Origin of the sequence: Paracoccus ferrooxidans, from assembly GCF_029909815.1 — a bacterium.
GTDB lineage: Bacteria > Pseudomonadota > Alphaproteobacteria > Rhodobacterales > Rhodobacteraceae > Paracoccus > Paracoccus versutus.
The window spans coordinates 1,444,907-1,502,577 of the sequence record NZ_CP038198.1 but is presented as its reverse complement, the minus strand read 5'-3'; the positions used below and the strand labels follow the sequence as shown (position 1 = coordinate 1,502,577).

Here is a 57,671-nt window from a genome sequence, read left to right as displayed (position 1 = left end):
GAGCCGTAGCGCTTGAACTCCTCGGGCTTCGCATCGGCGCCGGCGCGTTCCAGCAGGTCGCGCAGGATCTCGACATGCTCGGGGCGCATCTCTTTCTCGATGCAGTCCGAACCCAGCGACTTGACGGCGCCGCGCACGAACAGCCGCGCCTCATAGAGGCTGTCGCCAAGCGCGTCGCCCGCATCGCCCAGCACCACCAGATTGCCCGACTGCGCCATGAAGGCCGACATATGGCCGATATTGCCGAAGACCACGATGTCGATGCCCTTCATCGAGATGCCGCAGCGCGAACTGGCATTGCCCTTGATGACCAGAAGCCCGCCATGGCCGGTGGCACCCGCGTATTGGCTGGCGTCGCCCTCGATGACGACAGTGCCCGACATCATGTTCTCGGCCACGCCCGGCCCGGCCGAGCCGGTGACCTTGACGGTCGCCTGCTTGTTCATCCCGGCGCAGTAATAGCCGGTCGAGCCCTTGACGGTGACTTCGATGGGCGCATCCAGGCCCACGGCGATGGCATGGGCACCCTTGGGGTTCTCGATCACCCATTCGGTCTGGTTGGTCCGGGAAGCCTGCGCCTGAAGCGCCGCATTGACGTCGCGCAGCGGCGTGGTGGCAAGGTCTATGGTCTGCATCTCAGCGCTCCCAGAAATAGACGGTGGCGGGCTCGGGTTCCCAGACGCGGGCGCTCTCGATGCCGGGCAGGTTTGCAAGGGCGCGGTATTCGCTGCCGAAGGCGACGTAATCCTCGGTCTCGGCCATGACGGCGGGCTTGCAGGCGACGGGGTCGCGCACCACGCCGAAGCCATTGCGGGTGCCGACGACGAAGGTGAAGAAACCGTCCAGATCCTGCAACGTGCCTTCCAGCGCCTCGCTGAGGCTGGCGCCTTCGGCCAGACGCGACGAGATATAGCAGGCGGCGACCTCGGTATCGTTCTGTGTTTCCGGGGCGAAACCCTTCTGGGTCAGTTCACGGCGCATCTGGTTGTGATTGGACAGCGAGCCGTTATGCACCAGGCACTGGTCGGCGCCGGTCGAGAAGGGATGCGCGCCCAGCGTCGTCACCGCGCTTTCCGTCGCCATGCGGGTATGGCCGATGCCGTGGCTGCCGGCCATCTGGCGCAGGTGAAAACGGGCGGCGACCTGTTCGGGCAGGCCGACCTCCTTGAAGATTTCCATCGCGTGGCCCGAACCCATGACGCGGATGCCTTTCCCGGCCAGAAAGACGCGGGCCTCGGGCTCTGTGCCCTCGGGCAGGGTCAGCACCGCATGAGTGTCGATGACCCGCATCCCGACCGTATCCCCCAGCGCATCGGACAGCGCCGCGTCGAGGCCACGGAATGCCGTTTCCGGGTCGTCCGACTGGACGGTGATCTTCGGCTTGCCGCCATCATTGCCGTAGATGGCGATTCCCGCGCTGTCCGGCCCGCGATCCGTCATCGTGATCAGCATGTCCGTCAGCAGGTCGCCTAGCTTCGGCTGCAATTCCTGGTTCTTCAGGAACAGACCAACGATACCACACATCCCTTGCCGTCCTCGTAATCAGCTTCGCTTACCTGATGATTACCTATGAGAAATAAAATTTCCTCAAGAGAAATATGTGGGATTCGTGCCATTGCGCATGCCGCGGAAGTCTCCTGCCGCTTCGGCGTTCAGGAAGCTGAACCATGATCGGGCAACTGCCCGGCACATGAGCAATTCGAAAACGCAGAGCTGGTGAGCCGGCTAATTCCCCATCCCTGGGCACTGGGAACGGTCAGGCGCTGGCCAAGCCAGCCCAACCTCGGCCATGCAAGCGCTTGGATTTTTCGGTCCACATCAAGGACGTTTGCCGCGATATTGGCCTTTCGCGCAGTTCCCTTCCATCCACCTCTCCCCGCTGGCCGGGATCAGCGCGATGGGCCGGGGCTGCGTGCTGGAGCCGTGCGGCGTGCGCAGGATCGCCGTGCTTGCCCCGCCGGTCGAGGGCGATCACGCCGGGCTGCTGGCCCTGCTTTCCGATGGCGAGGCCTGGTCGAGTTCGAGGAGGGGCTGACCGACCGCGACTACGGCAGCCGCGAATTCATCTGTCGCGATCCCGAGGGCAATTTGTGGTGCTTCGGCACCTGGTGGCCAAAGGTCACCGACAAGACCTGAGCATCATGGCCCCGCGGATATCGAACCGGATCGCGTGTTTCGTGGACGCCCTGCCGCTGGTGCCGGGCCATCGGGTGCTGGAGATCGGCTGTGGCCCCGGCGTAGCGGCCCGCGAGATCTGCCGCCGCATCGGCAACGGCTTCGTCCTGGCCATCGACCGCTCGGCCAGGGCGATCGACAGCGCGGTGGCCGGATCGAAACCCGAGATCGCCTCGGGCCGGCTGCGGTTTCGCCAGGTGGCAATCGAGGATTTCGAACTGCTGGCCGGCGAGGAGCGCTTCGACATCGCTGTCAATCGGCACGCAACTTTGACCCCCTTTCGGCGCCCAATAATGACCCCGCTTGGTCAGCACGGGTAGCTGGCCCGATGCGGTGTAGCCTCCATACAGCGCAACCGGATCGGGCCAGCGGCGTCTCGGTCATTCCCGCTGACCTGCCCCCCGGAAGTTCCCTCGCTGTGATGTAGAGTCTGCCCAACCTGAGAAGGAGCAGACGACATGAGGAAAAGCCGGTTCACCGAGGCGCAGATTATCGGGATGATCAAGGAGCAGGAGGCGGGTTTGCCGACTTCCGAGCTTTGCCGGAAGCACGGGTTGAGCCCCGCGACGTTCTACAAGCTCAAGGCGAAGTATGGCGGGATGGACCTGTCGGACGCCAAGCGGCTGAAGCAGCTCGAGGACGAGAACGCGAAGCTGAAGCGCCTTCTGGCCGATGCCATGCTGGACAACGTGGTTCTGAAGGATCTCTTGGGAAAGCCCTGACGACACCGGTGCAACGGCGGGACGCGGTGCTGCGGGCGATGAAGGATCATCCGATCTCTCAGCGTCGGGCCTGTGTCCTGATCGGTGTCGATCCGAAGACGGTGCGGCGTGACAGGCCACCCGACAACCCGGAAATCCGTGAGGAGATGCACAAGATTGCCGAGAAGCGCCGGCGGTTCGGCTACCGGCGCGTGGGCATCCTGCTGGAGCGCAAGGGCATGATCATGAACGAGAAGAAGCTCTATCGCATCTACCGGGAAGAGGGCCTGTCGGTGCGCCGCAGGCGTGGCCGCAAGAGGGCACGAGGTAGCCGGACGCCAATACCAGCGCCGTTGAGGCCAAACCAGCGGTGGTCGTTAGACTTCCTGTCCGACACGTTCGGGGCCTGCCGCAAGTTCCGCATTCTGGCTGTGAACGACGATTGCTGCCGCGAGAACCTGGCGTTGATCGCTGACACGAGCATCTCTGGGGCTCGGGTGGCACGGGAACTGGATGCGCTGGTCAGGATTTACGGCAAGCCCGCTTGCATCGTCAGCGACAACGGAACCGAGTTCACCAGCAAGGCCATCCTGAAATGGGCCAACGCGAACGGCGTCGAATGGCACTACATCGACCCGGGCAAGCCGCAGCAGAATGGCTACATCGAAAGCTTCAACGGCAGCCTGCGCGACGAATGCCTGAACGAGGAAATCTTCGACAGCCTGGCTGATGCCCGCCGCAAACTGGCCCTCTGGCGCTACGACTACAACAACGTCAGGCCCCATTCCTCGCTGGGCAACAAGACCCCGTCCGACGCGCGCCGAGCGCTTGAGCAATCTGAGGGCTCCGCGCCCGGCGCGCTTGCCACACCCGAAACCAACCAATATCAACCCCAAGGACTCTCGTTATGAACGAGGGACGACCGGGGGGCAGGTCAGAACAACATCTCCTCGATCGGCGCCTATATCAGCTTCGCGTCCTTCCTGTTCTTCATCGGCATCGTGTTCTACACGCTCTTCGCCGGCAAGCGCGTGAACGTGCCGAACTACTGGAACGAGCATGCCGACACGCTGGAATGGACCCTGCCCTCGCCGCCGCCGGAGCATACCTTCGAGACCCTGCCCAAGCGCGAGGACTGGGATCGCGCCCAGGCGCATCGGTAGGCAAGGCGGCCCACGGGTCCATAAGGAGGTCGGAGGCAGCCCGGCCTCCTCGCGATGCGCAAAGCGGACCATCGGCCCAGGGCAAGAGAATTGCGTTAGAAATTCTAATGCTTCCCGAGAGGATATTCTCGTTTGCCCCAATGAGGCTATCGGGGAATAAACCGCCTGTCCGGGTCGCGGGGTGCCTTGGCGGAGATGAACGGTCATCAGCCCCGGCCAATTGAATTCACATGCCGGACCCTGCTTTCGTCCGCCGGAGCCTCCGGTGGCGCGGGTTCCGGTTGCCTGGTCGGAAAAAGCGCCCAGGTCGAATGTTGGGGGGAGGATGCAGGCCGCGTCCCGGCATCCGCGGCCCAAGACAGGCTGGCGCGGCCCAGGGGTTTTCCGGGGCTTCACGACCAGCGACTTCATGGGCCTGCGGAGGAGCCACGTCGGTGGAAGGGCCATGAAAACCGCGATGCGTATCGGGCCGCTTCCGCCAGCCTTCAGCGGAACGCCCAGTTCTGAGCCCAGGAAGGTATTCTATGGCCATATCCATTTTACCCGGCGGACCCGCGATGCGCGACGCCTCGGGACGGCTGCCGATCGACGAGGCGCCGCTCAAGACCATTCATGTCGTGGCGGCCGCGGCCGTCCTGGGCGGCGCGGTGCTGGACGGCTACGTCCTGGGCATCGTGGGGCCGGCGCTGTCCATCGCCAGGCAGGAAATGCAGCTTTCGGCGATCAGCCAGGGCCTGATCGCATCCAGCGCGCTGATCGGGGTGTTCATCGGCGGGCTGTTCTTTGGCAATCTGGCGGATCGTTTCGGCCGCCGTCCGGTCTTCGGCTGGAACCTGGCGGCCTTTATCGTGCTGTCGCTGCTGCAACTCTTCGTGCAGGATGTCTGGCAGCTGGTCGCGATCCGGCTGGCGCTGGGGCTGGCGATCGGCGTCGAATATGCCGTGGGCTCGTCGGTGCTGGCGGAATTCTCGCGCCGCAAGGGCAGGGGCGTGCTGCTGGGCTGCTTCTCGATCGGCTGGCAGGTGGGCTTTACCGTCGCCTTCGTCGTCGGCTCGTTCTATGACGGCGACAACTGGCGGATGCTGCTGGCCTCGAGCGTGATCCCGGCGCTGATCACCTTCGCCTTGCGGATAACCCTGCCCGAGACGCCCATGTGGCTGAAGGGGCAGGGCCGCGATGCCGAGGCGTAGGCGATCGTCGACCGGCATTTCGGCGCGGAATATGCCATCCCCGACGTCGACCCGAACCCTCGGCACGCCTCGCCGCGCGAGCTTTTCACGGCCGAGACCTGGCGGCAGACGCTTTATTCCGGCTTGTTCTGGTTCTGCCAGGTCGGCCCGTTCTTCGGCATCTTCACCTTCATGATGCCGGTGCTGGAATCGCTGGGCCTGCAGGACGCGACCGCGGTGGACATGTCGCTGAACGCCATTCAGATCGCCGGGGCCGTCGTCGGCGTCTTCATGCTGCACTGGATGAGCCGGCGCGGCTTCGTGATCTGGACCTTCGTGATCGTGCTGCTGACCTTCCTGGCGCTGGGCCTGTTCCCGCAGGCGCCGACCTGGTTCATCGTCGCGCTGTTCGCGATCTACATGTTCGTCGCCCCGGCCGCGAACAACATCCAGTTCGTCTATCCGCCCGAGATCTTTGACACCCATGTGCGGGCGACGGGGGTCGGCTTTTCGGCCGCCTTCTCGCGCATATCGGCAGCGGGCGTGACCTATCTTCTGCCCTACCTGCTGCAAAGGTTCGGCTTTTCCGCGACCGTGATCATGATGGCCGCCTTCCCCTTGCTGGGGCTGGTCCTGTCGATCCTCTGGGCCCCGGAAACCAAGGGCAAGCACTTGCGCTGAACGCCGGGCGGGGGCCCAAGCCCCCGCCAGCCCGAGCCCCCGCCCTTGCGTTTCAGAAGGTCATGCGGGTGGTCAGGAAGAAGCTGCGCCCCGGCTCGGGGAAGCCCTCGACCAGCTGATAGTCCCGGTCGAAAAGGTTGCGGATGCCGAACACCACGCTCGCCTGTTCGGTCGCCTGCCATTCCGCATCAAGGTTGGCCAACGCAAAGCCGCTCATGCGGGTATAGGCGATCTGCCCCGGATCCGAGGGCTGGATCGCGCTTTCCGACAGGCGGGAGCTGGAAAGCTCGACCGAGGGCGAGACGGTCAGGGCGTCCATTGCCCGCCAGTCGAGCCGCAGATAGGCGTTGTGGCGCGGCGTGTCGGTCGGGCGGTAGTCGGCGCGGACCGGGTCGGTGATGCCGCGATGCAGCCAGGTGTAGTTCGCGACCAGCCCCAGCCGGTCGCTGACCTGCCAGTTCGCCGCGATCTCGAAGCCCTTGTAGGTGCCGTCGCCGACGTTCTGGCTTTGCACGATGGGCCGGTCGCGCTCATCCTCCCATTGGTCGGTCGGCATCGATTGGATCATGTCCTTGACCTTGCTGTAGAACAGCGCCGCCTGGACCGTCGCCGGGCCGATCTGGCCGCCATAGCCGATCTCGATATTGGTGGCGCGTTCCGATTCCAGGGCGGGGTTCGGCAGGGCCGTGCCAAAGCGGGTGCTGTAGCGGTCGAACCGCGTCGGAAAGCGGGTGCGGGACGACAGGCTGGCGTGATATTCGCCGCTGTCGTGGCTGTAGATCGCCGCCAGCTGCCAGTTCACCGCATCGGTCGAGCCGGTTGGATAGCTGCCGGGCACGGCCGGGCCGGGGAAGCCGCTGGTGTCGTTGTTGTCGGCCCGCAGCATCCTTGCCTTGTCGTAGCTGATGCCCGAGACGAGCCTCAGCGCCTGCGAATACTGCCAGCCATGTTCGAGCGCGACCGAGATCGTCTCTTCCTCGGACCGTTCCGGCAGGTCGGGTTCCCGGCCGGTGCCGGGGGCGACGGACTGGATGGAATCGTGCCGGTCGCGGCGGTAATGCAGCGCCGCCTTGACCTCGTGATCCGGGCCGAACTCGGTTCCGGCTTCGGCGCTCAGCCCCCAGGCCGCGTCCTTGTAGCGACTGTCGAAAATGCGCGGCGCCAGGGTTTCCTGCGTGGTCTGCGTGGAATCGTCCCAGGACGACAGTAGGTTGTCGAAGCGGTTGTAATAGGCGCGGGTCTTCAGATAGCCGCCGGCCAGTTCGGTATGCGAATAAAAGGCAAGGCTGTCGATGTCCCACTCCGGCCATGTCCAGTCCCGCTGGTATCCGCCCGAGCCGGTGTCCGGCCGGCCCCGCATCGGCAGGTCGATGTTGTAGGGCGCGCGCTTCGCCCCGGTCTGCCGGGTATAGCTGAGGACATATTCATCGGTCGCGTTCGGCGTCCAGCCGGCCTTGAGGTTCAGGCGGCTGTCGTCGGTATCGGCATATTCGCGCAGGCCCGCGCCCTGCTGCGGCCGCGGCACGAAGTCGCGCGACAGGTAGAAGCCGTCGCTGTCGCGCCGCATGTAGCTGCCTTGCAGCCAGAAATCCGCCTGCCGCGTGCCCAGCGACAGAAAGCCGCTGCGGGCGGCGATGTCGCCGCGATTGCCGGCCTCGATGCCCAGGCGCGCCTCGCCCTCGAAGGGCGCGGAGGGCTGGCGGGTGACAAGGTTGATCGCCCCGCCCATGCCCCCCGGCCCGTTCAGGACCGAGACATGGCCCTTTTGCAGCTGGATCTCGGCCAGGTCCGGGGTCAGGAAACGGCCATAGTCCAGTCGGTTGTCGGCAGGCAGGTAGACGCGGATGCCGTCGATCGACAGCGGCACCTGGAAGCGGTCGAAGCCGCGGACATAGACCAGCCGCTCGTTCCGGCTGCCGCCGGTATTGCCGACCTGCACCCCCGGCGCGACCCGCAGCGCATCGTCCAGCGAGGTGCGGTTGCTGCGCAGGACATCCTTGGCGGTCACGGTGGTCGTGGTGCCGCCCCGGCCTTCGTCGTCCTCCGCCGTCAGGGTGATCGTGCCCAGCACGAAGACCTGCGACGGCTCGGCCACCTGCGCCGATGCCGGCGCGGCCGCCCAGCCCAGAATGGTGGCGCAAAGCAATCCCGCCCTTGTCGTGACCCGCATCCATGTCCCTCCCGAACAGCTCTCCACCAGCGGAGAGAATCGTTATGCTTGAGCAAACATAATGAAATCGCGACGGATGAACATAGGGCATTGGCGCGGAAGTCTTTCTTTCCGGGCGGTGGCGGTTTGAAGCGGCAGGGCCTTGCCAGCGCCCTCCGATATGTTTCAGTATCTATAACGGCGCGGAGATGATGGGAGGCGCGAATGGAAATCCGCTATGTCTGTTCCGACGAGGAACGAAGGACGGATGCCGTGCTGAGCGCGGTCGCGCAAAGGGCGGCCGCCCTGGGAATCGCGCTGGCGGGAACCGTGCAGCCGGTGGACCCCGACGCCCCGCCCGAGAAATGCAATATCGTCCTGGCCCTGCTGCCCGACGGCGAGCGGCGGAACGTCAGTTTCGACCTCGCCCCCGGCATGACCGGCTGCCGGCTGGACCCCGATGCGCTGGAGGCGGCGGTGATGGCCGTCCATGACCGGCTGCCCGGTGCGCAGGGGCTGGTGGTGAACAAGTTCGGCAAGCAAGAGGCCGTGGGCCGCGGCCTGGTCGGTGCCATCGGCGAGGCCTGCGCGCGCGGGCTTCCGGTGCTGGTCGGCGTGTCGCCGCAATGGCGCGAGGCATTCCTGGCCTTTGCCGGCGGCGCGGCCGAACCGCTGCCGGCCGACGAGGATCAGGTTCTGGCCTGGCTGCAGGCGGCCTGCCTGCGCCGGGTCGCATAAACCCAGTCGATGGAAAGGGAGATTTCCAGATGAAGCTCAGCGCAAGAAACGTCCTGCCCGGCACGGTGGTCGAGATCGTCACCGGCGCCGTCACCAGCCATGTCCGCATCGACCTGGGCGGCAGCGTGGTGACAGCCTCGATCACCAATGACGCGGTGAAGGAGCTTGGCCTGGTGGTCGGCAGCCGCGCCTCGGCCGTCATCAAGGCGTCCGACGTGATGGTGGGCGTGGATGAATGAGGTCGGCACCGACGACCTGCGACCGCATGAGCAGGCCGTCGTCCCGCCGCAGGGCTTCGACGCGCAGCTTTGGTTCATCGGCCGTATCCGCACGCCCTGGACCCGACGCGGCGACTGCCCGCATCGCGGCGATGCCGCCGACGGGCCGGACTGCCGGATCGAGCTGTTCGAGCCCTGGGTTCCGGGACTGACCGGGATCGAGGCGCATGCCAACCTGCAGATCCTTTACTGGATGGACCGGGCGCGGCGCGATCTGGTCCTGCAGAACCCCAAGTTCGGCGAGCGCGCGACCGGCACCTTTGCCCTGCGCTCGCCGGTGCGTCCCAACCCGATCGCCTCGTCGGTGGTGCGGCTGCTGGCGGTCGAGGGGCCGGTGCTGATCGTGCGCGGGCTGGATTGCCTGGACGGCACGCCGCTTCTTGACATCAAGGCCGCGTTCGGAGCGATGGCATGATGCGGCTGACCCGCCGCGCCCTGGCCGGCGTGCTTTCGATCCTGGTCGCGGCCGGCCCCGCCCTTGCCCAGGAGGGCAAGACCGTGACCGATGCCGGCGGACGGCAGGTCCGGGTTCCGGTCGATCCCGCCAGGGTCTTTGCCGCCGGCCCCCCTGCCGCCACGCTGCTTTATACGCTGAAGCCCCAGGCGATGATCGGCTGGGTCCGCGCGCCCAAGCCGGCCGATCTGGCCTGGCTGCGGCCCGAGGTTGCGGACCTGCCCGAACTGGGGCGGCTGACCGGCCGGGGCGACACGCTGAACCTCGAGGTGCTGCTTGCGGCGGGGCCCGACCTGATCGTGGATTACGGCACGGTGAACGCGACCTATGTCGATCTGGCCGGCCGCGTCCAGGAACAGGCGGGCGTGCCCTATGTGCTGATCGACGGCAGCTTTGCGCAGATGCCGCGGTCGATCCGGCAGATGGCCGACTTGCTCGGCGTCCCCGCGCGCGGCGAGGCCCTGGCGGCATATGTCGAAACCACGCTGGCGGATCTGGACGCGCTTCTGGCCGAGGTGCCGCAGGCCGCGCGGCCCAGGGTCTATCTTGCGCGCGGCCCGGAAGGCGTGGAGACCGCCGGCCGCGGCTCGATCAATGCCGAGATCATCGAGCGCGTGGGCGCAAGGAATGTCGTTGAGACGGAAGGCGACGGGCTTGCCACCGTCTCGCCCGAGCAGGTGCAAGCCTGGGCGCCGGACGTGATCGTCACCATCGACCGGGATTTCGCCGCCAAGGTGGCGCAGATGCCGGAATGGCAGGGCATTCCCGCGGTGGCGAACGGGCGCGTCCATCTGGCGCCCGCGGTCCCCTTCGGCTTCATCGACGCGCCGCCTTCGGTCAATCGCCTGGCCGGGCTGATCTGGCTTTCGCACAAGCTTTATCCCCAGGCCGCGATCGGCGACCTGCACGCCAAGATCGCCGAGTTCTACGCGCTGTTCTATGGCCGGCGCCCGGACGATGCCGCGCTGGCGGCCTTGCTGGGTGACTGAGCGGCGGCTGAACGGCTGGCTCGCATTGGGGCTGATCGCCACGCTGGCGATCGGCGCGGCGGTCGGCCCCTATGCGATCGCGCCGCAGCAGCTGGTGGCCGTCCTGTCGGGGGACCGCTCGGACCCGCAGGCGGTGACGGTGCTGTGGAACATCCGCCTGCCGCGGGTGCTGGCGGCGGCCATGGTCGGCGCGGCCCTGGCGGCGGCGGGGGCGGCCTACCAGACCACCTTCCGCAATCCGCTGGTCTCGCCGGACATCCTGGGCGTGTCGGCCGGGGCGGGGTTCGGCGCCGTGCTGGGCATCCTGCTGGGCTGGCCGGTCATGGCGATCCAGATGCTGGGTTTCGGCACGGGGCTTGCCACCGTGGCGATGGTCCTGGGCCTGACCATGGTGCTGCGCGGTGCGGGACAGGTGCTGGTCATGGTGCTGTGCGGCATCGCCATCGGCGCGCTGGCGGGGGCCGGGATCTCGCTGGTCAAGCTGCTGGCCGACCCCGAGCAGCAATTGCCCGCCATCACCTTCTGGCTGATGGGCAGCCTGGCCGGGGTCAAGCGCCCGGACATCGCGGCGGCGCTGCCTGCGCTGCTGGTCGGGCTTGCGCCGCTGCTGGCGCTGCGCTGGCGGATCGGGCTTTTGGCCATGGGCGACGACGAGGCGCGGTCGATGGGCATCGACGCCACCCGCCTGCGGCTGCTGGTCATCGCCTGCGCCACGCTGATGACGGCCGCGGCGGTGGCGCTGGCGGGGGTGATCGGCTGGATTGGGCTGATGGTGCCGCATATGGCGCGGTTGCTGACCGGCCCCCGCTTCGACCGGCTGCTGCCGGCGGCCATCCTGATCGGCGCGGGCTTCATGGTGCTGGTCGATACCAGCGCGCGCAGCATCGCCACGGTCGAGGTGCCGCTGGGCATCCTGACCGCGGTCCTCGGCGCGCCGCTTTTCGTCTGGCTGCTGGCGCGGGGGGCGAAGGCATGGAGCGAATGACCCCGCTGCTGACCGCCACGGACCTTGCCATCGGCCATGGCGGCAAGGTGCTGATCCGGGGCATCGATCTGAGCCTGGATCGGGGAAGCGTGCTTTGCCTGCTTGGACCGAACGGCGCCGGCAAGACCACGCTGTTTCGCACCCTGCTGGGGCTGATCCCGCCCGTCCATGGCCGGATTGCGCTGGGCGGCGAGCCGCTGTCCCGCCTGTCGCGGCTCCAGGTCGCCGCCCGGCTGGCCCATGTGCCGCAGGCGCTGGCGACGCCCTTTGCCTTTACCGCCCTCGACATCGTGCTGATGGGGGCGGCGGCCCGGCTTGGTCCCTTTGCCCGTCCGGGCCGGGCCGAGGCGGAACGGGCGATGGCGGCGCTGGACAGGCTTGGCATCGCCGACCTGGCCGGGGCCGAAGTCACCCGGCTTTCGGGCGGCCAGCGCCAGCTGGTGCTGATCGCGCGGGCGCTGGCGCAGGAGGCGGCGGCAATGGTGATGGACGAGCCCACCGCCAGCCTGGATTTCGCCAACCGCCGGCAGGTCGGCCATGCGATCCGTCGCCTCGCGGATGCGGGAACCGGGATCATCCTGTCCAGCCACGATCCCGACCACGCCGCCGCCATCGCCGACCGGGCGCTGCTCCTGAACCGTTCGGGCCTGCTCGCCTCGGGGACGGTCGCAGAGACGATGACGGCCGGGAACCTGTCCCGCCTCTATGGCATCCCGGTTCACAGGGAACAGGGGGACGACGGCCGCCTGCGCTTTTATTGACGGCGCCGATGCGGCAACCGGGGCGTCGCAAACAAAATGGCTGCCATTGCCCGCCAGTTTGCCGCGCGGGCGATTGACCGGCCTTCCAGACACTGCATTTCGGTCCGAATAGGCGCGCCATAGGCTGATTCAAAGGAAGGGGATTTCAGCGGCGTCCCCAATTTCACCGCGCGAAAATGGGCGCTTTGCTTTTGCGGATTGCCCCCATTCTCGTTGCGCGTTTCGAAAAACCCCGGTAATCTCAATATGCTGCAAAGGCTGCATGAGGTGGACTTCATGACCGCTGAAGAGACCCCCGGCAATATGGATCCGAACAGCATCCTGCTTCATAGCTGCGTGTCGCGGGATCTCTACGAGGCAATGACGCAAGGAAAACCGCCCGGCTCGGCCAGGGACGCATTTTCCGTCATGATCGAGATGAACAATAATTTCCCAGGTGGCGCGCGCATGGCTCGGGCGGCGCTCGTCGCGAGCTATCGGGAAAAGGCCGATGTCGCGAACGAACGAAAGCTGGGATTCGTTGCCGAAATCCTGGCCTTGGCCGAGATTCAGGGTCCGTGGAAAAAGATCGGCTTCAACGCGTCTGACGAACTCAACCTTGTTACCTCGTCCTTTACCGAAGGCTATCTTTTCGGGCGGCTGTCGCGCGGCACCATCCGGCGCATCGCGCAGAACTGCCAGGAAGAGCGGGACGGGCCGATCTACAAGCTGTGGCTGGACCAGCCTTTCCAGGCGAGCGTCTATAAATCCTACAAGACCATCAAATGCGATGCCGCGCGGGTCGCCTTCGGCGCGCAGGGCGAGGATATCGTCTGGGCGGTGGCCGATACCGGCATCGACGGCACGCATCCGCATTTCCGGCCCTACGACACGCTGGAGCCGCCGGCGGGCCTGAACCACTACGACTTCACCCGGACGCATGAAAGCGACAGCGCCGCGGCCAAGGCGGCGCTGTGCGACCAGGACGGGCACGGCACCCATGTCGCCGGCATCATCGCCGGCGAAACCAACGTCAGGATGCAGACCCCCGAGGGCAAGCCGCTGATCGACGGCATGGACATCAGCATCGACACCCGCCCCGACGGCATCAGGGTCGAGGAAAGCTCGCTTGCCCGGCCGCCCGAGGTGATCCTGGGCGTGGCGCCGCGAACGCGGCTGATCAGCCTCAAGGTGTTGTCGCGCGCCCGCGACGACAGCGGCATCAGCAATGTCATCGCCGCCATCGGCTATGTGCAGCGGCTGAACGAATACGGTCGCAACCTGCGCATCCACGGATTGAACCTGAGCCTTGGCTACAGCTTCGACCCGACCTGGTTCGCAGCGGGGCAAAGCTCGATCTGCAAGGAGGTCAACCGGCTGGTGCGCTCGGGCGTGGTGGTGGTGGTTGCGGCGGGAAATGCGGGCTTCGGCTATGTCGACGACCAGAACAGCAGGCTGCATTCCAGCGCCAACGCCTCGACCATCGCCGACCCCGGCAATGCCGAGCTGGCCATCACCGTCGGCTCGACCCATCGCGACCGGCCGCATGAATACGGGGTCTCGTTCTTTTCCGCCAAGGGGCCGACCGTCGATGGCCGGATGAAGCCGGATCTTCTGGCGCCGGGCGAGCGGATCGTTTCGTGCCATCCGGGCGACAAGGACCGCATCGCCAGCTTCAAGGAGCGCTCGGGCACAAGCATGGCCGCGCCCCATGTCTCGGGCCTTGTCGCGGCGCTGCTTTCCGTGCGGCGCGAGTTCATCGGCCAGCCCGAGCGCGTCAAGCAGATCCTCATGGACAGCGCGACCGACCTGGGCCGCGTTCCCAGCTTCCAGGGCGCCGGGCTGGCCGACCTGATGCGTGCGCTGCAATCCATCTGACCGCAGGAGCGAACCATGCCCGATATCGACGGAACCCCTCTGGTCTGGCTGAGCTTCGACAGCGAGGGCCGCCTGGACGACAACCCCAAGCCCCTGCACGCGCTGCACGAGGCCATGCAGAGGGTGCAGGCGACCGATGTGCTGGTCCTTTCCCACGGCTGGAAGAACACCCAGGCGCAGGCGGCGCGGCTTTACCAGGCGATCTGGCGCAATGCCCGGCCGCATATCCCGTCCTCGCGCCGCTTCGTGCTGGCCGGGATCGCCTGGCCTTCGGTCGCCTTTCCCACGGATTTCGACGACCGGGCCGGGCGCGAGACCGCAGGCGGGGCGCTGGCCGCGCCCTTGGCGGGCGGTCCGTCCGACCTCGACCCCCGGACCTTTGAACGCATCCTGCGCCAGTCCTTGCCGGGCAAGGAGAACGCCAGGCTGCGCAGCTTGGCCCGCGCCGCCGCGAGCGATCCCAGCGCCGAGACGAAAGCCGCCCTGGCTGCGGAACTGGCCAGGCGGATGCAGGCCTTGGCCGCCGGGGACGATGCCGAGCTTTCGGACGAGGCGGAGCTGATCGCCCGCCGGGCCAATAGCAACCCCGAGCTGCTGTTCCAGATCAGCGCGAAACCCTTCGTGCCGCGGGATGGCGAAGACGGTGGCGCGGCCGGCGGGGAAGGCGCCGGGCAGGTCGTCCGCGGTCCCCTGGCCAGCATCGCCCGGCTGGCGAACCAGTTCACCTATTACCCGATGAAGCGCCGGGCAGGAAAGGTCGGCCGCATGCTGGGCGGCTACCTGGACCCCCAGCCCTTCCTGGCGAATACCCGGCTTCACCTGGCGGGCCACAGTTTCGGCGGCAGGCTGGTCACGGCCTGCGCGTCCCAGATGACATCGCTGCGCCCGCAAAGCCTGACCCTGCTGCAAGCCGCCTTCTCGCATAACGGGCTGGCGGCCAGTTCGCCGGCGGGGCCGGGATATTTTGCCGATGTGCTGGCCGAACAGCGGGTCCGCGGTCCGATCGCGATCACCCATACGCATAACGACCGGGCCTGCACCTTCTACTATGCGCTTGCCTCGCGCCTGGCGGGCGATGGGACGATGGCGATCGGGGACGCCAACGACCGCTATGGCGCGATGGGCGCCAATGGCGCGCAGCATGTGGATGCCCTGCGCCATGGCGGCTTTCCCGCCTCGTCCGGCCATCGGCCCGTCGCGGGCAGGGTGAACAACTATCTGGCCGACAAGGTGGTCGTGGCGGTTCCGGGCGGAACGGATGCGCATAACAATATCGGCAATGCCGGGATCGGGGCATTGCTGGGAAGCGTCGTTTCGCTCTGACTGCCGGGTCGCCCGGACCTGCATTGACCCTTCCGTGCCAGGCGAAAACGGCCTGATTTCCTGACGGTTTCCGGCCTGGGCCGGGGCGCGCCGGACAACCTGTCCTGGCGGCTGGACAGATTGTCCATTGAAATCAACCCCATGCATTCCGCACCTTGTGCCAAAACCCGAGGGGAGCGGGACGGGGGATAAGCGTCCATGCTCGCAAGAAAAAGGGCAGGCGGCGGCCGGTTCCGACGGGTCGCGCGCGCATATTCGTTTCAGGGAGGGGAATGATGACGGCCATAGAAGATTTTCCAGGATTCCGGGCACCCTTGTTGTCCCGCGAGCGCACGATAGCGCGGCCGGGCTTCAACCGCTGGCTGGTGCCGCCCGCCGCGCTGGCGATCCACCTGTGCATCGGCATGGCCTATGGCTTTTCGGTGTTCTGGCTGCCGCTGTCGCGCGCCATCGGCATCAGCGACCCGGTCGTCTGCGAGGGGATGGGCCTGGTTTCGGCCCTGTTCACGACCAGCTGCGACTGGCGCGTCGCCGATCTGGGCTGGATCTATACGCTGTTCTTCGTGCTGCTGGGTTCCTCGGCCGCGATCTGGGGCGGCTGGCTGGAAACCGCCGGTCCGCGCAGGGCGGGCGTCGTCGCGGCCCTGTGCTGGTCGGGCGGCATGGTCGTTTCGGGCTTCGGGGTGATGACGCATCAACTGTGGCTGATGTGGCTCGGTTCGGGCCTGATCGGCGGCATCGGCCTGGGCCTGGGCTATATCTCGCCGGTCTCGACGCTGATCAAGTGGTTTCCCGACCGGCGCGGCCTGGCGACCGGCATGGCGATCATGGGCTTTGGCGGCGGCGCGATGATCGGGGCGCCGCTGGCGGACCGGCTGATGAACCATTTCCAATCCGTGACCGGCGTCGGCGTGTGGCAGACCTTCTTCGTCATGGCGGCGGTCTATTTCGTCTTCATGCTGGCCGGCGCCTTCGGCTATCGGGTGCCGCCCGCCGGCTGGAAGCCCGAAGGCTGGCAGCCCAAGGTCTCGGCCCGGAAGGCGGGGATGATCACCCGGCATCACGTCCACCTGAGGGACGCGCACAAGACCCGGCAGTTCTGGCTGATCTGGCTGGTGCTGTGCCTGAACGTCTCGGCCGGGATCGGGGTGATCGGCATGGCCTCGCCCATGCTGCAGGAAATCTTCGCCGGATCGCTGGTCGGCAGGCCGGACCTGGGCTTTACCCAGCTGGACGCCGGCCAGAAAGCGGCCATCGCGGCCATCGCCGCGGGTTTCGCGGGGCTCTTGTCGCTGTTCAACATCGCCGGGCGGCTGTGCTGGGCCTCGGCCTCGGACCGGCTGGGGCGCAAGACCACCTATTTCATCTTCTTCGGCCTGGGGATCGTGCTTTACCTGCTGGCGCCAAGTGCCGCGCACTCGGGCAACCAGGTGCTGTTCGTGGCGATGATCTGCGTCATCATCTCGATGTATGGCGGCGGGTTCTCGACCGTGCCGGCCTACCTAGCGGATGTCTTCGGCACGCAATTCGTGGGCGCGATCCATGGCCGGCTGCTGACCGCCTGGGCGACGGCGGGGATCGTCGGCCCGGTCGTCGTGAACTACCTGCGCGAGGCGCAGATCGCGGCGGGCGTGCCGCGGGCGCAGGCCTACGACTACACGATGTATATCCTTGCCGGGTTCCTGGCCGTCGGGCTGGTCTGCAACGCGCTGGTGCGGCCGCTGGACGAGAAGTGGTTCATGAAGCCCGAAGAGGTCGCGGCCCTGCAGGCCGGCGAGGCAACCGCCGGCCAGGTCCAGAGCGGATCGTTCGGGATCGACCGGGGCCGGTTCGACCTGCCGGCGATGCTGGCCTGGGCGGCGGTCGGCATCCCGCTGGCCTGGGGGGTGTGGACGACGATCATGAAGACCGCGGCCCTGTTCGGCTGATGGCTGCGCCCGCCGCCCATGGCCCGCAAGGCTGGACGGCGGGATCACGCGGCGGGCAGCCAGATGCGGAAGGTGCTGCCGCCCGCATCGCTGCTGGCGGCGATGCTGCCGCCTTGCCGTTCGACCAGCCTGCGGCAGATCGACAGGCCCAGCCCGGTGCCGCCGCTGCGCCCGCGGCTGGTGATGAAGGGCTCGAACAGGCGCTTCAGCACTTCGGGCGGGATGCCCTCGCCCTGGTCCGAGACCTGCAGCATCACCCCTGCCGCGCCGTCGCGGTCCTGGTCCTGCACCAGGATGCGGATCTCGCCGCCCCGCGGCATGGCATGGACCGCGTTGACGATCAGGTTGACCAGCACCTGCTGCAGGGCGATGCGGCTGATGCGGACCGGCCGATCCGAGCGGATGTCCCGGCGCAGCGAGACCGAGGACCGGGCAAGCATATGCGCCACCAGCGGCACGCAATCGGCCACGGCCCGGCCCGGATCGGAAAGGGGATGCTCTTCCGCGGTCTGGTCCGTCCGGGCGAAGTCCAGCAATTGCGCGACGATCCGCGAGATGCGCTGCACCTGCTCGTCGATCAGCCGCAATTCGGTCTCGGCCGGGGCGGCGGCCTTGCCCAGCACCTCGCGCAGCACGTCCAGGTTGCCCTGGATCACCGCCAGCGGGTTGTTCACCTCATGCGCGATCCCGGCCGAGATTTCGCCAAGGGCGGCCAGCTTTTCGGATTGGACCAGCTGGTATGTCGCGGTCTCAAGCTGTTGCGCGGCCCGCCGCAGCGCCGCCGTGCGCTCGTCCACGCGCCGGTTCAGCTCGTCGTTCCAGGCCCGCATCCGCCGGTCGTGGTCCTGCAATTGCGCCAGCACCCCGTCCAGGGCCAGGGCCAGTTCGGCGATCTCGTCGTCGCCGCGGCTGATGCCGGTGCGGGCGGCCAGGTTGCCCGACCGCACCCGCTCGAAGGTGGCGCCGATACGCTCCAGCGGGCGAAAGATGCCGCGCGCCCATCGCAAGAACAGCGGCACCGTCACCAGCGCCACGCACAGGAAGCCGACCAGCACCCAGCCCACCGTGCGGCGCCGGGCTTCGGCGAAGGGGCGTTCCAGGATGCCGACATAGATCATGCCGATGGTGCGGCCCGCGCCGTCGGCCAGCGGGGCATAGGCCGAGACATACCAGTCGTCCAGCACCTGCGCCCGGTCCAGCCAGACCTGCCCCTGGCCGATCACCCGCTCGCGCACCGCGGCCGAGGCGCGGGTTCCCAGCGCCCGGACGCCGCCGGGGACCGTGACGTTGGTGGCGATGCGCATGTCGCCCAGGAACAGCGAGGTGGTGCCGTGGCTGCCCTCGGGCAGGCTTTCGGGGCGATAGATCAGGGCGTTGATGCTGTCGATCACCGACAGGTTGCGGTTCAGCAGGATCCCCCCGACCAGGACCGCCTCGGCCTCGCTGCCGGGCAGCCTGGCCAGGACGAGCGATTGTGCCACCATGCCCCGCGTCTCGACCGGGGCCCGGCCTGCCGCCGGGTTGCCGGGCCGTTCCATTTCGGCGCGCGCGGCCAGCGCCGGGGAAAGGGCGCGCAGCTGGTCCCGGTCGAAAACCTCCAGCGTGTTTCGCGCGGATGCGGCGTCGCGCGGGGGTGCGGGGCGGATGCCTTGCGGGCTGGACGCCACCACGCGGCCATCCGGGCGGGCCAGATACAGGTAGTCCAGCCCCAGCCTGTGGCGATGGCTGTCCAGCAGCGCGGCCGGATCGGCCGTGCGCGCGAATTCCTCGGAGCGGGCCAGCATCTCGATCCGCTCGCCGGTGGTTTCCAGGATGCGGCCCAGGTATTGCTGCGCCACGGTCAGGTCGCTGTTGACCTTGACCAGCAGCAGCCGGTCGAGCTTGAGTGACCATTGATGCATGGTCGCCCCCAGAAAGACCGGCAGGATCACCAGCACCGGCAGCAGGGCGATGGCCAGAAGCTTGTGACGCACCGAGCGGCTGAGCGGACGCGCCGGCTCAGCCATTCCAGTCCGCCAGCCTGCGGTCGATGGTCTTGCGCGAAATGCCCAGCTGCGCCGCCGCCGCCTCGCGGTCGCCGTCGAAGGCGGCCACCGTGCCCAGGATCGCCCGCCGCTCGATCTCGGCCAGCGTCTGGCCGTCGCGCCTGCCCAGCGATGCGACCAGCGGCGTGAAGCGGCCCAGGATCAGCGCGCGCTCGACGGCGTTGCGCAATTCGCGGACATTGCCCGGCCAGTCATAGGTCGCCATGCCGGCCCGCACCTCGGGGGTGATCGGCACCTTGGGCGCTGCCAGCGTCCGGGACAGGGTATCCATGAACAGTTCCGCCAGGTCGAACATGTCGCCGCCGCGTTCGGCCAGGGTCGGCATGTGGATATGCAGCACGTTGATGCGGTAAAGCAGGTCCGCGCGCAGCCGCCCCTCGGCCACGGCGCGGTCCAGGTCGGCGTTCGCGGCAAAGATCAGGCGCAGGTCCACCGCCGTCTCGCGCTCGGACCCCAGCGGCCGGATCCGGCGATCGTCGATCGCGCGCAACAGCTTGGCCTGCAAGGCGACCGGCAGTTCCGCGATCTCGTCCAGAAACAGCGTCCCGCCGCGGGCCGAGCTGAACAGCCCCTCGCGGTTCCGGTCGGCGGCGGGAAAGGCGCCGCGCACATGGCCGAAAAGCTCGTCCTCCAGCATGTCGCGGGGGATGGCGGCGCAGTTCACCGCAACGAAGGGCATCCGCGTCCGGTCGGACAGGGCGTGGATCATCCGCGCCGCGACCTCCTTGCCCGTGCCCGAGGCGCCGGTGATCAGCACCGAGGACGGGGTCGGCGCCACGCGGGCGATGACCTGGCGCACGCGCTCGATGGCGGGCGAGCTGCCGATCAACTCGCTGCGCAGGCGGCCCAGGTCGATATTGTTGCGCAATTCCTGCTGCAGGATCAGGTTCTCGCGCCGCAACCTTTCGCCTTCCAGGCAGCGGGCGATGGTGTTCAGCAGCTGGTTGGTGCGAAACGGCTTGAGCAGGAAATCCGAGGCCCCGGCCTGCAGCGCCTGGATGGCCGTATCCAGGTCGGCATGGGCGGTCATCAGGATCGCGGGCGGGAAAAAGCCCAGCGGCCGCTGTTCCCGCAGCCAGTCGACCCCGCGCTGGCCCTCCATCAGGTTGTCGAGGATCACCAGGTCGAAATCGGTCCGGGCGACCAGCGCGCTGGCTTCGGCCGTGTTCGCGGCCAGCCGGATGGCGCGGCATTTCGACGACAGGATGCGTTCCAGGAAATTGCGCATCCCCGGCTCGTCCTCGACCCCCAGGATCGTGGCCTGCGCCAGCGCGTCGCCCTGGGCGGCATGCGCTTCCTGGCGGGGGTCGTTCTGGGTTCCCATCATCCTCTCCCTCGGCGGGACAGTGGCACCGGCCCGCCTTGCTTGGCAAGCATCGGATGCAGGGGGCGGGGGCAAGATCAACGGACAGATTGTCCAGGACGGGCCGACAGGCTGTCCGTTGAAATCGCGGCGCCGGTCTGTTGCCATCGGGGGCAGGGGCCTGCACGGCCCGACAGGAGAACCGCGCCGATGTCCGACCGCAAGCCCGTCTACAAGGCCTATCACCATCCCGCAGGCGGCTGGGGCGCGGCCGCGGCGACGGCCAGGGTGCTGATGGAGCAGAGCGTGCTGACCAAGGGCTCGCGCGCGCTGCTGTCGATGAACCAGCCCGGCGGGTTCAAATGCCCCAGCTGCGCCTTTCCCGATGCCGATTGCCGCAAGAAGCTGGAGTTCTGCGAAAACGGCGCCAAGGCGCTGGCGCATGAGGCGACGAAATCCCGTGTCACCCGCGACTTCTTCGCCCGCCACGGCGTCACCGAACTGATGGAGCGGTCGGATTACTGGCTGGAGATGCAGGGCCGGCTGACCGAGCCGATGCGCTACGACCCCGCGACCGACCATTACGTCCCGGTCGGCTGGGACGATGCCTTCGCGCTGATCGGGCGGCACCTGCGCGGCCTCGACAGCCCGCACCGGGCCGAGTTCTACACCTCGGGCCGGACGCCGAACGAGGCGGCCTTTCTTTATGCGGTCTTCGTGCGCGAGTTCGGCACCAACAATTTCCCCGACTGCTCGAACATGTGCCACGAGCCGACCAGCCGCGGCCTGCAGCCCGCCATCGGCATCGGCAAGGGCACCGTGGTCATGGCCGATTTCGAACATGCCGAGGCGATCTTCGTCATCGGCCAGAACACCGGCACCAACAGCCCGCGCATGATGACCAACCTGGTCGAGGCCCGCAAACGCGGCGTGCCCATCGTCACCATCAACCCCATGCCCGAACGCGCCCTGATCCGCTTTGCCGAGCCGCAGGACGTGGTCCAGATGGCGACCTTCGGCTCGACCAGGATCTCCAGCGAATTCGTGCATGTGAAGATCGGCGGCGACCTGGCGATCCTGAAGGGGATGATGAAGGTGATCTTCGAACGCGACGCGGCGGGCGAGGACGTCATCGACTGGCCCTTCGTCAACGCCCATACCGCGGGGCTGGACAAGGTCCGGGCCGAGATCGAGGCGCTGGACTGGGCCGCGCTGGAGCGCCATTCGGGCATCGACCAGGCACAGATCCGGCGGCTGGCCGAGATCTATATCCGCTCGAAGGCGACGATGATCTGCTATGGCATGGGGGTGACGCAGCACCAGCAGGGGTCGCGGCTGGTGCAGCAGGTCGCGAACCTGCTGCTGTTGCGCGGCAATTTCGGCAAGCCGGGGGCCGGGATCGCGCCGATCCGCGGGCATTCCAACGTGCAGGGCGACCGCACCGTCGGCATCGACGAAAAGCCGTCGCAGGACTACCTGGACCGGCTTGCCGCCGTCTTCGGCTTCGAGCCGCCGCGCGAACACGGCCATCACGCCGTCGAGTCGGTCGAGGCCATGCTGCGCGGCGAGGCCAGGGTCTTCATCGGCATGGGCGGGAATTTCGCCCGCGCCATGCCCGACACCCAGCGGACCTATGCGGCGATGCGCAAGCTGGACCTGACCGTCGGCATCGCGACCAAGCTGAACCGGGGCCACCTGGTCCATGGCCGGGACGCGCTGATCCTGCCCGTGGTGGCGCGTTCCGAGATCATCCGCACCGCCAGGGGCGAGCAGTTCGTCACCATCGAGGATGCCATGGCCAACGTCACCGCCTCGCGCGGGGTGCTGGAGCCGCCCGGCCCCGACTGCCTGCCCGAGGTCGAGATCGTCTGCCGCATGGCCCTGGCCACCCTGCCCGGCAGCCGCACGCCATGGGGCGAATACATCCACGATTACAGCGCGATCCGCGACCGGATCGCGGATGTCTATCCGGCGATCTATGCCGATTTCAACAGCCGCATCAAGGCGCCGCGCGGCTTTCACCTTGATGTGCCGCCGCGCCGGCGCGTCTGGGCCACGCCGAACGGCAAGGCGAATTTCCTGCCGCTGCCGGGGCTGGAGGTCAACGACCCGGTGGACGACCCGCAGATGCTGCGGCTGTCCACGATCCGCTCGCACGACCAGTTCAACACCACGATCTACAGCTACAACGACCGTTACCGGGGCATCCACGGCGACCGCATGGTGCTGTTCATGAATGCGGGCGACATCGCCGCGCGCGGGCTTGCCGACGGCCAGGCGGTGGCGCTGGAGACGATCAGCCGCGACGGCCGGCCCCGGCGGGTCGAGGGGCTGACGGTCGTCGCCTATCCGATGCCGAGCGGCTCGGTCGCGGGATATTACCCGGAGCTGAACCCGCTCATGCCGCTCGACTACCACGACCACATCACCGGAACGCCCGCCGCGAAATCCGTCCCCGTGCGCATCGCCACCTGATCGGGACTCCCGGCCGCGACCCATTTCCCGCGGCGGGAAAAGCCCGTTCAATCCGTCGAAGCGGTACTGCCGGCAGCCGCCATCTGGAGCAGGAGTTTGCCAATCGGATCCGTGGCTTGCGGGTTACGGCCGCCCCGCGGAATGCTGGCTGATGCTGACGAGTCGGTCTGTGAACCAGTCAGCGGGGCCGGGCGGGAATGGCGATGGCAAACTATTGTGCGCATACGGGTAGCCGCAAGGATCGCGCCGACTGGCAATTGCCGGCCGATCAGCTTCGGAACACGGCCGCGCTGGCTGCGGCGCGCTGCGCGCCCCTGGGTTGCAGGCCGCAGCGCATATAGCGGGTCTTTTTCATGACTTCGGCAAGTATGACCCTGCCTTCGGCCGCCTTCTCGACGGTCAGAATGTCCGGGTGGATCATTCGACGGCCGGCGCCGCCCTGCTTTACGCCCAGTCACCCGCCGGCCTGCGCCCCTGCGCCGAGGTGATCGGCCATGCCATCCTGGGCCAACATGCGGGCCTGCCCGACCGCTATGGCGCGGACAGCAGCATGGAGCGCCGGCTCGACGCTTTCCGCGATCCTGTTGCGCCGGAAATCTCGGCGGCGGCCGGTTCGGATTTCGGTCCCTTCGCCAGGGAACTGGCGGCGCTAGATGCGGCCGGGCTCCTGCGGTTTCGATCTGTCGGGCGCCGCGCGCATGGCGTTTTCCGCGATACCGAGTCCTTCTATGCCGGACTCGAGGGCAGGCAGCCCGACCGCACCTGGCCGGCCCTGGCCGATCTGTTGCCGGACTGGAGACGCGCCTTAGACACGCATATGGCGCAATTCGACCGCGATGGCCCGATCAACCGCCTGCGCGCCGATATCCTGGCCCATGTCCGGCGCGGCGCGGCCATGGCGCCGGGACTGTTCACCCTGACCGTGCCCACCGGCGGCGGCAAGACGCTGGCCTCGCTGGGGTTTGCGCTGGACCATGCCGCAGGCCATGGGCATCGCCGGATCATCTCCGCAATTCCACGCGCGGAGGCGCGGATCGAAACTCCTTGGGGATTCAGGCCTACACCATGCAGGCCGGTCGCCTCCTTCGCGGAGGCGTGGATCGAAACACCCAGACCTATGGCCAGCCGTTCCGCCTGGGCAAACCTCCTTCACGAAAGCGCGGATCAGCAGGCACCCATTGCTCGGGAAAGGCTGAAGGGCTGCAAGGGGCCTGGCCTTTCCGGTATTCGCCGACGGCGATCATGCCAGTGCGAGGGCCCGATAGACATAGGCGCGGTGCCGATGGCACGAAGCCGGGGCGGCTCGCCCCCTAGCCGTCCTGCGCCCGCAGCACCTGGGCCGGGCGCGCGGACAGCGGGCGCAGCGCAAAACCGATGCCGGCCAGCATGACCGCAACCACGCCGCCCAGGATGATCGCCACCGCCGAGACCGGCTCGAACACGTAGCGCGTCTCCATCACGAAGGTGATCACCGCCCAGCCAGCGACCCCACCGGCAAGGATGGCGACGAGCCCTGCCGCGGCCCCCATCAGCGCCGAGCGCAGCGCGAAGGACGCAAGGATGCGGCCCCGCGTCGCGCCCAGCGTGCGCAGGACCGCCGCCTCGAAGAGCCGCGCCCGCTCGCCCGCCGCGGCGCCGCCGATCAGCACCATGAACCCGGTCACGAGCGTCGCCCCCGCCGCCCATGCGGCAGCCGAGGCGATGGCGCCGAGCGCCTCGGTCACCCGATCCGCCGCATCGCGAACCCGGATCGCGGTCACGTTCGGAAAGGCGCGCGCCAGATCGCGCAGGATGCGGCCCTCGGCCTCGGTCCCGGCATAGACCGTGGCGATATGGGTATGGGGCGCGCCGCTCAGCGCGTTCGGGCTCATCGACATGACGAAGCCGAGGCCGCCGGTCGAGAAATCGACCGCGCGGAAGCTGGTGATCCGGGCCTCGATGTCGCGGCCCAGGATGTTCACCGTGATCCGGTCGCCAAGCGTCAGCCCCAGTTCCGCGGCCTCCTCGGCCCCGAACGAGACCTGTGGCGGGCCTTCGTAGCCCTGGGGCCACCAGGTGCCGGCAGTCACCGTGGTGCCTTCGGGCGGGGCTTCGGAATAGGTGACGCCGCGATCCCCGCGCAGCACCCAGTGGTCGCCCGCGACCTCGGCGGCGGGTCGGCCGTTGATGCGGGTCAGGATGCCGCGCAGCATCGGCGCGCTTTCCACCCGCTCCACGCCGGGGTCCGCATCCAGCCGGGCGCTGAACGCCGCCATCTGGTCGTTCTGGATGTCGAGGAAGAAATAGGCCGGCGCGCGGGCCGGCAGGTCGCGGTCGATGGCGGCGCGCAGGTTGGCCTCGATCTGTCCCACGCTGGCCAGGACAGCAAGGCCCAGCCCCAGCGAGAGGATGACCGAGGTGGTTTCCTGCCCCGGCCCGCCGATGGCCGACAGCGCCAGCCGTAATGTCGGCCGCCCGCGCAGGGCGGGCCTGCGCGCCAGGAACCGCGCCGCGCGGCGCACCAGCACGGCCGACAGGACCAGCACCCCCAGCGCCGCCACGATGCCGAAGGCCGCCCCCAGCGCCAGTTGCGGCACGCCGGAAAACAGCGCCGCCCCGCCGATCAGCACGGCCGACAGCGCCGCGGACACCGCCCACCACACCGGCCGGGGCCAGCCGGGCGCCGCGCCCGCCGCCTCGCGGTAAAGCGCCGCCGCCCGGATGCGGGCGGTGCGCGCCAGCGGCCAGAGCGTGAAGAGCAGCGCGGTGGCGATGCCGTAGAACGCCGCCTCGGCCAGCGGTGCGGGCCAGGGCGCAAAGACCGCCGGCACGGGCAGAAGGTGCTCGATCATAGGCCCCAGTGCCAGGGGAATGGCCGCGCCAAGGATCAGCCCAGCCCCGACCCCCAGGGCGGTCAGCGCCGCGATCTGGAACAGATAGGTCAGGAACACCACCCGCTGATCGGCCCCAAGGGTGCGCAGCGTGGCGATGGTCGCCGTCTTGCCCGCCAGATAGGCGCGCACCGCCGCCGAGACGCCGACCCCGCCCACCGCCAGGCCAGCCAGCCCGACGATCACCAGAAAGGCCCCGATCCGGTCCACGAAGCGTTCGATCCCCGGCGCGGCGCGGCGGCTGTCCCGCCAGCGCAGGCCGGTATCGGGGAAGGCGGCCATCGCCTCTTGCCGCAGGGCGTCAAGGTCCGTCCCAGGCGGCAGGAGCAGGCGGTATTGCGTGTCGAACAGCGTGCCCGGCCCGATCAGCCCCGAATCCGCCAGCGCCGGGCTGGCGACCAGCGTGCGGGGGCCAAGGCCGAAGCCGCCCGAGGCGCTGTCGGGTTCGCCCACCAGCACCGCCGCCAGGCGAAAGGATTGCAGGCCCAGCCGGAACCTGTCGCCGATGCCAAGGCCCAGCCGGTCGACCAGCACCCGGTCCATCACCGCGCCCGGCAGGCCGTCCTTGTTCGCCAGCGCCTGATCGAGCGGCATCGGCGGGTCCAACTCGACCGTGCCGACCAGCGGATAGGCGCCGTCCACGGCCTTGACCTGGGTCAGGCCATGCTCGGCCGCGTCGCCTTCGCCCACCACGGCCATCGAGCGAAAGTCGATTACCTCGGAGGTGCGCAGCGCGACGCGATCCATGAAGGCGCGCTCGGCCTCGGTGGCATGGCGATAGGTGAACTGCATCTGCGCATTGCCGCCCAGCAGGATCGCGCCCTGGTCGGCCAGCCCCGCCTGGATCGAGGCGCGCACGATGCCCACCGCAGCGATGGCCGCGACGCCAAGGACCAGGCAGGCCAGGAAGATGCGGAAGCCGCGCAACCCGCCGCGCAGCTCGCGCCGGGCAAGGCGCAGGGCCGTGCGGGCGCTCATGGCCGGACCGCGGGGCAGGGGGCGCTTCGGCCCGGCACCCGCGCCGGGCGGCAAGGGGACCGGGCCGTCATTCCGCCGCCCTCTGTCCGGCCGCCTCATCCTCGATCCGGCCGTCGGCCAGATGCACCACCCGGTCGCAGCGCGCCGCGAGTTCGGGCGCATGGGTGACGAGGATCAGCGTCGCGCCGTGCCGGTCGCGCAGACCGAACAGCAGGTCCATGATCGCCCGGCCGTTCCTTCCGTCCAGGTTGCCGGTCGGCTCGTCGGCCAGCAGGATCGCGGGGCGCGTCACCGCGGCGCGGGCCAAGGCCACGCGCTGCTGCTCGCCCCCCGACAGCTGCGCGGGATAATGCCCGGCGCGTTTCTCCAGCCCCACGGCAGCCAGCTCGGCGGCCGCGCGTTCGAAAGCGTCCTTCGCGCCCATCAGCTCCAGCGGCACGGCGACGTTTTCCAGCGCCGTCATCGTCGGGATGAGGTGGAAGGACTGGAAGACCACGCCCATATTCCCCCTGCGGAACCGGGCAAGCGCATCTTCGTCCAGCGCCGTCAGATCGCGACCCAGCGCGCGGACGCTGCCCCCCGTGGCCCGTTCGAGCCCGCCCATGAGCATGAGGAGAGAGGACTTGCCCGAACCAGACGGACCCACCAGCCCCAATGTCTCGCCCTGCGCCACGTCCAGGGTGATGCCTTTCAGGATTTCCACCGGACCGGCGTTTCCCATCAACGTCAGCCGCGCTTCGCGCAGCGAAACCACCGGCTCCGTCATCACCCGTCCTTCACCTGACCGTCCTGCCTCGGGATATGGGGCCGGGCGGGATTTCCGCAACCGCATGATGGCGATGATGTCCGTGGTCTTCATCGGTTTGGCGCTGCTGGCGCTGCCGGCGGCGGCAGGGCCGCTGCGGCTGGTGGCGCTGGGCGACAGTTTGACGCAGGGCTACGGCCTGCCGCCGGACCAGGGCTTCGTGCCGCAGCTGGAGGGCTGGCTGCGGGCCGAGGGGCGCGAGGTGACGGTGCTGAACGCCGGGGTCTCGGGCGACACCACCGCGGGCGGGCGGGCGCGGGTCGGCTGGGCGCTGGCCGATGGGGCGGATGCGATGATCGTGGCGCTGGGCGGCAACGACCTTTTGCGCGGCATCCTGCCCGAGGTCAGCCGCGCCAACCTGGACGCGATCCTGGCCGAGGCGGCCGCGCAGGACGTGCCCGTGCTGCTGGTGGGGATGGAGGCGCCGGGCAATTACGGCCCCGAATACCGCCGGGCCTTCGACGCGATCTACCCGGACCTGGCCCAGGCGCATGACGTGCCGCTGGCGGGCAGCTTCCTTGCGCCGCTGCTTGAAGGCACGGGCGATCCCGCGGGCTTGGGCGCCTATCTGCAACCCGACGGGCTGCATCCGAATGCCGAGGGCGTGGCGCGGATCGTGGAAGGGCTGGGCCCCGAGGTGCTGCGGTTCCTGGACGGCATCGAAGGGAAGGAATGACATCGCCGGGAACCGGGCTCTGCGCCGGCTGCCGGGCGACGGCGTGAACGCGCAGGCGGCCATGCCCGCAAGTTGCCGAGGCGGGCTCTCGCATCAGGCCGACAAGGGGCCAGTTTGCGGCTGACCGCTTCGGGAAGGCTGCAATCCGACGCGACCGGGCTGCGGTCATCGGCCGGCGGCTGTTTCCCGCCCTCGGGCGTTCCGGCATCACGCCAGCGCCTTGCCCAGGCGTAGAGCCGCGCCATCGCCAGGTCCAGATCCGCGTCCGTGGTCCGGTGATGGCACAAGGCGGCCTGCGGCCTGCGTTCGCCATGCACCCAGGTATCCGAGAAGGCGGCCACCCCCTGTTCTTGCAGCCGCATCATGATCTCGGCGTTCAGCGCCGCCAGCGCCTTTGCGTCCAGCCCGCCCGGATCGTGGCGGAAGCAGAGGATGTCCAGCGTGACGGGCGACAGGCGGCGCACCGCGGCTGGGCGTCGATCCTCGCGGCAAGGCGGTGGAGCTGGTCGATGTTGCGCCCGAAATCCGCGCGCCTTGTTCCTTGAGCATCATCCATATCTTCAATGCGCGAAATCCGCGTGGTGCAGGGCTTCCGCGCCGCCTGGGGCAATGGGGTGCCCGACGGGGCGGTCGCGCAGGGCTGCCGTGCGGGCGATGGCGTCCCGCCGCGGCATGGGCGATGCAGGCGAAGGCATCCCAGTCCTCGGGGTCCAGCGTCTCAGGGCGCGCGGCCCTGGCGCTCATCCCATCCGGTAGCCGGGGGTGGATTCGGAAAGCGCGCGTTCCTCGTCGTCCATGTCCTCGGGGATGTCCTGGAACAGCGGGGTGGACAGGTAGCGCTCGCCTGTGTCGGGCAGCATGGCAAGGATCACCGTGCCGGGCACGGCCTTTTCGGCGATGCCCATCGCGGCGGCAAAGGTCGCGCCGCCCGAGATGCCGGTCAGGATCCCCTCGCGCGCGGCCAGCTTTTTCGCCCAGGCGACGCCATCCGCGCCGGGCACGGTGACAAGCTCGTCATAGCCGCCCTTGTCCAGCGCCTCCTGCAGCACGAAGGGGATGAAGTCCGGGGTCCAGCCCTGGATCGGATGCGGCTCGAAGGCCGGATGGCTGGCCGCCGGCGCATCCGCCGCGCCCCGTTGCTGCGCGATGCCGCTGGAGACCAGGGCGGCATTGGCCGGCTCGGCCAGCACGATCCGGGTCTGGGGGCGCTCCTTGCGCAGGACGCGGGCCAGGCCGGTCACGGTGCCGCCCGTGCCATAGCCCGTCACCACGCAGTCGAGCCTGCGCCCGGCGAAATCGCCCAGGATCTCGCGCGCCGTGGTCGCCTCGTGGATGTCGGCATTGGCCGCGGTCTCGAACTGGCGGGCCAGGAACCAGCCGTGTTCCTGCGCCAGTTCCACGGCCTTGTTATACATCCCCGTGCCCTTTTCGGCGCGGGGCGTCAGCACCACCTTTGCCCCCAGCAGCCGCATCAGCCGCCGCCGCTCGACCGAGAAGCTTTCCGCCATGGTGACGACCAGCGGATAGCCCTTTTGCGCGCAGACCATGGCCAGCCCGATGCCGGTGTTGCCGCTGGTCGCCTCGACCACGGTCTGCCCCGGCTTCAACGCGCCTGAGCGCTCCGCCGCCTCGATGATGTTCAGCGCCAGCCGGTCCTTGACCGAGGCGGCGGGGTTGAAGAACTCTGCCTTGACGTAGAGATCCACCCCGTCGGGCGCCAGGTTGTTGACGCGGATCACCGGCGTGTCGCCCACCGTGTCCAGGATGCTGTCATAGAGCCGCCCGCGACCGGCGGTCGTCCTTGTGCCTTGCGTCGTCATGGTCCGATTCCCTTGGCTAAAGATGAAGCGATCATGGTCCAACGGCGATCGGAATGCTTGATCGAACCATGAAGAAGTCGTGCAGGTGCCCCCGCTTTGCGATAGGCTTGCGCATGATCCACATCTTCGGCGACTTCGAGCGGGATGACCAGAAATTCGAGCTGCGGCGGAGCGGTTCGGCTGGAGCCACAGGGGTTCCTGGTGCTGCGCGGGCTTTTGCGGGCTGGCGGGCGGCTGGTCGGCAAGGGCGAATGGTGGATGTCCTCTGAGGGTCGTGTCCGACGCCGACGCCGGCGCCGCCACCCGCATCCGCGCCGCATGGGCTGCGCTCGGGGACGATGGCGAGCGGCAGGACATCGTCCGCACCGTTCACGGCCGCGGTTTCCGGCTGGTGCCCGCCGTTCGCTTGCGCAGGTCGCCGCCGCGACGGGGCCCCGCGCTGGCGGCGCTGCCGTTCCGCCCTTCCGGCTAGTCGCATGACCACGCCATCCTGACCGAGGCCCTGCCGCATGAGATCCTGCGCGCGCTGTCGCGCCTGCGCTGGCTTGCGGTGATCGCGCGGGACTCTTCGTTCCGCTTTGGCCGGGCCGGGCCCGACTGTCAGGCAATCGGCGCGCCTTGGCGCCCGTTCCATCCTGACCGGCACGCTGGAGCTGTCCGGGCACATGCTGGCCGCCAGCATCGAGCTGGTCGAGGCCGCCAGCGCCGGCATCCTCTGGACCGACCGCATCTCGCGCCCGGTGGACCCGCTGCTCTACGGCATGCCGGGTGTCCCTGATCCAGCAGCAGGACGTCGGTCCTGCCGCGGATTGGGCGGACCGGGCCGCCGCGGGCGCATTTCCTGATCGGGACGGTCGCGCTGGCGGCGAACGGCCTTGCGCGGCGCGACGAGCCGGCGGAAGGCTGGGACACTACCAGGCTGCGCCCGGACACTACGGCCGAGGCTTCCCGCTGCGCGGCCCCAAGCGGCGCGGGCAGCTCGCGCGGGGACTGGTTCGGCTTTGCCTGACGCCCGGCGAGCCGTGGATGATCCGGGCGACAAGGCCCGCGCCGGTTGCCGGACATGCCGAACGGTTCCGCCGGCGCGGCGCGGATAGCGCTCGACCTCCATGCCGTCGGCCTGGCGCTGGCCCCGGTCGCCTGCGCGCCCATGCCCGCCCGTTCCGGGCGCTGTCGGGTGCCGTTTCCCGGCATGGCCAGCGCCCTTGGCCCATGCGCCGCCTCCCGCGCCAAGGGGGCGCGGAATCGCATTGCCATCCTAATGGAATGGCTGCATACTATAGTATGTTATTTACCTGCCCGGCCCCGGCGCGCCCAAACCTTTGGGCAGTTCAAGCCCGCCGGAGCTGAACGAGGATGGAATGGCGGCAAAGAAGCCCGACCCCACGAAGGCCGCAGCGCGGCACGGGTCCGAGACGAATATCCCGGCCGACCCTGCCGCCGCCGCTCGGGACGCCCAGCCGCGCATCCTTGCCGAGGGGGCGGGCGGCACCGCCCTGGGCCTCAGCGCGATCGGCATGGGGCTTGCCACCCAGACCGCGACCTATGCCGGGCAATCCGACCTGCTGTCCCAGGCCGCCGAGGAGCCCGGCAAAGCCCCGGACCTTGCCGGCGACCGGGCGGTTGCGGGGGCGGAAACCTTTGCCAGCATGGCGCCCGCCGGCGCGTTCGCCGTGGCGCAATCGGCCGTGCCGGCGGGCGCGTCGCAGGTGCCGCAGGCTGATGCCGCAGCATCCGGCGGCGGCACGCCGGCTGCCGACAGCGTGGCCGCCTTTGCGCCGCCCCTGGGCAGGATCGGCGATCAGGAGGCGGGCGAATTGTCGATTCGCGCGGCCGTCAACACCACCTTGCCCGCGGCGGAGCCGCCGGCTGCCGCGCCGGTCACGGATCGCGTGGCCGCTGCGCCTTCGCGCGTCGTTGCGGGCGATGGGCCGACGGCTGCGGCCGCCGATGCGGGCCCTGTCGCCCAGGACGGGACGGCTGCCGAAGATGCGCCTTCCGAGGCGGACGGGTCGCTTCTGGGCGAGGACGGGCTGGTCGACAGCCTCGTCTCGCCCATCCTCGGCGCCGACGGGCTGCTGGGCACGGTGACGGATTCGCTGGTCGACCCGATCCTTGGCCCGGACGGGCTGGTGAGCGATCTGCTGAACCCCATCCTGGGCAAGGACGGGCTGCTGGACAGCGTGGTTGGCGTCGTCCAGGAGGGCCTGCTCGAGCCGATTCTGGGCAAGGACGGACTGCTGGGCAATCTCGTCACCCCCATCCTGGGCGAGGGCGGCCTGATCGACAGCCTCGTCTCGCCCATCCTCGGCCCAGACGGGTTGCTGGGCACGGTGACGGATTCGCTGCTCGATCCGATCCTGGGGCCCGACGGGCTGGTGAGCGACATCCTGGCCCCTGTCCTGGGTGAGGATGGACTGGTCGACAGCCTCGTTTCCCCCATTCTCGGCCCCGACGGGTTGCTGGGCACTGTAACGGATTCGCTGCTCGATCCGATCCTGGGGCCTGATGGGCTGGTGGGCGAAGTCCTGGCCCCCGTCCTGGGCGAGGATGGACTGGTCGACAGCCTTGTCTCGCCCATCCTCGGCCCCGACGGGTTGCTGGGCACGGTGACGGATTCGCTGCTCGACCCGATCCTGGGGCCCGACGGGCTGGTGGGCGAAGTCCTGGCCCCCATCCTGGGCGAGGACGGTGCGCTCGGCGGCGTGGTGGGCGTCGTCCAGGAAAGCGTGCTCGAGCCGGTGCTGGGCCAAGACGGGCTGCTGGGAAGCGTGGTTGATCCCCTTCTGGGCCAGGACGGGCTGGTCGACAGCCTCGTCTCGCCCGTCTTTGGCCCCGAGGGACTGCTGGGCACGGTGACGGATTCGCTGGTCGATCCCATCCTTGGTCCCGACGGCTTGCTGGGCGCGGTCCTTGACCCCATCCTGGGCGAGGACGGTGCGCTCGGCAGCGTGGTGGGGGTCGTCCAGGAAGGCTTGCTGGAGCCGATCCTGGGTGAAAGCGGTCTGCTGGGCGGCATCGCGGCGCCCATCCTGGCCGAAGACGGGTTGCTGGGCGGCATCACGGCCCCGATCCTGGGGGAGGGCGGTCTGCTGGGTCCGATCCTTGGACCGGGCGGTCTGCTGGGCGGCCTGACCGGCAGCCTGCTGGGCAGGGGAAGCGCGTCAAGCGCCACGGTCCCGGCCCAGGCATCGCCTGCGCCGGTTCTGGAAGAACCCGGCGCGCTTGCTGCTTCGCTGGCTGAACCCGTGTCGGAGGAAGGCGCTCTGACGACGGGCGTGCTGGGCGCGGTCGCCGATGCGGTGGGGACCGGCGAACCGATCCTGGACGAGGATGGCGCGCTATCCGCCGGGCTTGACCTGGTGCAGGACGTTCTTGGCCCCGTCGCCGGCGAGGGCGGCCTGCTGGGGGGAATCGCGGCCGGGATCGCCGGGCAAGCCGCGCCAGAGCCGGCTTCAGGCTCGGATCCGGCATTGCCGCTGGCCGGCGGCCTGCTGGACGAGTTGACCGGGCTGCTGGCAGCAGGCGCCGGCCAGGAACCGCAGCTTTCGGCCGGGGCCCCGACCGGGGAAGAGCATGGCGATGACGACGGCTTCCTGGAAAGCCTGATCGGCGGCGATCCGTCCATCGCCGGCGCGGTGTTCGACGCATCGGACATGGTGACGGACCTGCTGTTCCATGAATTGCTCTCGGACCAGGATGTCTTCGGCATCGACCCCGCGGCCGAGCCCCCCCTGACCGACGACCTGGTGGGCGGCCTTCTGGGCGTGGTCGGGCTGGAAGCGGCCCTGGCCCAGCCCCAGGCGGCGGCCAGCGACGCCTTGGCCGGGCATGATCCCGAGGTGGACAGCCTGCTCAACGAGATCATCGACAGCGGCGAACGGGCGACGGGCGGCGTGACCGACCCCCTGGCGGCGCTGCTGGACCCGATCGGCGCGGAAATCGGCGAGGGAGGGCTTTTTTCAGCGGATGCGGCCGTCGAAAACGCGCTCGCCACGCTGTTCGGAGAAGATGCGGTCGAGAGCGAAGCCGCCTCGTCGCTTCTGGGCGGCGGCGGGCTGCTGGGCCAGCTTGGCCTGTTCCCGGGCGACGACGACAACCACTGACAGCCGACCTGCGAGCATACGCAGCGCGGAGATAATGCGTAAATTAGTCTTTTAAGGCAAATGGACGAGCCGTTCATCCTGTGCATATTGGCGCTGCCCTCTTGCCACAACGAACTGTTTTGTCCGAAGTAAAGCCACAGAACCGCCGACATGCGCGGCCTTGCGAAGAAGATCCGGCGGATGCCATCCATGATTCTTATAAGACATAATCTGTCGCGCCTTGCGCTGCCCAGCGGCTCCGAAACCCGGTTCTTTTCCAGAAGGCGCGGCGTTGCGGCCCTGGCCCTGATCCTTGCCGTTCTGGGCGGCACGCCCGCCGCCGCGCAGGCCACCACCTTGCCCCAGGCGGTGCTTGTCGCTTCGGAACGCGATCCGGGGATCACGGCGATGCGCCAGCAGGTCGCGCGCCGCTCGGTCGACATCGAGGCGGCCAGGGACCAGCGCTATCCGCAGTTCAGCATTTCGGCCGATACCAACACCACCGATGCCAACGGCGCCGGGGTGACGCTGACGGTCTCGCAGGTGCTGTATGACTGGGGCCGGGTGCGCAACCTGATCGCCAGCACCTCGCAGGAGCGGGTGAAATCCGTCTCCGAGCTGAAGATGGGGATCGAGCAGCTGACGCTGGAGGTTTCGAACTTCTATCTCGACATCGAGGTGCTGGACAGGAAGATCGCCCGCACCCGCGACTATCTGGGCTTTGCCCAGCGGATCGCGGGACATGCCGCGGCCCGCGCCCAGGGCGGGCTGGGCGACAGCGGAGAGGTCGCGCGGGCGGAGCTGGAAATCTCCCGGACCGAGGAGCGGCTGGACCAGCTGACCAGCGAGCGCGGGCTGGCGCTTTCGCAGCTTGCCTTCCTGATGGGGCGGGCGCCGGGCAGCATCGCCAAGCCGCCGGAGCTGGGCTTTGCCGGCCGCTACGCCAAGGCCGATGCGGTCGAGGCGGCGGTCCGCCTGTCGCCGGATTTCATCGCCGCCAACGCGGAGCTGGGCGTGGCCGAGGCCGGGATCGCGCTGGCGCGGGCCGCACGGCTGCCGGTGATCCGCCTGCAGGCGCAGGGCCGCGCCGACCTGGATGGCGGGCGCAGCCGCACCGCGGTCGGGCTGGCCGCCGGCGTCGACCTGAACGCGGGCAGCTTCAGCGGCCGGCAGATCCAGTCGGCGCAGCTCGAGGCGGATGCGGCGCGCTCCAACATGGAGGCGATCCGGCGCAACCTGGCCAACGGCGCCCAAAGCGCGGTCGAGCGCGTGCGCGTGCTGCGGGCCAGCGAGGCGTCGCAATCCCGCCAGCTGGCGCAGGCGCAGCAGGTGCTGGACAGCTATGAAGAGCAATTCGTCGGCGGCCAGCGGGAACTGATCGACCTGCTGACCACCGGGCGCGACCTCTACGACGCGCAGATCGACAGCATCGCCACCTATGACGCCAGAAAGCGCACCGAATACCAGGCGGCACATGACCTCGGCGTGCTTGGCACGCTCATCCTCGCCAATTCCGCGGGAGGCTGAAACCGTTGAGCGCATCCAAGCATGACCCCCAATCCCCGGCGACGGACCCCCTGGTCCTGGGTCTTGTCGAGCTTTGCCGCGTCCATGGCGTCTCGGCCTCGGCCGAGCGGCTGACCGACGGGCTGCCCCGCGCCCGCGGCGAAAGCCTGCCGCCCCGGCTTGCCGCGCTGGCCCTGCGCCGCGCCAACATGAGCTGCCGCATCAGCAACGAGCCCCTGGCCGGCTTTCCCGAACACGGCCTGCCCGCGCTTTTGTTCCTGCGCGACGGCAGCACCGTCATCCTCGAGGCCATGCACGACGGCCAGGCCAGCCTGATCCTGCCCGCCACCGGCGGCGGCCGGGCGGTCTGGACGGCCGAGGAACTGGCCGAACGCCATGACGGGCGCATCCTGGTGTCCAAGCCCATCGACATCGTCGCGGACCGGCTGGACAAGACCGATGGCGAAAAGCGGCACTGGATCATCGGCCCGGTGCTGGACAACTGGCCGATCTATCGCGATGTCATCATCGCCTCGTTCGTTGCCAACCTGCTGGCCATCGCCACGGCGCTGTTCTCGATGCAGGTCTATGACCGCGTGGTGCCGAACCAGGCGTTCGACACCCTGTGGATCCTGGCCAGCGGCGTGGGCATCGCCATCGTGCTGGAGATCCTGCTGCGGATCATGCGCGCCTCGCTGATCGACGTATCGGGGCGCGACCTGGACCTCCGGCTGTCGGCGCAGCTTTTCGACCGGGTGTCGAACCTGCGGCTGGCGCATCAGCCGAAATCGACCGGCGTATTCGCCAACCAGGTCCGCGACTTTGCCACGGTGCGCGAATTCTTCACCTCGGGCACCGTCACGGCGCTTTGCGACATTCCCTTCGTCATCATCTTCATCGGCGTCTTGGCCTGGCTGGGCGGCGCGCTGGCGCTGGTCGTGGTGGCGGCGGTGGTGCTGACCGTCCTGCCCGGCCTGGTGCTGCAGCGTCGCCTGGGCCGCGCCTCGCGCGAAAGCACCCGCGAGGCGGCGGCCTTGAACGGGCTGCTGCTGGAAACGGTCTCGAACCTGGAAACCGTCAAGGCGGCGCGGGCCGAGGGGCGGTTGCAGCGCGCCTATGCGCAATTGACCGCGACCATGGCGACGACGGCGGTCAAGACCCGAGGGCTGACCAACCTGATGACGCAGCTGGTCAGCTCGGTGCAGAAATTCGCCTATGCCGGCATCATCATCGTCGGGGTCTACCTGATCAGTTCGGGCGAGCTGACGGTAGGCAGCCTGATCGCCTGCACGCTTCTGTCCAGCCGCACGCTGGCGCCGATGGGGCAGGTCGCGGGGCTTCTGGCGCGCTGGCAGCATGTCCGCGCCGCGATGGAGGGGCTGGACGAGATCATGAAGACCCCGGTCGAGCGTCCCGCCGACCGCCATTACGTCCGCGCCCCGGCCTTGTCGGGCGAATACCGGCTGGAAGAGGTCGTCTATCGCCACGACCCCGAGGCCGCGCCGGTCGTCAGCATTCCGGCTCTGACCCTGGCGGCGGGGGAAAAGATCGCGCTTCTGGGCGGGAACGGCGCGGGCAAGTCCACGCTCTTGCGCCTGCTGGCCGGGCTGACCGATCCGCAGGACGGGGCGGTGCTGGTCGACAACCTCGCGCTCAGCCAGATCGACCCGATCGACCGCCGCCGGCAGATCGGCTACCTGCCGCAGAACGTCGCGCTGTTCCAGGGCACCCTGCGCGACAACCTGCTGCTGGATCACGGCCTGCACAGCGACGAGGAACTGCTGGCCGCGCTGGATGCGGTGGGGCTTGGCGGCTATGTCCGCCGCCATGTCCGCGGCCTGGACCTGCAGATCTACAGCAATGCCAATGTCTCGGGCGGGCAGAAGCAGGCCATCGGCCTGGCGCGGGTCATCCTGCAGGATCCGCGCATCGTGCTGCTGGACGAGCCGACCTCGGCCTTCGACCACGTGACCGAGGCCAAGGTCATCGCCTTCCTGCGGGAATGGCTGGAGGGGCGGACGGCCATCATCTCGACCCACAAGCGCGAAGTGCTGGGGCTGGCCAGCCGGGCGGTGGTGCTGAAGGACGGGCGGGTCGTCCGTGACGGGGATCTGATGCAGATCCTCAATGCGGCCAGGGCGAACAGGGTGCAGCAGGCGCCCGTTCACGTGGTGACATGAACGGTGACGATTCCGTCAGCGCCAGCCATATCGACGGAAGTTATCGGCGGCTGGTGCTGCGGCAGGCAAGATGGACCATCCAGATCGTCTTTCTGGCGGTGATCGTCGCCGTGGTCTGGGCCGCCCTGGCCCAGATCGACCAGATCACCCGCGGCGACGGCCGGGTCATTCCGCTGCGCCGGTTGCAGACGATCCAGAGCCTCGAGGGCGGCATTCTCGCCGAATTGCTGGTCGCCGAAGGCGACGTGGTCCGGCAGGATCAGGTCATCGCCCATCTGGACGCGACGCGCCCGCGCGCCGCCTTCCTGGCCGTGCAATCCGAGATCGAGGCCCTGGAGGCCGAGGTGGCGCGGCTGGAGGCCGAAGTCCTGGAAAAGCCGGTGCTGGATTTCGGCCCCGATCCGACCGAGACGCAGCAGACCGAATTGCGGCTGTTCAAGGCCCGGCGCACCCGGCTGAAATCCTCGCTTGCCGCGCTGGAGCAGGAGCGCGTCTCGGTCCAGGAACAGCTGGACATCCTTCAGCCGCTGGCCGCCAGCGGCTCGGTCAGCCGCATCGACCTGCTGCAACTGCGACAGAAAAGCGCCGAGCTTGACGGCAAGATCAGCGAGGCGCGCAACGGCTATGTCCAGGACGCCTATCGCGACCTGGCCGAGCGCCGGGCCAAGCTGACCCAGCTGCAGCAGGATCTGGTGCGCAAGGAGGACGAGCTGCGCCGCACCGTCATCCGTTCCCCGGTCGAGGGGCGGATCAACAACATCACCATCACCACCCTGGGGGGCGTCGTCCAGCCCGGCGAGGCGATCATGGAGATCACGCCCATCGACGACCAGCTGCTGATCGAGACCAAGATCCTGCCCCGCGACGTGGCCTTCATCGCCCCGGACATGCCGGCCAGCGTCAAGATCACCGCCTATGACTTTGCGGTCTATGGCGACCTGCGCGGGCGCGTCACGCAGATCTCCGAGGATACGGTCGAGGAGGAAACTGCGACCGGCCCGCAGGACTTTTATCGCGTCATGGTCCAGACCGAGCGCAGCTATCTGGAGCGGTTCGGCGAAGAATACCCGATCCGCCCCGGCATGGTGGCGCAGGTGGACATCGAAAGCGGCAAGCAATCCATCCTCAGCTACCTGATCCGCCCCCTGCTGCGCGCAAGGCTGCGCTAACCCTTGAAACGATGCGATTTTCCCATGCGCCATGATCCGACCCGCCTGTCCAGGACATCCCTAGCCGCCACCCTGCTTCTGGGCGCGCTGACCCTGCCCGCCGCGGCGCGGGTCTATGACCGGGTCGAGGTGCGCGGCGCCGAGTTCGTCCCCCAGGACGACATCCGCCGCGCCTGCGGGGCGCTTGACGGCATTGCGCTGGAGGCGGCGGACCTGGCCGGGGTCGAGCGCTGCCTGATGTCCACCGGCGTGTTCGAGCGCGTCTCGGTGAGCGGACAGGGGGATGCGCTGGTCATCGACGTGACCGAGGTCGAGCAGAGGCCGGGCCGGATCGAGGCGGCGATCTCATGGGTGAACGACCGCAGCCTGACCGGCAGCCTGTCCTATGAGCAATACAACCTGCTGCCCGATACCTTCGCCGCCGTGCATGGCGATTTCAGCCGCGACGCCAAAAGCTTCGACATCAGCCTCTATCGCGCCGACGCTTTCCGGCCGGGGCTGCATTTCGGCATCGACATCCTGGGCCAGCGCAGCAATTTCAGCGACCTGGCGTTCTCCATGCGCAGCCACCAGGCCGAGTTCTACCTGGCCGCGACGCCGGACGAGGCCACGCGCATCGAATACGGCATCGGCTGGCGCGACCACAGGCTGTTCGGGCTGGATGCCGATGCCAGCCCGCTGCTGCAACGGGAACAAGGCCAGCTTGACGCGCCCTTCCTGCGCCTGGGCTTCAGCCATGGCGACCGGGCAGGGGGGAAAACCGGCGGCCTGTTCGTGCAGTTCGAGCAATTCCTGTGGAACCTGGGCACATCCAGCCCGATCTCGGAAACCCGGCTGGAACTGGATGCGCGCCATGTGCTGGCGGGCGGCACCGTGTTGATGCTGGGGCTGGACGGCGGCATCGTCGCCGGGCTGTCGGGCAACGACACGACCGCGCTGGACCGGGTGTTTCCGGGCGGCGACAGTTTTCGCGGCTTCGCCCCGCGCGGCATCGGTCCGGCCGATGGCGATGATTTCCTGGGCGGCAACCGCCACCTGATCCTCTCGGTCGAGGTGCAGCGCGAGCTGGGCAAGGTGATGGGCACCGCCCTGCGCGGCGGGATATTCGCCGATCTCGGCTCGGTCTGGGGGCTCGACGATACGTTGGGCGGGCGCATCGACGACAAGGCGCATATCCGCAGCAGCATCGGCCTGTCGCTGACCTTCGACGTGGCCAGCACCCCGGTCTCGCTTTATGCCGCGGTGCCGGTCCGGCACCAGCCCCAGGATGAGCGGCAGGTCTTTGGCCTATCCGTCAACGCAAGGTTTTGACGCCGCGCCAAGCCGGCGGGCGCGATTGTCCATCGCCTGCCGGAACAGCGTCATGTAGCGCGGCGCCACGGATTGCAGCGTATGGGCCTGGCCCAGGACGCGCGCTGCCCGGCCAAGCCGCGCCCGCCTTGCGGCATCGTCCCTAAGCGCCCGGATCGTGTCCAGCCAGCGGCCGATGTCGTCGGGCAGCAGGATGCCGTTGACCTCGTCGCGGATCAGTTCCGCCGGATAGCCGCGGTCGGGCGCGATCACGCATCCGCCCCGGCCCAGGATTTCCAGCAATCCCCAATTCGCCACGCCGTGGCGCAGCGGATAAAGGAACAGGTCGATCTGCGACAGTTCGCGCACGAAATCCTGGTAGGGCAGCTTGCCGGGCCGTTCCAGCACCGCGGCGGCGGCGGGAAATTCCCGCATCAGATGGGTGCAGAAATCCGCCACCTCGCCGCCATATCGGCGCTGCACCCATTGCTGCTCGTAGCCATAGGTCGATCCGTCCGCCCCGCCCAGGGCGATGAACCGGGCATCGAAGCCTTCGCGCGCCAGCCGGTCCACGATCCGCACGAAGGTATCGAACCCCTTGGCGCTGGAAAGGTCGCGCGCCGAAAAGCCGATGGTGAACGGGCGCGGGCCGGGGGGCGGCGCAAAGGCCGGGCCGAAGTCCAGCCCTTCCAGCTGCACCTCGATATTGCCGCGCAGGGCGGGCGGGAACATCGTCTTGGCATGATGGCTGGGACAGATCACCAGGTCGCTGCGCAGCGCCTGGTGGAAATGCAGCATCTCGGTGTTCTTGTCGCTCATGCGCTGCGACAGGTCGGGCGGATAGGCCGGATCCCAGCCATGCGCATGGAAGCTGGGAAACTCGACATAGCTGACGATGGCCGCGTCGATCTCGTCATAAAGGAAATGCGGCGCGCCCCACAGCGAATGGGCCACGACCACGTCGATGGGGCGGCTTTTCTGGAATTCGCGCAGCGCCAGCAGCAGCCCGCGCCCGATCCGGGCCGAGCGTTCCAGCTTGGCGGTGTAGTAATAGCTTTGCGCGCCGGTGATGGGACCGTCGGGCTGGAAGGCCAGGATATGGGCGCCCTTGTCCTGATGGCGCTGGCGATGGCCGGGCGTGGTCAGGAAATAGGTCTCGGCCATGCCCGCCTTGCGCAGATAGTCGCAAAGCGGGCCGAACTGGCCCGGATAGACGGCGCCGGCAAAGACGATGACGGGCTTTGGCATGGAGTTGGCGGTCTCAGATCAGCTTGCGGTCGCGCGCGGCGATGACCGCCTGCGTCCGGTTGCTGACGCCCAGCTTCTTGCAGACCGCCTTGACATGCATCTTGACCGTGGGTTCGGCCAGGTTCAGCGCCACGCCGATCTCGCGGTTCAGCTTGCCCTCGGCCAGAAGGCCCAGCACTTCGGATTCGCGGCGGGACAGCAGCGCGCCCTGATCCTCTTGCGCCTGCTGCCGGGTTTTCACCAGTTCGATCGGCAGATAGCGCCCGCCGCCGGCCATGAAGCGGATCTCGTTGGCCAGATTCTTGAGCGAGGTGGTCTTCAGCACGATCCCCGCCCCGCCCAGGGCCATGACCTCTTCGACCACGCGCGGCGGGGGGTTGCTGGTCAGGATGCCGACCGGCTTGCCGCCATTGTGTTCCAGCGCCTTGCCCAGCCCGGCGACGCCATCCATGCCGGGCATGTCCAGGTCGACCAGCACCAGATCGAACGGCCCGCGCCGGTCGATGGCCTCGAGCGCGGCGGGCAGGTCGGGCACGGTCTCGACCTCGATGTCCGGGACGCCGGTCAGATACATCTCGAGCATTTCCAGGATCATGGCGTGATCGTCCGCGATCAGCACCCGCAATGTGTTTTCTTGTTGTTCATTCATGGTTTCTGCTTTCGGCATCGCCGCCCGCCCAGGGGCGGCGGTCCGTCGAGTGACATCCAGAAACGGCGTGATGCCGGTGCAATCACATCCCCCTTACCCACGGCAGGATCAAGGTATCCCATCGCGCGGACAGAGAACAGCCCGTTCACGCCATCTCCTCGACCGACCGGCGGCTTTGCATCAGCGCCTCGTCCAGGGGCACGAACAGCGGCTCCAGGTCCGGCTGGCCCGCCTCGACCGCCTTTTCGATGGCGCGCAGGCGCCGTTCGACCAGGACCAGCCCGGTTAGCCCGCTGGCGCCGGTGGCGGCGTGCAGCCGCCGCCCGGTATCCTTGCCGACGCCTTCCTGGCGCAGCTCGTCCAGCACGGATTGCGCCTCGGCCAGGGCCCGCAGCATGAAGCCGCGCGCCGCCTCGCGGCCGACGCGCTCGGCAAGATCGGCGGCAGCAGCCGGGTCGACGGCCGCGTCCTCGCAGCGGATCGGCGCCGCGCCGGGGGATTGCCGCGACGGCGCGCCCGCCAGGATCCCGGCCAGGGCGTCGCGCAGCGTGTCGGGCCGGATCGGCTTTTCCAGCACGCAGACCATCCCCGCCTGGCGGCATGCCTCCTTGATGCGGTCGTCGGCATGGGCGGTCAGCCCGACCACCTTGCCCTGCCAGCGCGCCGCCGAGGCCGGATCCCCGGCCTTGAGCCGGGCGGCGAGCTCGATCCCGCTCATCCGGGGCAGGGTGACGTCGGTCAGCACCAGCTCGACCCGGCCGGCCAGCTCGTCGCGCGACAGCATCGCCAGCGCCTCGGGGCCGCTGCCCGCCACCACCACCTCGGCGCCGAAGCTGTGCAGAAGATGGCCCAGCCAGTCGCGGCTGGCCGGGCTGTCCTCGACCAGCATCAGCATCCGGCCCGCCAGCGCCTGCTGGGGCTGCGCCGGCTCGGCCAGCGGCTGGCGGCGCATGTCCGGGGCGCGCGGCAGGCTGAAGCTGACGCGGAAGATGGTGCCGATGACCCGGCCGGGGCTTCCGGGCGGCAGGGCCAGGCCGTCGCTGCCGCGATCCTGGATCTCGATCCGGCCGCCCAGCTGTTTCAGCGCATGGGCCAGCACGTTCAGCCCGGCCGAGGGGCGCTTGTCCGGGGCCGTCGCCGGCACGGCCGCCTCGTCCAGCGGCAGTCCCAGCGCCTTGGCCAGGCGGGCCTTTTGCGCCGGCGGCAGCCCGCCCCCCTCGTCCAGAAGCTCGATCCCGACGCGCCAGATCTCGGCCGCCGGCTCGTCGCCGGGCAGCGGATCGGCCAGAGGCGCGCAGGACAGCCGCAATTCCACCCGTCCGCCGCCATGGTTGACCGAGTTGTCGATCAGGTTCTGGCACAGCGCCCGCACGAAGCGCAGCGGGCCGCGCAGCGTCAGGTCGGGCGGCGCATCGACGGTCAGCTGCACCTCGGTCGCGCGCGCGCTGGCGATCGGCTCGACCAGGGCAACCAGGCTGCCCACTTCCTCGACGATGCGGAAATCCTCGTCCGGCTGGATGCCGCGGGGGTTCTGTTCGCCGCGGATCACGGCCAGCACGTTGCTGATATGGTCCAGCGCCAGTTCGGCGACGCGGCGCATCCTGGCGCCGGCGTCCTCGGGCGCTGAGGCCCCGCCCGGCCCCTGCATCAGCGCCTCGGCCGAGGCCAGCAGCGACTGGATCGGCGTGCGCAGGTCATGGGCCACCCGCATCAGCATGGCCGAGCGCGCGCGGTTGCGCAGCCAGGTCGATTCCTGGTCGCTTTCGGCCAGCCGCAGCAGATATCCCTCGGCCGGGCCCAGGGGGACATGCACCACCTCGCCCGCGAAGCTCTGGCCGTTCTCGGTCCATTGCGCCGAGACGCTGCCCGAGCGCCGGGCGCGGCCGCAGGCCCCGGCCCAATCCAGCCGCGCGGTCAGTTCGTCCTGCCCGATCCCCAGCTGCTGGGCCGAGCGATTCGCCAGCAGGATCTCGCCCCGCTGGTTGGCCAGCACCACCGCGCGCCTGTCGGTGGCGATCACCCGCGCCAGGGCCTGCAGGATGGGGCGAACCGAATTGGCCAGATCCTTGCGCATCCCCGCCGGCAGCGGGGCAAGCTCGCCCGGTTCCTGGCCCTCGGTATCGGCAATCTCGGTCATGTCTTTCCTCGTGAACCCGGCAACGACGCGATTCTGGCCAAAGGGCGATGGCGCGGCAAGAGCGACCGGATCGCGCGCCTTCCCCCTGTCCGGCAGCGAATCGTCGAAAGCGATCCGTCGTGGCTTGACTGTCCTTTAGTATGTGTTATTGCCACATACTATCGTATATGATCCTATACCAAATCTCTACCTTGGCCCGCGTTGCTCCAGGGCCGCCCCCAAAAGGATGATTCCATGGCTCAAAGCATCATTCAGGCTGGCACGCTGATCGATGTCACCATTCCGGCGTTACCGGCGGCTGTCGGCGGCTATCTCAGGTCCGGCAGCGACTTGATCGTGCGGATGAACAGCGGCGACGAGTTCCTGATCAAGGACTTCTACATGGCCGCGGCCGACGGCACGGCCCATCGGCTGGTCCTGGGCGACGGCACGGTCATCCTGGCGGATGGCGACGAAGAGGCGGCGGCCGGCCTTGGCGCCGGCATGTTCGACGATGGCGCCGCCAGCGTCTGGGCCTTGGGTTCCGCCGCCCTGGCGGCCATCGGCGGCGGCACCATCATCGGCAACTCGGGCGATTCGTCGAATCCGACGGATACGACCGATCCAACGGATGGCACGGATCCGACTGACGGAACCGACCCGACGGACGGCACCGATCCGACCGATGGAACCGACCCGACGGATGGCACGGATCCGACCGACGGGACCGACCCCACGGATGGCACTGACCCGACCGATGGAACCGACCCGACGGATGGCACTGACCCGACTGACGGGACCGATCCGACGGATGGCACTGATCCGACCGACGGGACCGACCCGACGGATGGCACTGACCCGACCGATGGGACCGATCCGACGGATGGCACGGATCCGACCGACGGGACCGACCCCACGGATGGCACTGACCCGACCGATGGAACCGACCCGACGGATGGCACTGACCCGACTGACGGGACTGATCCGACCGACGGGACCGACCCGACGGATGGCACTGACCCGACTGACGGGACCGACCCGACGGATGGCACCGATCCGACCGACGGAACCGACCCGACGGATGGCACTGACCCGACCGACGGGACCGACCCGACAGATGGCACTGACCCGACCGACGGGACCGACCCGACGGATGGCACCGATCCGACCGATGGGACCGACCCCACGGATGGCACCGATCCGACGGATGGTGCGGACCATGTGCAGGGCTTCCTTGATCCCATCCTGGGTGACGGCGGGCTTCTGGGCGACCTGACGGGCAATGACGGCCCGCTCGGCGCAATCACCGGCTCGGACGGCTTGCGGGGCGACCTGCTGGGCCAGGATGGGCTACTGGGCGGGCTGGGGGGTGGCCTGCTGGGCGTTCCCCTCCTGGGTGACGGGGTGGACGGTTCCGCCGGCGTCCTTGATCCGGTTCTGGCCGATGGCGGGCTTCTGGGGGATCTTACCGGCAACGGCGGCCTGCTGGGCGCGATCACCGGCTCCGAGGGGCTGCTGGGCGATCTGATCGGCGACCAGGGGCTGCTGGGCTCCGTCACCGGCTCGCAAGGGCTTGTGGGTGAGTTGACCGGCACCGGCCTGCTGAAGGACGGGGCGGCCGGCGAGGGGTCCAACGGCCTCTCGGGCCTGCTTGGTGGTGTGCTGGGCGGCAACGACCTGCTCGGCGGGCTGCTGGGCGGCCAGGGCGGCCTGCTTGGCGGGTTGCTGGGTGGCGAAGGCGGCTTGCTGGGCACCGTGACCGGGACGCTGGACAACGTGGTCGGCGGCGTGCTGGGCGGGAATGACCTGCTGGGTGGCCTGCTTGGTGGCCAGGGCGGGTTGCTGGACACCGTGACCGGGACGCTCGACGGCGTCGTGGGTGGTGTGCTGGGCGGGGACGACCTGCTTGGCGGGCTGCTCGGCGGCAACGATCTCCTGGGCGGTCTGCTTGGTGGCGAAGGCGGCTTGCTGGGCACCGTGACCGGGACGCTGGACAACGTTGTCGGCGGCGTGCTTGGCGGGAATGACCTGCTCGGCGGTCTGCTCGGCGGCGAGGGCGGGTTGCTCAACACCGTGACCGGAACGGTCGAGAGCATTGTCGGCGGCGTGCTGGGTGGCGATGATCTGCTGGGCGGGCTCCTTGGCGGCCAGGGCGACCTGCTGGGCGACCTCCTTGGCGGCGACCTGCTGGGCAATGTCGGCGGCACGCTGACGGGCCTGCTGGGTGTCGCGCCCGGCGATGGCCTGCTGGATCCGGTCCTCGCCGATGGCGGGCTGCTGGGCGAGCTGACCGGCAACAACGGCACCCTGGGCGACATCAGCGGCTCGAACGGCCTGCTGGGCGACGTGGTTGGCGATCACGGGGCGCTTGCGCCCGTTACCGGCCAGGACGGGCTGCTGGGCGAGCTGACCGGCCATGGCCTGCTGGGCGAGGACAGCGACAATCCTGACGGCCTGCTGAACGACCTGCTGGGCGGCAGCGAGGACCTGATTGCCAGCGTCGCCGATACCCTGGACGGCCTGCTGGGCGGAGAAAGCGACCTGCTGGGCGGGGTGAGCGATACGCTTGGCGGGCTGCTTGGCAGCGGCAATGCCGGCGATCTGCTGGCGCCGCTGGGCGATGCCGTCGACGGGCTTCTGGGCGGCGGCCTGCTGGCTGGCCTGGGCAGCCTCAACGACGAGCACGGCGCCTGAGGCACGAAAACGCGGGCGCGCCCAGGCCGGGCGCGTCCGCCGCCCCCCAGCAATCCGGCGGCAAGGCTGCGAAGGACGCGCAAGGCGGCCGGCCGTTTGATCCCGAGGAAACAATGGTTGGAATTGTCGATTCCGCGATGATGATCGCGATCCGCACGCGGCACCGCAAGGACTCGGCGGATCTGCTGGCCATGGCGATAGAGTTGACGGACAGGAACCCGAATTGCCGGGTCGGCCTATACGCCCTGGATAACCTGCCGCAGAAAAGCGCATTCTACGAATTCGGCAACAGCGCCGAATTCCTGGCCGGCTTCATCCGGGAACTCGGGCTCGAGGATGTGCAGGACATCGACATGAACCAGCCGGGCGTGCCGCCGGCGAAGGTCACGAAGATCCTGGAACGCAAGCTTTCCGAGGCCCAAGCCAAGATCGCCTATTGCCGGGCCTATGCCGACGGCAAGGCCTTTCGCGACGAGGACATAGACGATCTGGAATGGCATATCCGCGGGCTTCTGCGGCAGCTCAGCGGCTTGCGCGACCAGATCGGCCGCATCGCGCCGGCGGCGCAGCCCGAACCCGAGCCGATCAAGGCGACCGCCTGCCTCATTCCCTTCAAGGGGCGGGCCAGCGCGCAGCAGTGAACCGGGGCTTGCGCCCCGGCCCTTTCGAAACGTGCCGACCAATCCGCATTTGCCCAAGGCAGAATATGACGAGGAGTAGCCATGTTGACGAAGTGCCGTTTTTCCGAAACTGCCAGCAGCGAAGCATTCGACCATGACTGCGGCTCTACAGGCGGAAAGCTGGTCATCTATATCTTGGCAGCGATAGCCGGAGGGCTGATGGGGGTCAGCCTGGCACTTTTCCTGAACCTGCCGCTTTTGGGCGTTTTCCTGGCATATTCCCTGGGTGGAATGGGCGCGATTCTTGTCATGGCGGTGGGGCTGTTCCTGCTGTGATCCTTGCGGCAATCCATCACGCTGGCGATCCGGCAGAACCGTCCGGGCTATTTCCCCCAGGACTGAAGCGGGCCTTCATCTGCGGGCGCCGATACCCCGACCTTGCCCGCGCATTCGCAGGGCGAGGCGCCCGGCAAAGGGGTTGCGGGGCACCCTTACCTCGGCCAGCTGTCCTTTGGACGGCGGCCCTTACGCCGCATCGAGTTCGCGCCAGATCTTCAGCAGTGCCGTTTCAAAGGTATCGCTGTTGTAATTGGCATTCACCACCGCGCTTGCGTGGCGGCGGATGGCATCAAGACGCGCCGGCGCGGCGGCATATTCCGCGACCGCCGCCTCCAGCGCATGCACAAGCCCCAGGGTATCGTCCTCGGTCACGGGAACCCCGGTTTCGGGGGTGAAGTATTCCCGCCCGCCAAGCCCGGTGTAGCCGACCACGATGCAGCCCGCCGCCATTGCTTCTGCCGCCGGGAAGCCGATCGATTCCATGCGCAGCAGCGAAATGAAGAACTGGCTGCGTTGCAAATGATCCGAGACATCCAGCCGCGGCATATTGTCGAGTTCCTGAATCCGGTATCCCTTCAATTTTCCCCGGCGCTCCAGCGTATCGACGATCTGGCGTGCCTCTGCCGAGCGTTTGCGCGGCATATAGGTAATCAGCCGCTCCTTTTCCTCGCGAAAGGGAAAATCCTCGGGCTTCATCGAGACGGGCAGGTGATGGCCGGTCTGGATATTCAGAAGTTCGAACTGATCGAGGCATATTTGCGAAACGCCCAGGAACCAGTCCGCGCGTTCGCGGATGTCGAGCCCCCTTTCCATGGCTTCCACATGAGCCTCTTGGAAAGCGAACGGGTTTTGCACGAAAACGCCAAGCCGGGACTGCGGAAAAGCCGTCATTGCCGCGGTGATCATGAACTCCGGTATGACCAGAATATCCTCGACCCCCGGCCGCCAGGGTTTCAGGGGCCCGCCGCGAAGTTTTTCGCCCATGATAATAAAGGGCGACATGAGCCGGGCGCGCCGCCCGTCCAACCCCTGTTTTTGCCGGGCAATATAATAGTCATAGGTATAGCAGAGCGGCGGCTTGTCGGGATGGTCCAGATAGCCGGCGGCGGGGCTGTTGTGCAGGATGGCGGCGTCATAGCCCGCCCGGCACAGCGCTGCCACCGTGTCATAGATGACGGCAATCCCGCCCGATGCCGTTTGCGTGTCGGGACACAGGAAAAGATAGCGACGCACCATGGCACCCGGAAAGCTGATTTCCAGGAAACATGTTGAAGAAAGCCACGGGTGTCAACGCAGCACTTGACGGCGCAGCCGGGTTTTCCGGGCATGCTTGGTATGTGGATACCGCAGCAGACGGCGCCGCATGCAGGCTGGTGGGCCGCCCAGGGGCGCAGGAATCCGCGGCGAAGGGGGCAGGCGATGGGTGCAGATTTACGGCGAAGCCTCTTTTCGCTCGCATTCCGTGCCGGTATCCTTAGGATCGGCCGGGGTAATTGTTTCTGCAAACTGGAAATGCTGCATGCTGATATCTGACAAGGCGCCCGAGGCTCCGTCAGTCGCGCTGTTGACCTTTGTGCTTGAAGAGCATCATTGCGTGATCCTTGAAGATTGGATTGCCTTTTTCGACCATCCGATTGCCGAGCTGGTCGTGCATCTGGGCAAGGATCCCGGCATAGAAACCCGCGTCCGGCAGCTATGCGAAGCGCATGGCATTCGCCTGCATGACATGGGCAGGACGACGCCGCGGGAAACCACCGATTCGGAACAGCAGCTTCTGGAAAAGCAGTTCGATGCGGTAACGGCCGATCTTGGATGCGTGGTGCGATTGGATACCATTCCCTATCGCGCCCGGAATGTGACCTGGCAGGACGCGGCCCTCGCATTGATGAAGGAAACGGGCGCCTGCTTCATGACCGGCAGCACATTGCCTTATCGCGCGGACCGGCCTACGGCCAGGCGGGAATTCATGCTGACGCAAAGCATCAGCAATTGCTTCCTGGTGATCCAGCCGGAAATCTGGAGGACGCTCCAGGCCGGAACCCAGGATTCCGAGTCGAAATACGGCAGGTTCCTGGTCGAAGGCGCGGCCGAGGATTATGTGGCGGAAAACGGCCTTTGGGGCTTGCGCCTTGTCAATGGCGAGGACATTCGCATCTTTCATTGCCAGGAATGGGGGTTGCGATTGCTTCGCATCCGGGATTCCTTTCGCAAGGGACACAGGATCTCTCCATTCCTTCGGGGATACCAGGACGATTATCTTTACGAAAATGCGCGATACTACATGCAGCGCCGGGAACCCCTGCTGCGACGGGCCAGGGTTTTCCTGGGCTACTGGCGCCGGCGGCTTTTCAATTGAGGGGCTGCCGCGCCGTCCGGTCAGCGCCAGCGGACATCCAGCATGACCCGGTTTTCGTCATACATCGGAACCGTCGACGACCGACGTTGCCCCGCCAGCAGCAGCGTGAATTTCGGCGTCAGCGCGACCTCGATGCCCAGGGTGCGGACATCGTCCCGCCGCGGGGTGCCGAAGACGGCAGAGCCCTCTTCCCGTTGCCAGCCGATGCCGAGGGTCACGGGGCGGTTCCCGATCGGGCGGGTCAGCGACAGCCCCGCCCGATAGCGGATGGCGTTGTGGCCGGCGACCCTTTCGCCGGCGGAAAGCTGAAGCCCGACCGCCCCGATCCCGGAAACGGCGCTGCCGAGCGACAGGTCCGCGAAGGCCTGGCGATAATCCTTGCGCCAGGTCTGCCGCAGGCCCAGGGACATCTCGTGCAGGGCGCCCGCGGCCTCGAATAGCCTGGTGCCGCGCAGGCCGGTCCAGGCCAGATGGCTTTCGGACAGATCCGTCCGGCCAAAGGCGTAGCCGCCGCACAGGTCGACAAAGCGCCATTCGCCCAGGTGCTGCGCAAGGCAGGCCCCGAGCCCCAGATCCTGGCGCGAAAGATCGTGCCGCGGCGAATAGACCGCCGTCGCCTGGCCCGCCAGCCGCAGAACCCGCCCCGGCGCCAGCCGGTATCTTGCGCCGGCCGAGGCGGCAAGGCCCAGCACCAGCCCGCCGCGGGCGCGGCTTTCCGGGCTGACCGTCAGGTCGATGCCCCCGACCGTCAGGCTTTCGCCGGGGATGCCGCCGTTGATATTGTCGTCCCATCGCAGCAGCGGCCGGGCGGTCAGGTGCCGCGACAGCAGGACCGGCTGCGGGCGGCCGTCGCGCAGCATCCCTTCGTGATGCAGCAGCCGCGCCAGCAACGGCGCCCGCCCGGCAGGACGGTCGCGCATCAGCGCAAAACCCGCCAGCCGGGGCGAGCCGGACATCAGCGCCGCCTGGGTCCGGTCGGGCTGCTCTGCCCAGGCGGGCGAGGCCAGGCAGGGCAGCAGGCTGGCGAAGACCCGGGCCCGCCAGCCCGCCTTCCATGATGCGGGCAGCATTCGGCGGGATCAGCGCTCGGCGGCGAAGCCGCTGTCGCCGAAGACCGCGCCCGTGGCGCCGTCATATTCGACCGTGCCGGTGATGGTCCCCCGCACGGCCTCGGCGGCGCTGCCCCTGAACGTCCCGTCCAGCGCGAGGTCGAGGCCGATGTCGCCGCGGTCGCCGCCGCCCAGCGTGCCCGCCGCGCGGCCCGTCATGCCGTTGCCGCTGATGCTGCCGCCGGTGATCGGCAGGCTGCCGGTCAGGGTGGGGCCGTCCTCGACGCCGACCTCGTGGATCTGCCCGGAAACGCTGCTGCTGGCGAAATCCGCGTTGAGCGCGATCCTGGCGTTCGCGGCCTCGTATCCGGGATCGCCGACATCGACCGGGCCGCCGGTCATGTTCATTTCGACGAAGGCATAGCCGTCATAGGTGGCGCTGCCCGTCGTCGGCATGGCGGCGGTGCTGGTCGGGGCAAGGGCTGCGGTGCGGCCCTCCATCTCCATCAACGGCCCGTCATGTTCCAGAAAGGTCTGGCCGTCCGCTGTGCCGCTACCACCACCCGGCACGCCGCCGCTTCCAGACCCGCTGCTACCGCCGCAACCTGCCAGCGCCAGCGTGATTGACGCGGCCAGGACGCCGCCGAAGATCTTGCCCGTCTGCATGGAACCCTCCAAGAAAACCTGAAATCACGGGCGCAAGGCCCGGTTCCGATTACAGGGCCGGGGGCAGGGGGCTGTCGTCACCCGTTTGGGTGAAGGCGAGCGCGAAATTCTTGCAAGGCGACATCGTCGCGGACGCGGCCGCATGGGTTGCGGGCGACACATTCGGCGGGCAGCCGCATAGGCCGCCGCCCGCCGGCAGGTTCAGCCAAGCGTTTCGCGCAGCGCCTCGGCGGTCGCATCGACGATCACCTCCGCCTCGGCCTCGGTCAGGCAAAGCGGCGGAGCCAGGCCGATGATGTCGCCCTGCGGCATGGCCCGCGCGATCACCCCGCGCCTGAGCATGGCGGCGACGACCTTGCCGCCGATGCCCTCGGCCGCGTCGAAGAAGCCGCGCGTGTCGCGGTCGCGGACCAGCTCGACGGCGCAGAGCATGCCCTCGCCGCGGATCTCGCCCACGTTCGGGTGATCGCCAAGCGCCCCGCGCATGCGGTCGTTGAGGTAGCGGCCGACGCGGCCGGCGTTTTCGACCAGCCCCAGCTCATCGATCAGCCGCAGGTTGGTGATGCCCGCCGCCGCGCCGATGGGGTGGGCGGAATAGGTCCAGCCATGGCCCAGCACGCCATGTTCGTCGGTGCCCTGCATCAGCACGTCCCAGACCTTCTGCCCGACGATGCTGCCCGACAAGGGCGCATAGGCCGAGGTCAGGCCCTTGGCGCAGGTGATGATGTCGGGGGTCATGCCATAGTGATCGCTGCCGAACATGCTGCCCAGCCGGCCGAAGCCCGTCACCACCTCGTCCGCGATCAGCAGGATGTCGTGTCGCGCCAGCACCTTCTGGATCGCATCCCAATAGCCCCTGGGCGGCGGCACGATGCCGCCCGTGCCCAGCACCGGCTCGCCGATGAAGGCGGCGATGGTGTCGGCGCCCTCGGCCGCGATCAGCCGTTCCAGTTCCTCGGCGCAATGGGCGCTGAACTGTTCCTCGGTCATGCCGGCGTCCTTGCGGCGATAGTAATAGGGCGCCTCGGTATGGATCACCTGCGCCAGCGGCAGGTCGAATTTCTTGTGGAACAGCTCCAGCCCGGTCAGCGAGCCGGTCATCAGCCCCGAGCCGTGATAGCCCCGCCAGCGCGAGATGATCTTCTTTTTCTGCGGCAGCCCGCGGATGTTGTTGTAATACCAGACCAGCTTGACGTTGGTTTCATTGGCGTCCGAGCCGCCCAGGCCGAAATAGACCCGCGCCATGTGTTTCGGCGCCCGGTCCATGACCATTTTCGCCAGCGTGATCGAGGCTTCCGAACCATGTCCGGCATAGGCATGGTAATAGGCCAGCTCGCGCGCCTGCGCGGCGATGGCCTCGGCGATCTCGGTCCGGCCATAGCCTGCGTTCACGCAATAGAGCCCGGCAAAGCCGTCCAGCAGCCGATTGCCGTCGCGGTCGATGATATGGACGCCTTCCGCGCCCGAGATGATGCGCTGCGGACCTTCACCGCGCGCGAATTGGCCCAGGTTGGTCGAGGGGTGGAACAGGCTTTCGCGGTCCCATCTGGACAGCTCGTCATTGGTCAGCATCACGCTCTCCTTGTCTCTGCCCAGTCGCGGCAGACGTATTTGATCTCGGTGAAGGCCTCGAGCCCGTGGCGGCTGCCCTCGCGGCCCAGGCCCGATTGCTTCATGCCGCCGAAGGGGATCGGCGCGCCCGTGACCTTGGTGCGGTTCACCGCGACCATGCCGAACTCCAGGGCGCGGGACAGGCGATAGATGCGGCGCGGGTCGCGGCTGTGGACATAGGCGACAAGGCCGTATTCGGTGGCGTTGGCGATGCGCACCGCCTCGTCCTCGGTGTCGAAGGGGGCGATGGCGGCGACGGGGCCGAAGGTTTCCTCGCGAAAGATCAGCGCCTCGGCCGGCACGTCGGCCAGAACGGTCGGGCGATAGAACAGCGGCCCCTGCGGATCGCGGCTGCCGCCGGTCAGCAGGCGCGCGCCGCGGGCCAGCGCGTCCGCCACATGCTCCTCCTGCTTCCTGACCGCGCCTTCGTTCATCAGCGGGCCGAGGTCGCGATCCTCGGCCCCCGGGCCCAGCGTCAGCGCGGCGGCGGCGGCGGTGAAGCGGCGGCAGAACTCGTCATAGACCGGCCGCTCGACCAGGAAGCGGTTGGCGCCCAGGCAATCCTGGCCCGAGGTGGCGAACTTGGCCTTGATCGCCTCGTCCACCGCCAGGTCGAGGTCGCAATCGGCAAAGGCGATGAAGGGCGCGTGCCCGCCCAGCTCCAGCACCAGCCGCTTCACCGTCTCGGCGCTTTGGCGATAGAGCAGCTTGCCGACCTGCGTCGAGCCGGTGAAGGAAAGCGCCCGCACCCGCGGATCGGCGCACCAGGCGCCCACGATCTCGGGCGCCTCGCCCGTCACCACGTTGAAGACGCCGGCCGGAAAGCCCGCGCGATCCGCCAGTTCCGCCAGCGCGGTCGCCGACAGCGGCGTCTCGGCCGAGGGATGCACGACCACCGTGCAGCCCGCCGCCAGCGCCGCCGCCGCCTTGCGGGTGATCATGGCGCAGGGAAAGTTCCAGGGCGTGACCAGTGCCGCGACGCCCAGCGGTTCGCGCCACAGCTCCATCTCGGCGGTCGAGAGATGCGAGGTCACGCTTTCGATGTTCGGGCGCTTGGCCTCTTCGGCATAAAACTCGACGAAGCTGGCGGCATAGTCGATCTCGCCGCGCGATTCCGACAGGGGCTTGCCCTGCTCGGCGGTCATGATCCGCGCCAGATCCTCGCGCGCATCGACGATCAGCCGGTGCCAGCGCATCAGCACGGCGGCCCGTTCCTGCGGCAAGAGCGCCGACCAGCCGGCAAAGGCCGCCTGCGCCGCATCGACCGCCGCGCGGGCCTGCACCGCATCCAGCCGCGCCACCTGCGCCACCGGCTGCCCGGTCGCGGGATCGGTGACGGCAAAGCGCGCCCCGCCCACCCAGGCGCCGTTCACGAAGGCATCCTTGCGCATCAGGGTCTTGTCGGTGATCATGGCTGAACCTCCTCGCCGATGACGGCGACGCAATCGCCGGGTTTCACGATGCCGGGGAAATGCCGCGCCATCATCAGCCCGGCGCGGCGGGCATAGACCGCGACCGGGGCCAGGCCGGTGCGCGTCACCGGAAAGATGCGGGCGACGGGCTGGCCTTGTTCCACGGCATCGCCCAGGTCGGCCAGGAACTCGATCAGCCCGCCATCCTCGGCAAAGGTGAAGCAATCCGCATCGGGCATGTCGAGCCAGCGCGTCGGCCGGGCTTCGACCTGGCCGCGCATCACCCCGGCAGCGACCAGCAGGTCGCGCAGGCCCCGCCGGGCGATCCCGGCGGTGCGGGCGGTGGCGGTGCCGCCGCCGCCCAGTTCGGTGGTGACGAAGGTCTTGCCCATTTCCTCGGCCGCGGTGTCATACATGCCGACCGCGTCGATCTCGAGCATCCTGACCGACCAGGGCGCCCCGAAGGCGCGCACAAGCTCGAAGGCCGCCGCCTCCTGCCGCTTGTCGGGCAGGATATGGGCGGCGCAATAGGGCAGGAAATCCAGCGTCTTGCCGCCGGAATGGAAATCCAGCACCACATCCGCCATCGGCAGCAGCACGCGCTGGAAATAATCCGCAAGCTTCTGCGTGACCGAGCCGTCGGGCCGGCCCGGAAAGCTGCGGTTCAGGTTGCCGCGGTCGATGGGCGAGGTGCGGGTGCCGGCCGCAAAGGCCGGATAGTTCATTGCCGGCACGATGATGATGCGGCCGGTGACGTCCTTGGCCCGGATGGTCGCGGCCAGGTCGAAAAGCGCGATCGGCCCCTCGTATTCGTCGCCGTGGTTGGCGCCGGTCAGCAGCGCCGTCGGCCCCTCGCCGTTGTTGACCACGGTGATCGGGGTCATGATCGACCCCCAGGCCGCATCGTCGCGCGAATAGGGCAGGCGCAGGAAGCCGTGCTGCATCCCCGGCGCCGCGAAATCCACCGTCGCCGCGATGGGCGAGGGCGCAAGCTGCATCTGCAACATGGCGCTAGTCCTTCACGAACAGCTGGCGCGGGACATCGGCAAGGCATTCCACGCCGGTCTCGGTGATCAGGATCGACTCGGTGATCTCCAGCCCCATGTCCTCGAGCCAGAGCCCGGTCATGAAATGGAAGGTCATGCCGGGTTGCAGCACGGTGCGGTCGCCGGGGCGCAGCGACATGGTGCGCTCGCCCCAGTCCGGGGGATAGCTGACGCCGATGCCGTAGCCGGTGCGGTTGTCCTTGACGATGCCGTATTTCGCCAGCACGTCGAAGAAACCCTTGGCGATGTCCTCGCAGGTGTTGCCGGGCTTCGCGGCGGCCAGCCCGGCCTCCATCCCCTCCAGCGTGGCCTTTTCGGCGTCCAGGAAGGCCTGCGTCGGCTGGCCCAGGAACACCGTGCGCGACAGCGGGACGTGATAGCGGTGATAGCAGCCGGCGATCTCGAAGAAGGTGCCTTCGCCGGCCTTCATCGGCCTGTCGTCCCAGGTCAGGTGCGGCGCCGAGGCATCGCGCCCCGAGGGCAGCAGCGGCACGATGGCCGGATAGTCGCCGCCGATCCCGTCCACGCCGCGGGTGCCGGCGTCGTAGATTTCCGCGACCAGGTCGCATTTGCGCATCCCGACCTGCACCTTGTCGAGGATGCGGGCGTGCATCGCCTCGACGATGCGGGCGGCGTTGCGCATATAGGCGATCTCCTGCGGCGATTTCACCGCGCGCTGCCAGTTCACCAGCGCCGTGCAATCGCTGAGCGTCGCGTCGGGCAGGTTCCGGGTCAGGCTGGCAAAGGCGGCGGCGGTGAACCAGTAATTGTCCATCTCGACCCCGATGCGCTTCGCGGCCCAGCCGCGGTCCCGCAGGATGCCGGACAGGTAGTCCATCGGGTGCATCTGGGGGTTCTGCACGTAATGGTCGGGATAGCCGATGATGTTGTCGGGCTTCAGATAGGCCGTCAGCTTCGCGCCGTTCGCGTCCTGTCCGCGGCCATACCAGATCGGCTCGCCATCCGGCGGCACCACGACGCATTGATGGACATAGAAGGACCAGCCGTCATAGCCGGTCAGCCAGTTCATGTTCGACGGATCGGTGACGATCAGCAGATCGACCCCCGCCTTGTCCATCGCCCGGCGGGTCTTGGCGAGGCGGTCGGCATATTCCTCGCGGGTGAACTTCAATGCGACGTCTGTCATGGCGGTTTCTCTTACAGGGTGAAGCTGCGGCCGGCCCCGGCCTTGCCCGCGCGGGCAAGCGCCAGGGTGGCGATGGCGGTGTCCTGGATGCCGGTGCCGGTCAGGTCGGCCAGGGTGATCTGTTCGGGGCTGGTCCGGCCGGGGCGCTGTCCTGCCAGGATCTGG

At 68.3% G+C, this 57,671-nt stretch carries 44 protein-coding genes and 2 pseudogenes (2 of these 46 running past the window's edge); 27 read left to right on the top strand and 19 right to left on the bottom strand.

Annotation, left to right across the window (positions count from 1 at the left end; translation table 11 throughout):
* Positions 1–635, bottom strand: the 5' portion of a protein-coding gene (locus E3U26_RS07460; RefSeq protein ID WP_036761223.1) for a GltB/FmdC/FwdC-like GXGXG domain-containing protein. The gene continues 49 nt to the left of window position 1, outside the view; the window shows 635 of its 684 coding nt (coding positions 1–635); it begins with the start codon at positions 633–635; its stop codon lies beyond the left edge, outside the window.
* Between the two features lies 1 nt (position 636).
* A complete protein-coding gene (locus E3U26_RS07455; protein ID WP_036761224.1) occupies positions 637–1,524 on the bottom strand; it encodes a class II glutamine amidotransferase in 888 nt (295 codons plus the stop codon).
* 373 nt (positions 1,525–1,897) lie between these two features.
* Here E3U26_RS07455 and E3U26_RS07450 point away from each other — a divergent pair, with 373 nt between their 5' ends.
* From E3U26_RS07450 to E3U26_RS07430, 5 genes and pseudogenes are all read left to right on the top strand, one after another.
* Positions 1,898–2,035, top strand: coding sequence for a hypothetical protein (locus E3U26_RS07450; protein WP_499104687.1), 138 nt, complete (start codon positions 1,898–1,900; stop codon positions 2,033–2,035).
* Positions 2,036–2,141: 106 nt separating this feature from the next.
* A complete protein-coding gene (locus tag E3U26_RS07445; RefSeq protein WP_499104686.1) occupies positions 2,142–2,495 on the top strand; it encodes an SAM-dependent methyltransferase in 354 nt (117 codons plus the stop codon).
* 138 nt (positions 2,496–2,633) lie between these two features.
* A protein-coding gene (locus E3U26_RS07440; RefSeq protein ID WP_114537220.1) for an IS3-like element ISPfe1 family transposase occupies positions 2,634–3,787 on the top strand; the annotation gives its coding sequence in 2 pieces (ribosomal slippage) (positions 2,634–2,880 and positions 2,880–3,787; 1,155 coding nt in all).
* Positions 3,788–3,814: 27 nt separating this feature from the next.
* Positions 3,815–4,039 (top strand): annotated as a pseudogene (locus E3U26_RS07435) (cytochrome c oxidase subunit I); the annotation flags it as partial.
* 524 nt (positions 4,040–4,563) lie between these two features.
* Positions 4,564–5,889, top strand: a pseudogene (locus tag E3U26_RS07430) (MFS transporter).
* Between the two features lie 52 nt (positions 5,890–5,941).
* Here E3U26_RS07430 and E3U26_RS07425 read toward each other — a convergent pair.
* On the bottom strand, positions 5,942–8,059 hold the full coding sequence (locus E3U26_RS07425; RefSeq protein ID WP_499104685.1) for a TonB-dependent receptor plug domain-containing protein: 2,118 nt from the start codon (positions 8,057–8,059) through the stop codon (positions 5,942–5,944).
* 204 nt (positions 8,060–8,263) lie between these two features.
* On the opposite strand from E3U26_RS07425, the gene E3U26_RS07420 reads away from it, so the two are divergent.
* From E3U26_RS07420 to E3U26_RS07380, 9 genes are all read left to right on the top strand, one after another.
* A complete protein-coding gene (locus E3U26_RS07420; RefSeq protein ID WP_449043698.1) occupies positions 8,264–8,776 on the top strand; it encodes a DUF2478 domain-containing protein in 513 nt (170 codons plus the stop codon).
* A gap of 29 nt (positions 8,777–8,805) precedes the next feature.
* Entirely contained in the window at positions 8,806–9,015 is a 210-nt protein-coding gene (locus E3U26_RS07415; RefSeq protein WP_036760400.1) for a TOBE domain-containing protein, read from the top strand.
* Positions 9,008–9,469, top strand: a complete 462-nt coding sequence (gene tsaA / locus E3U26_RS07410; RefSeq protein WP_243784721.1) for a tRNA (N6-threonylcarbamoyladenosine(37)-N6)-methyltransferase TrmO — start codon at positions 9,008–9,010, stop codon at positions 9,467–9,469. Before E3U26_RS07415 ends, tsaA begins: the two co-directional genes overlap by 8 nt.
* Complete coding sequence (locus tag E3U26_RS07405; protein WP_499104684.1) at positions 9,466–10,497, top strand: iron ABC transporter substrate-binding protein; 1,032 nt, start codon at positions 9,466–9,468, stop codon at positions 10,495–10,497. Before tsaA ends, E3U26_RS07405 begins: the two co-directional genes overlap by 4 nt.
* Positions 10,466–11,482 (top strand): FecCD family ABC transporter permease, encoded by a 1,017-nt coding sequence (locus E3U26_RS07400; protein WP_083539187.1) that lies wholly within the window; start codon positions 10,466–10,468, stop codon positions 11,480–11,482. The genes E3U26_RS07405 and E3U26_RS07400 overlap by 32 nt, the downstream gene beginning before the upstream one ends.
* A complete protein-coding gene (locus E3U26_RS07395; RefSeq protein ID WP_499104683.1) occupies positions 11,470–12,243 on the top strand; it encodes an ABC transporter ATP-binding protein in 774 nt (257 codons plus the stop codon). The genes E3U26_RS07400 and E3U26_RS07395 overlap by 13 nt, the downstream gene beginning before the upstream one ends.
* A 276-nt stretch (positions 12,244–12,519) precedes the next feature.
* Positions 12,520–14,100 (top strand): S8 family peptidase, encoded by a 1,581-nt coding sequence (locus E3U26_RS07390; RefSeq protein WP_208861597.1) that lies wholly within the window; start codon positions 12,520–12,522, stop codon positions 14,098–14,100.
* Between the two features lie 15 nt (positions 14,101–14,115).
* On the top strand, positions 14,116–15,423 hold the full coding sequence (locus tag E3U26_RS07385) for a hypothetical protein (RefSeq protein WP_499104682.1): 1,308 nt from the start codon (positions 14,116–14,118) through the stop codon (positions 15,421–15,423).
* Positions 15,424–15,740: 317 nt separating this feature from the next.
* Entirely contained in the window at positions 15,741–17,351 is a 1,611-nt protein-coding gene (locus tag E3U26_RS07380; RefSeq protein WP_244295148.1) for an OFA family MFS transporter, read from the top strand.
* Between the two features lie 44 nt (positions 17,352–17,395).
* Here E3U26_RS07380 and E3U26_RS07375 read toward each other — a convergent pair whose 3' ends face one another.
* Both E3U26_RS07375 and E3U26_RS07370 read right to left on the bottom strand, forming a co-directional pair.
* On the bottom strand, positions 17,396–19,357 hold the full coding sequence (locus E3U26_RS07375) for a sensor histidine kinase (RefSeq protein ID WP_499104681.1): 1,962 nt from the start codon (positions 19,355–19,357) through the stop codon (positions 17,396–17,398).
* Positions 19,350–20,720, bottom strand: a complete 1,371-nt coding sequence (locus tag E3U26_RS07370) for a sigma-54-dependent transcriptional regulator (protein ID WP_499104680.1) — start codon at positions 20,718–20,720, stop codon at positions 19,350–19,352. Before E3U26_RS07370 ends, E3U26_RS07375 begins: the two co-directional genes overlap by 8 nt.
* A 189-nt stretch (positions 20,721–20,909) precedes the next feature.
* Here E3U26_RS07370 and E3U26_RS07365 point away from each other — a divergent pair, with 189 nt between their 5' ends.
* A complete protein-coding gene (locus E3U26_RS07365; protein WP_499104679.1) occupies positions 20,910–23,174 on the top strand; it encodes an FdhF/YdeP family oxidoreductase in 2,265 nt (754 codons plus the stop codon).
* 319 nt (positions 23,175–23,493) lie between these two features.
* Complete coding sequence (locus E3U26_RS07360; RefSeq protein ID WP_499104678.1) at positions 23,494–24,564, top strand: CRISPR-associated endonuclease Cas3''; 1,071 nt, start codon at positions 23,494–23,496, stop codon at positions 24,562–24,564.
* Here E3U26_RS07360 and E3U26_RS07355 read toward each other — a convergent pair.
* On the bottom strand, positions 24,485–27,022 hold the full coding sequence (locus E3U26_RS07355) for an ABC transporter permease (RefSeq protein WP_499104677.1): 2,538 nt from the start codon (positions 27,020–27,022) through the stop codon (positions 24,485–24,487). The two genes, E3U26_RS07360 and E3U26_RS07355, sit on opposite strands and share 80 nt — an antisense overlap.
* A 67-nt stretch (positions 27,023–27,089) precedes the next feature.
* On the bottom strand, positions 27,090–27,788 hold the full coding sequence (locus E3U26_RS07350; RefSeq protein WP_036749790.1) for an ABC transporter ATP-binding protein: 699 nt from the start codon (positions 27,786–27,788) through the stop codon (positions 27,090–27,092).
* Between the two features lie 73 nt (positions 27,789–27,861).
* Here E3U26_RS07350 and E3U26_RS07345 point away from each other — a divergent pair, with 73 nt between their 5' ends.
* Positions 27,862–28,503, top strand: a complete 642-nt coding sequence (locus E3U26_RS07345; RefSeq protein WP_114537724.1) for an arylesterase — start codon at positions 27,862–27,864, stop codon at positions 28,501–28,503.
* 740 nt (positions 28,504–29,243) lie between these two features.
* On the opposite strand, the gene E3U26_RS07340 is transcribed toward E3U26_RS07345, so the two are convergent.
* Complete coding sequence (locus E3U26_RS07340; protein WP_243784730.1) at positions 29,244–30,323, bottom strand: PLP-dependent cysteine synthase family protein; 1,080 nt, start codon at positions 30,321–30,323, stop codon at positions 29,244–29,246.
* 578 nt (positions 30,324–30,901) lie between these two features.
* On the opposite strand from E3U26_RS07340, the gene E3U26_RS07335 reads away from it, so the two are divergent.
* From E3U26_RS07335 to E3U26_RS07310, 6 genes are all read left to right on the top strand, one after another.
* Positions 30,902–31,168, top strand: a complete 267-nt coding sequence (locus E3U26_RS07335; RefSeq protein WP_243784731.1) for a hypothetical protein — start codon at positions 30,902–30,904, stop codon at positions 31,166–31,168.
* Between the two features lie 516 nt (positions 31,169–31,684).
* Positions 31,685–34,429: a hypothetical protein gene (locus tag E3U26_RS07330; protein ID WP_499104676.1), complete on the top strand. Its 2,745-nt coding sequence runs from the start codon at positions 31,685–31,687 to the stop codon at positions 34,427–34,429.
* Between the two features lie 189 nt (positions 34,430–34,618).
* Entirely contained in the window at positions 34,619–35,935 is a 1,317-nt protein-coding gene (locus E3U26_RS07325; protein ID WP_499104675.1) for a TolC family protein, read from the top strand.
* Between the two features lie 5 nt (positions 35,936–35,940).
* On the top strand, positions 35,941–38,094 hold the full coding sequence (locus E3U26_RS07320; RefSeq protein ID WP_499104674.1) for a type I secretion system permease/ATPase: 2,154 nt from the start codon (positions 35,941–35,943) through the stop codon (positions 38,092–38,094).
* Positions 38,091–39,263 (top strand): HlyD family secretion protein, encoded by a 1,173-nt coding sequence (locus E3U26_RS07315; RefSeq protein WP_499104673.1) that lies wholly within the window; start codon positions 38,091–38,093, stop codon positions 39,261–39,263. Before E3U26_RS07320 ends, E3U26_RS07315 begins: the two co-directional genes overlap by 4 nt.
* 24 nt (positions 39,264–39,287) lie before the next feature.
* On the top strand, positions 39,288–40,574 hold the full coding sequence (locus tag E3U26_RS07310) for a BamA/TamA family outer membrane protein (RefSeq protein ID WP_499104672.1): 1,287 nt from the start codon (positions 39,288–39,290) through the stop codon (positions 40,572–40,574).
* Here E3U26_RS07310 and E3U26_RS07305 read toward each other — a convergent pair.
* The 3 genes from E3U26_RS07305 to E3U26_RS07295 form a co-directional block, all read right to left on the bottom strand.
* Positions 40,551–41,801: a glycosyltransferase family protein gene (locus E3U26_RS07305; protein WP_499104671.1), complete on the bottom strand. Its 1,251-nt coding sequence runs from the start codon at positions 41,799–41,801 to the stop codon at positions 40,551–40,553. The genes E3U26_RS07310 and E3U26_RS07305 overlap by 24 nt on opposite strands.
* A gap of 13 nt (positions 41,802–41,814) precedes the next feature.
* On the bottom strand, positions 41,815–42,450 hold the full coding sequence (locus E3U26_RS07300; protein WP_214273549.1) for a response regulator transcription factor: 636 nt from the start codon (positions 42,448–42,450) through the stop codon (positions 41,815–41,817).
* A 145-nt stretch (positions 42,451–42,595) separates the two neighbouring features.
* Entirely contained in the window at positions 42,596–44,587 is a 1,992-nt protein-coding gene (locus E3U26_RS07295) for a hybrid sensor histidine kinase/response regulator (protein ID WP_499104670.1), read from the bottom strand.
* A gap of 234 nt (positions 44,588–44,821) precedes the next feature.
* Here E3U26_RS07295 and E3U26_RS07290 point away from each other — a divergent pair, with 234 nt between their 5' ends.
* The 3 genes from E3U26_RS07290 to E3U26_RS07280 all read left to right on the top strand — a co-directional run bounded on the left by E3U26_RS07290 (position 44,822) and on the right by E3U26_RS07280 (position 48,216).
* Positions 44,822–47,260 carry a BapA/Bap/LapF family prefix-like domain-containing protein gene (locus tag E3U26_RS07290; protein WP_499104669.1) on the top strand — a complete coding sequence of 813 codons (2,439 nt, stop codon included), beginning with the start codon at positions 44,822–44,824 and terminating at the stop codon, positions 47,258–47,260.
* A gap of 113 nt (positions 47,261–47,373) precedes the next feature.
* Complete coding sequence (locus E3U26_RS07285; RefSeq protein WP_499104668.1) at positions 47,374–47,901, top strand: hypothetical protein; 528 nt, start codon at positions 47,374–47,376, stop codon at positions 47,899–47,901.
* Positions 47,902–47,982: 81 nt separating this feature from the next.
* Positions 47,983–48,216, top strand: a complete 234-nt coding sequence (locus tag E3U26_RS07280; RefSeq protein ID WP_499104667.1) for a hypothetical protein — start codon at positions 47,983–47,985, stop codon at positions 48,214–48,216.
* A 189-nt stretch (positions 48,217–48,405) separates the two neighbouring features.
* Here E3U26_RS07280 and E3U26_RS07275 read toward each other — a convergent pair whose 3' ends face one another.
* Positions 48,406–49,455, bottom strand: a complete 1,050-nt coding sequence (locus tag E3U26_RS07275; protein ID WP_499104666.1) for a glycosyltransferase family protein — start codon at positions 49,453–49,455, stop codon at positions 48,406–48,408.
* Between the two features lie 283 nt (positions 49,456–49,738).
* Here E3U26_RS07275 and E3U26_RS07270 point away from each other — a divergent pair, with 283 nt between their 5' ends.
* Positions 49,739–50,575: a hypothetical protein gene (locus E3U26_RS07270; RefSeq protein WP_499104665.1), complete on the top strand. Its 837-nt coding sequence runs from the start codon at positions 49,739–49,741 to the stop codon at positions 50,573–50,575.
* Between the two features lie 20 nt (positions 50,576–50,595).
* Here E3U26_RS07270 and E3U26_RS07265 read toward each other — a convergent pair whose 3' ends face one another.
* From E3U26_RS07265 to E3U26_RS07235, 7 genes are all read right to left on the bottom strand, one after another.
* Positions 50,596–51,645: a hypothetical protein gene (locus tag E3U26_RS07265; RefSeq protein WP_499104664.1), complete on the bottom strand. Its 1,050-nt coding sequence runs from the start codon at positions 51,643–51,645 to the stop codon at positions 50,596–50,598.
* Between the two features lie 9 nt (positions 51,646–51,654).
* A complete protein-coding gene (locus E3U26_RS07260; RefSeq protein ID WP_499104663.1) occupies positions 51,655–52,290 on the bottom strand; it encodes a HupA family protein in 636 nt (211 codons plus the stop codon).
* Between the two features lie 201 nt (positions 52,291–52,491).
* The gene (locus E3U26_RS07255; RefSeq protein ID WP_499104662.1) at positions 52,492–53,862 is read right to left on the bottom strand and encodes an aspartate aminotransferase family protein; all 1,371 of its coding nucleotides are present in this window, start codon (positions 53,860–53,862) and stop codon (positions 52,492–52,494) included.
* Positions 53,862–55,313: an NAD-dependent succinate-semialdehyde dehydrogenase gene (locus E3U26_RS07250; RefSeq protein ID WP_499104661.1), complete on the bottom strand. Its 1,452-nt coding sequence runs from the start codon at positions 55,311–55,313 to the stop codon at positions 53,862–53,864. The genes E3U26_RS07255 and E3U26_RS07250 overlap by 1 nt, the downstream gene beginning before the upstream one ends.
* Complete coding sequence (gene doeB, locus E3U26_RS07245; RefSeq protein WP_499104660.1) at positions 55,310–56,320, bottom strand: N(2)-acetyl-L-2,4-diaminobutanoate deacetylase DoeB; 1,011 nt, start codon at positions 56,318–56,320, stop codon at positions 55,310–55,312. Before doeB ends, E3U26_RS07250 begins: the two co-directional genes overlap by 4 nt.
* 4 nt (positions 56,321–56,324) lie before the next feature.
* Positions 56,325–57,506, bottom strand: coding sequence for an ectoine hydrolase DoeA (gene doeA / locus E3U26_RS07240; RefSeq protein WP_499104659.1), 1,182 nt, complete (start codon positions 57,504–57,506; stop codon positions 56,325–56,327).
* 11 nt (positions 57,507–57,517) lie between these two features.
* A protein-coding gene (locus tag E3U26_RS07235) for a cyclodeaminase (RefSeq protein WP_116221825.1) crosses the window boundary here: on the bottom strand, positions 57,518–57,671 show its 3' portion. The gene runs 824 nt beyond the window's last position; 154 of the gene's 978 nt are visible here — the last part of the coding sequence; its start codon lies beyond the right edge, outside the window; the stop codon is at positions 57,518–57,520.

Bases quoted from the DNA above. Each gene is read 5' to 3' on its own strand.
- E3U26_RS07400 (WP_083539187.1), top strand. From the start codon at position 10,466: ATGCCGCGCTGGCGGCCTTGCTGGGTGACTGAGCGGCGGCTGAACGGC.
- E3U26_RS07315 (WP_499104673.1), top strand. From the start codon at position 38,091: ATGAACGGTGACGATTCCGTCAGCGCCAGCCATATCGACGGAAGTTAT.
- E3U26_RS07390 (WP_208861597.1), top strand. From the start codon at position 12,520: ATGACCGCTGAAGAGACCCCCGGCAATATGGATCCGAACAGCATCCTG.
- E3U26_RS07355 (WP_499104677.1), bottom strand. From the start codon at position 27,022: ATGAGCGCCCGCACGGCCCTGCGCCTTGCCCGGCGCGAGCTGCGCGGC.
- E3U26_RS07415 (WP_036760400.1), top strand. From the start codon at position 8,806: ATGAAGCTCAGCGCAAGAAACGTCCTGCCCGGCACGGTGGTCGAGATC.
- E3U26_RS07330 (WP_499104676.1), top strand. From the start codon at position 31,685: ATGGCGGCAAAGAAGCCCGACCCCACGAAGGCCGCAGCGCGGCACGGG.
- E3U26_RS07300 (WP_214273549.1), bottom strand. From the start codon at position 42,450: ATGAATGAACAACAAGAAAACACATTGCGGGTGCTGATCGCGGACGAT.
- E3U26_RS07455 (WP_036761224.1), bottom strand. From the start codon at position 1,524: ATGTGTGGTATCGTTGGTCTGTTCCTGAAGAACCAGGAATTGCAGCCG.
- E3U26_RS07290 (WP_499104669.1), top strand. From the start codon at position 44,822: ATGGCTCAAAGCATCATTCAGGCTGGCACGCTGATCGATGTCACCATT.
- E3U26_RS07345 (WP_114537724.1), top strand. From the start codon at position 27,862: ATGATGTCCGTGGTCTTCATCGGTTTGGCGCTGCTGGCGCTGCCGGCG.
- E3U26_RS07425 (WP_499104685.1), bottom strand. From the start codon at position 8,059: ATGCGGGTCACGACAAGGGCGGGATTGCTTTGCGCCACCATTCTGGGC.
- E3U26_RS07275 (WP_499104666.1), bottom strand. From the start codon at position 49,455: ATGGTGCGTCGCTATCTTTTCCTGTGTCCCGACACGCAAACGGCATCG.
- E3U26_RS07405 (WP_499104684.1), top strand. From the start codon at position 9,466: ATGATGCGGCTGACCCGCCGCGCCCTGGCCGGCGTGCTTTCGATCCTG.
- E3U26_RS07310 (WP_499104672.1), top strand. From the start codon at position 39,288: ATGCGCCATGATCCGACCCGCCTGTCCAGGACATCCCTAGCCGCCACC.
- E3U26_RS07260 (WP_499104663.1), bottom strand. From the start codon at position 52,290: ATGCAGACGGGCAAGATCTTCGGCGGCGTCCTGGCCGCGTCAATCACG.
- doeB (WP_499104660.1), bottom strand. From the start codon at position 56,320: ATGTTGCAGATGCAGCTTGCGCCCTCGCCCATCGCGGCGACGGTGGAT.
- E3U26_RS07280 (WP_499104667.1), top strand. From the start codon at position 47,983: ATGTTGACGAAGTGCCGTTTTTCCGAAACTGCCAGCAGCGAAGCATTC.
- E3U26_RS07450 (WP_499104687.1), top strand. From the start codon at position 1,898: ATGGGCCGGGGCTGCGTGCTGGAGCCGTGCGGCGTGCGCAGGATCGCC.
- E3U26_RS07250 (WP_499104661.1), bottom strand. From the start codon at position 55,313: ATGATCACCGACAAGACCCTGATGCGCAAGGATGCCTTCGTGAACGGC.
- E3U26_RS07270 (WP_499104665.1), top strand. From the start codon at position 49,739: ATGCTGATATCTGACAAGGCGCCCGAGGCTCCGTCAGTCGCGCTGTTG.
- E3U26_RS07385 (WP_499104682.1), top strand. From the start codon at position 14,116: ATGCCCGATATCGACGGAACCCCTCTGGTCTGGCTGAGCTTCGACAGC.
- E3U26_RS07265 (WP_499104664.1), bottom strand. From the start codon at position 51,645: ATGCTGCCCGCATCATGGAAGGCGGGCTGGCGGGCCCGGGTCTTCGCC.
- E3U26_RS07445 (WP_499104686.1), top strand. From the start codon at position 2,142: ATGGCCCCGCGGATATCGAACCGGATCGCGTGTTTCGTGGACGCCCTG.
- E3U26_RS07325 (WP_499104675.1), top strand. From the start codon at position 34,619: ATGATTCTTATAAGACATAATCTGTCGCGCCTTGCGCTGCCCAGCGGC.
- E3U26_RS07365 (WP_499104679.1), top strand. From the start codon at position 20,910: ATGTCCGACCGCAAGCCCGTCTACAAGGCCTATCACCATCCCGCAGGC.
- E3U26_RS07375 (WP_499104681.1), bottom strand. From the start codon at position 19,357: ATGGCTGAGCCGGCGCGTCCGCTCAGCCGCTCGGTGCGTCACAAGCTT.
- E3U26_RS07285 (WP_499104668.1), top strand. From the start codon at position 47,374: ATGGTTGGAATTGTCGATTCCGCGATGATGATCGCGATCCGCACGCGG.
- E3U26_RS07295 (WP_499104670.1), bottom strand. From the start codon at position 44,587: ATGACCGAGATTGCCGATACCGAGGGCCAGGAACCGGGCGAGCTTGCC.
- E3U26_RS07255 (WP_499104662.1), bottom strand. From the start codon at position 53,862: ATGCTGACCAATGACGAGCTGTCCAGATGGGACCGCGAAAGCCTGTTC.
- E3U26_RS07305 (WP_499104671.1), bottom strand. From the start codon at position 41,801: ATGCCAAAGCCCGTCATCGTCTTTGCCGGCGCCGTCTATCCGGGCCAG.
- E3U26_RS07395 (WP_499104683.1), top strand. From the start codon at position 11,470: ATGGAGCGAATGACCCCGCTGCTGACCGCCACGGACCTTGCCATCGGC.
- doeA (WP_499104659.1), bottom strand. From the start codon at position 57,506: ATGACAGACGTCGCATTGAAGTTCACCCGCGAGGAATATGCCGACCGC.
- tsaA (WP_243784721.1), top strand. From the start codon at position 9,008: ATGAATGAGGTCGGCACCGACGACCTGCGACCGCATGAGCAGGCCGTC.
- E3U26_RS07420 (WP_449043698.1), top strand. From the start codon at position 8,264: ATGGAAATCCGCTATGTCTGTTCCGACGAGGAACGAAGGACGGATGCC.
- E3U26_RS07370 (WP_499104680.1), bottom strand. From the start codon at position 20,720: ATGGGAACCCAGAACGACCCCCGCCAGGAAGCGCATGCCGCCCAGGGC.
- E3U26_RS07350 (WP_036749790.1), bottom strand. From the start codon at position 27,788: ATGACGGAGCCGGTGGTTTCGCTGCGCGAAGCGCGGCTGACGTTGATG.
- E3U26_RS07340 (WP_243784730.1), bottom strand. From the start codon at position 30,323: ATGACGACGCAAGGCACAAGGACGACCGCCGGTCGCGGGCGGCTCTAT.